Source organism: Stagnihabitans lacustris, from assembly GCF_025950525.1.
Taxonomy (GTDB): domain Bacteria; phylum Pseudomonadota; class Alphaproteobacteria; order Rhodobacterales; family Rhodobacteraceae; genus Stagnihabitans.
On sequence record NZ_JAPDGS010000012.1, the window covers coordinates 1 to 57,671 of the forward strand.

44 protein-coding genes (1 of these 44 running past the window's edge) are annotated in these 57,671 nt (G+C 66.0%); 26 read left to right on the top strand and 18 right to left on the bottom strand.

The window, feature by feature from the left end:
- Nucleotides 1-372: 372 nt before the first annotated feature.
- Nucleotides 373-2,202 carry an O-linked N-acetylglucosamine transferase, SPINDLY family protein gene (locus tag NX862_RS18000; protein WP_264495324.1) on the bottom strand — a complete coding sequence of 610 codons (1,830 nt, stop codon included), beginning with the start codon at nt 2,200-2,202 and terminating at the stop codon, nt 373-375.
- Nucleotides 2,203-2,556: 354 nt separating this feature from the next.
- On the opposite strand from NX862_RS18000, the gene NX862_RS18005 reads away from it, so the two are divergent.
- Nucleotides 2,557-13,530 (top strand): beta strand repeat-containing protein, encoded by a 10,974-nt coding sequence (locus NX862_RS18005; protein ID WP_264495325.1) that lies wholly within the window; start codon nt 2,557-2,559, stop codon nt 13,528-13,530.
- 68 nt (nt 13,531-13,598) lie between these two features.
- Here NX862_RS18005 and NX862_RS18010 read toward each other — a convergent pair whose 3' ends face one another.
- Nucleotides 13,599-14,729, bottom strand: coding sequence for an MFS transporter (locus NX862_RS18010; RefSeq protein WP_264495326.1), 1,131 nt, complete (start codon nt 14,727-14,729; stop codon nt 13,599-13,601).
- A 127-nt stretch (nt 14,730-14,856) separates the two neighbouring features.
- Here NX862_RS18010 and NX862_RS18015 point away from each other — a divergent pair, with 127 nt between their 5' ends.
- From NX862_RS18015 to NX862_RS18035, 5 genes are read left to right on the top strand one after another with little or no spacing between them, the layout of a single operon-like run.
- Nucleotides 14,857-16,107, top strand: a complete 1,251-nt coding sequence (locus NX862_RS18015; protein ID WP_264495327.1) for a sarcosine oxidase subunit beta family protein — start codon at nt 14,857-14,859, stop codon at nt 16,105-16,107.
- 46 nt (nt 16,108-16,153) lie between these two features.
- Complete coding sequence (locus tag NX862_RS18020; protein WP_264495328.1) at nt 16,154-16,432, top strand: sarcosine oxidase subunit delta; 279 nt, start codon at nt 16,154-16,156, stop codon at nt 16,430-16,432.
- Nucleotides 16,429-19,356 (top strand): sarcosine oxidase subunit alpha family protein, encoded by a 2,928-nt coding sequence (locus NX862_RS18025; RefSeq protein ID WP_264495329.1) that lies wholly within the window; start codon nt 16,429-16,431, stop codon nt 19,354-19,356. Before NX862_RS18020 ends, NX862_RS18025 begins: the two co-directional genes overlap by 4 nt.
- A gap of 4 nt (nt 19,357-19,360) precedes the next feature.
- Nucleotides 19,361-19,909, top strand: coding sequence for a sarcosine oxidase subunit gamma (locus NX862_RS18030; RefSeq protein WP_264495330.1), 549 nt, complete (start codon nt 19,361-19,363; stop codon nt 19,907-19,909).
- Nucleotides 19,910-19,960: 51 nt separating this feature from the next.
- On the top strand, nt 19,961-20,611 hold the full coding sequence (locus NX862_RS18035; RefSeq protein WP_264495331.1) for a cupin domain-containing protein: 651 nt from the start codon (nt 19,961-19,963) through the stop codon (nt 20,609-20,611).
- Between the two features lie 79 nt (nt 20,612-20,690).
- On the opposite strand, the gene NX862_RS18040 is transcribed toward NX862_RS18035, so the two are convergent.
- The 6 genes from NX862_RS18040 to NX862_RS18065 are packed head-to-tail and all read right to left on the bottom strand — an operon-like array spanning nt 20,691 to nt 23,894.
- On the bottom strand, nt 20,691-20,966 hold the full coding sequence (locus NX862_RS18040) for a hypothetical protein (protein ID WP_264495332.1): 276 nt from the start codon (nt 20,964-20,966) through the stop codon (nt 20,691-20,693).
- A complete protein-coding gene (locus NX862_RS18045; RefSeq protein WP_264495333.1) occupies nt 20,963-21,598 on the bottom strand; it encodes a hypothetical protein in 636 nt (211 codons plus the stop codon). The genes NX862_RS18040 and NX862_RS18045 overlap by 4 nt, the downstream gene beginning before the upstream one ends.
- 35 nt (nt 21,599-21,633) lie before the next feature.
- Nucleotides 21,634-23,073, bottom strand: a complete 1,440-nt coding sequence (locus NX862_RS18050; protein ID WP_264495334.1) for an APC family permease — start codon at nt 23,071-23,073, stop codon at nt 21,634-21,636.
- Nucleotides 23,066-23,233, bottom strand: a complete 168-nt coding sequence (locus NX862_RS18055; RefSeq protein WP_264495335.1) for a hypothetical protein — start codon at nt 23,231-23,233, stop codon at nt 23,066-23,068. Before NX862_RS18055 ends, NX862_RS18050 begins: the two co-directional genes overlap by 8 nt.
- A complete protein-coding gene (locus NX862_RS18060) occupies nt 23,230-23,610 on the bottom strand; it encodes a hypothetical protein (protein ID WP_264495336.1) in 381 nt (126 codons plus the stop codon). Before NX862_RS18060 ends, NX862_RS18055 begins: the two co-directional genes overlap by 4 nt.
- Nucleotides 23,607-23,894 carry a hypothetical protein gene (locus NX862_RS18065; protein ID WP_264495337.1) on the bottom strand — a complete coding sequence of 96 codons (288 nt, stop codon included), beginning with the start codon at nt 23,892-23,894 and terminating at the stop codon, nt 23,607-23,609. Before NX862_RS18065 ends, NX862_RS18060 begins: the two co-directional genes overlap by 4 nt.
- Nucleotides 23,895-24,129: 235 nt before the next feature.
- Here NX862_RS18065 and NX862_RS18070 point away from each other — a divergent pair, with 235 nt between their 5' ends.
- From NX862_RS18070 to glnT, 4 genes are read left to right on the top strand one after another with little or no spacing between them, the layout of a single operon-like run.
- Nucleotides 24,130-25,026: a class II glutamine amidotransferase gene (locus tag NX862_RS18070; protein WP_264495338.1), complete on the top strand. Its 897-nt coding sequence runs from the start codon at nt 24,130-24,132 to the stop codon at nt 25,024-25,026.
- 1 nt (nt 25,027) lies between these two features.
- Complete coding sequence (locus NX862_RS18075) at nt 25,028-25,717, top strand: GXGXG domain-containing protein (protein ID WP_264495339.1); 690 nt, start codon at nt 25,028-25,030, stop codon at nt 25,715-25,717.
- Complete coding sequence (locus NX862_RS18080; RefSeq protein ID WP_264495340.1) at nt 25,717-27,042, top strand: FMN-binding glutamate synthase family protein; 1,326 nt, start codon at nt 25,717-25,719, stop codon at nt 27,040-27,042. Before NX862_RS18075 ends, NX862_RS18080 begins: the two co-directional genes overlap by 1 nt.
- A 60-nt stretch (nt 27,043-27,102) precedes the next feature.
- On the top strand, nt 27,103-28,410 hold the full coding sequence (gene glnT / locus NX862_RS18085; RefSeq protein WP_264495341.1) for a type III glutamate--ammonia ligase: 1,308 nt from the start codon (nt 27,103-27,105) through the stop codon (nt 28,408-28,410).
- Between the two features lie 135 nt (nt 28,411-28,545).
- On the opposite strand, the gene NX862_RS18090 is transcribed toward glnT, so the two are convergent.
- The gene (locus NX862_RS18090; RefSeq protein WP_264495342.1) at nt 28,546-29,196 is read right to left on the bottom strand and encodes a pyridoxamine 5'-phosphate oxidase family protein; all 651 of its coding nucleotides are present in this window, start codon (nt 29,194-29,196) and stop codon (nt 28,546-28,548) included.
- Between the two features lie 143 nt (nt 29,197-29,339).
- Entirely contained in the window at nt 29,340-30,857 is a 1,518-nt protein-coding gene (locus NX862_RS18095; protein ID WP_264495343.1) for a D-arabinonate dehydratase, read from the bottom strand.
- A gap of 72 nt (nt 30,858-30,929) precedes the next feature.
- Here NX862_RS18095 and NX862_RS18100 point away from each other — a divergent pair, with 72 nt between their 5' ends.
- Together NX862_RS18100 and NX862_RS18105 are read left to right on the top strand one after the other, a co-directional pair.
- Nucleotides 30,930-31,658 carry a GntR family transcriptional regulator gene (locus NX862_RS18100; RefSeq protein ID WP_264495344.1) on the top strand — a complete coding sequence of 243 codons (729 nt, stop codon included), beginning with the start codon at nt 30,930-30,932 and terminating at the stop codon, nt 31,656-31,658.
- Nucleotides 31,658-32,623, top strand: a complete 966-nt coding sequence (locus NX862_RS18105) for a sugar phosphate isomerase/epimerase family protein (RefSeq protein WP_264495345.1) — start codon at nt 31,658-31,660, stop codon at nt 32,621-32,623. Before NX862_RS18100 ends, NX862_RS18105 begins: the two co-directional genes overlap by 1 nt.
- A 318-nt stretch (nt 32,624-32,941) precedes the next feature.
- Here NX862_RS18105 and NX862_RS18110 read toward each other — a convergent pair whose 3' ends face one another.
- Nucleotides 32,942-33,769 (bottom strand): amidohydrolase family protein, encoded by an 828-nt coding sequence (locus tag NX862_RS18110; RefSeq protein ID WP_264495346.1) that lies wholly within the window; start codon nt 33,767-33,769, stop codon nt 32,942-32,944.
- Nucleotides 33,766-34,791 (bottom strand): aldo/keto reductase, encoded by a 1,026-nt coding sequence (locus NX862_RS18115; RefSeq protein WP_264495371.1) that lies wholly within the window; start codon nt 34,789-34,791, stop codon nt 33,766-33,768. Before NX862_RS18115 ends, NX862_RS18110 begins: the two co-directional genes overlap by 4 nt.
- A 50-nt stretch (nt 34,792-34,841) precedes the next feature.
- Between NX862_RS18115 and NX862_RS18120 the strand changes: the two genes are divergently transcribed.
- From NX862_RS18120 to NX862_RS18140, 5 genes are read left to right on the top strand one after another with little or no spacing between them, the layout of a single operon-like run.
- On the top strand, nt 34,842-35,645 hold the full coding sequence (locus tag NX862_RS18120) for a BtpA/SgcQ family protein (RefSeq protein WP_264495347.1): 804 nt from the start codon (nt 34,842-34,844) through the stop codon (nt 35,643-35,645).
- Nucleotides 35,642-36,727, top strand: coding sequence for a M42 family metallopeptidase (locus NX862_RS18125; protein ID WP_264495348.1), 1,086 nt, complete (start codon nt 35,642-35,644; stop codon nt 36,725-36,727). The genes NX862_RS18120 and NX862_RS18125 overlap by 4 nt, the downstream gene beginning before the upstream one ends.
- The gene (locus NX862_RS18130; RefSeq protein WP_264495349.1) at nt 36,721-38,184 is read left to right on the top strand and encodes an FGGY-family carbohydrate kinase; all 1,464 of its coding nucleotides are present in this window, start codon (nt 36,721-36,723) and stop codon (nt 38,182-38,184) included. The genes NX862_RS18125 and NX862_RS18130 overlap by 7 nt, the downstream gene beginning before the upstream one ends.
- The gene (locus NX862_RS18135) at nt 38,181-38,927 is read left to right on the top strand and encodes a creatininase family protein (protein WP_264495350.1); all 747 of its coding nucleotides are present in this window, start codon (nt 38,181-38,183) and stop codon (nt 38,925-38,927) included. The genes NX862_RS18130 and NX862_RS18135 overlap by 4 nt, the downstream gene beginning before the upstream one ends.
- A gap of 51 nt (nt 38,928-38,978) precedes the next feature.
- On the top strand, nt 38,979-40,100 hold the full coding sequence (locus NX862_RS18140; RefSeq protein WP_264495351.1) for an aminotransferase class V-fold PLP-dependent enzyme: 1,122 nt from the start codon (nt 38,979-38,981) through the stop codon (nt 40,098-40,100).
- A 229-nt stretch (nt 40,101-40,329) separates the two neighbouring features.
- Here the strand turns inward: NX862_RS18140 and NX862_RS18145 are convergent, their stop codons facing one another.
- Both NX862_RS18145 and NX862_RS18150 read right to left on the bottom strand, forming a co-directional pair.
- Nucleotides 40,330-41,523, bottom strand: coding sequence for a UbiH/UbiF family hydroxylase (locus tag NX862_RS18145; protein WP_264495352.1), 1,194 nt, complete (start codon nt 41,521-41,523; stop codon nt 40,330-40,332).
- Between the two features lie 100 nt (nt 41,524-41,623).
- Nucleotides 41,624-42,271: a pyrimidine 5'-nucleotidase gene (locus tag NX862_RS18150; RefSeq protein WP_264495353.1), complete on the bottom strand. Its 648-nt coding sequence runs from the start codon at nt 42,269-42,271 to the stop codon at nt 41,624-41,626.
- Between the two features lie 139 nt (nt 42,272-42,410).
- Here NX862_RS18150 and NX862_RS18155 point away from each other — a divergent pair, with 139 nt between their 5' ends.
- Complete coding sequence (locus NX862_RS18155) at nt 42,411-43,046, top strand: GntR family transcriptional regulator (RefSeq protein WP_264495354.1); 636 nt, start codon at nt 42,411-42,413, stop codon at nt 43,044-43,046.
- Between the two features lie 368 nt (nt 43,047-43,414).
- On the opposite strand, the gene NX862_RS18160 is transcribed toward NX862_RS18155, so the two are convergent.
- Nucleotides 43,415-45,511, bottom strand: coding sequence for a glycosyltransferase (locus NX862_RS18160; protein WP_264495355.1), 2,097 nt, complete (start codon nt 45,509-45,511; stop codon nt 43,415-43,417).
- 404 nt (nt 45,512-45,915) lie between these two features.
- Nucleotides 45,916-47,067: a glutamine-hydrolyzing carbamoyl-phosphate synthase small subunit gene (carA, locus tag NX862_RS18165; protein ID WP_264495356.1), complete on the bottom strand. Its 1,152-nt coding sequence runs from the start codon at nt 47,065-47,067 to the stop codon at nt 45,916-45,918.
- A gap of 143 nt (nt 47,068-47,210) precedes the next feature.
- Between carA and NX862_RS18170 the strand changes: the two genes are divergently transcribed.
- Nucleotides 47,211-47,654 (top strand): GatB/YqeY domain-containing protein, encoded by a 444-nt coding sequence (locus tag NX862_RS18170; protein ID WP_264495357.1) that lies wholly within the window; start codon nt 47,211-47,213, stop codon nt 47,652-47,654.
- A 52-nt stretch (nt 47,655-47,706) separates the two neighbouring features.
- On the opposite strand, the gene NX862_RS18175 is transcribed toward NX862_RS18170, so the two are convergent.
- A complete protein-coding gene (locus NX862_RS18175; protein WP_264495358.1) occupies nt 47,707-48,243 on the bottom strand; it encodes a TetR/AcrR family transcriptional regulator in 537 nt (178 codons plus the stop codon).
- A gap of 208 nt (nt 48,244-48,451) precedes the next feature.
- Nucleotides 48,452-49,582, bottom strand: coding sequence for a fumarylacetoacetate hydrolase family protein (locus tag NX862_RS18180; RefSeq protein ID WP_264495359.1), 1,131 nt, complete (start codon nt 49,580-49,582; stop codon nt 48,452-48,454).
- A 198-nt stretch (nt 49,583-49,780) separates the two neighbouring features.
- On the opposite strand from NX862_RS18180, the gene NX862_RS18185 reads away from it, so the two are divergent.
- The 7 genes from NX862_RS18185 to NX862_RS18215 form a co-directional block, all read left to right on the top strand.
- On the top strand, nt 49,781-51,124 hold the full coding sequence (locus NX862_RS18185) for a trimethylamine monooxygenase (RefSeq protein ID WP_264495360.1): 1,344 nt from the start codon (nt 49,781-49,783) through the stop codon (nt 51,122-51,124).
- A gap of 565 nt (nt 51,125-51,689) precedes the next feature.
- A complete protein-coding gene (locus NX862_RS18190) occupies nt 51,690-53,450 on the top strand; it encodes a trimethylamine N-oxide permease (RefSeq protein WP_264495361.1) in 1,761 nt (586 codons plus the stop codon).
- Between the two features lie 161 nt (nt 53,451-53,611).
- Nucleotides 53,612-54,745, top strand: coding sequence for an aminomethyl transferase family protein (locus tag NX862_RS18195; RefSeq protein WP_264495362.1), 1,134 nt, complete (start codon nt 53,612-53,614; stop codon nt 54,743-54,745).
- A gap of 67 nt (nt 54,746-54,812) precedes the next feature.
- Nucleotides 54,813-55,412: a dimethylamine monooxygenase subunit DmmA family protein gene (locus tag NX862_RS18200; protein WP_264495363.1), complete on the top strand. Its 600-nt coding sequence runs from the start codon at nt 54,813-54,815 to the stop codon at nt 55,410-55,412.
- Nucleotides 55,409-56,347, top strand: a complete 939-nt coding sequence (locus NX862_RS18205; protein ID WP_264495364.1) for a PDR/VanB family oxidoreductase — start codon at nt 55,409-55,411, stop codon at nt 56,345-56,347. Before NX862_RS18200 ends, NX862_RS18205 begins: the two co-directional genes overlap by 4 nt.
- A 3-nt stretch (nt 56,348-56,350) precedes the next feature.
- Complete coding sequence (locus NX862_RS18210) at nt 56,351-57,412, top strand: heme-dependent oxidative N-demethylase family protein (protein ID WP_264495365.1); 1,062 nt, start codon at nt 56,351-56,353, stop codon at nt 57,410-57,412.
- On the top strand, nt 57,412-57,671 hold the 5' portion of the coding sequence (locus NX862_RS18215; protein ID WP_264495366.1) for a GlxA family transcriptional regulator. Its footprint extends 706 nt past the window's final position; 260 of the gene's 966 nt are visible here — the first part of the coding sequence; the start codon lies at nt 57,412-57,414; the stop codon falls past the right edge of the window. Before NX862_RS18210 ends, NX862_RS18215 begins: the two co-directional genes overlap by 1 nt.

A 57,671-nucleotide genomic window follows, 5' to 3' on the forward strand; every position in this document is an offset into this window, starting at 1 on the left:
AAGCTCCCAAGCTCCCAAGCTCCCAAGCTCCCAAGCTCCCAAGCTCCCAAGCTCCCAAGCTCCCAAGCTCCCAAGCTCCCAAGCTACCGGGTCGCGTGCCGCTGGAAGGCTTTGCGTCTTTCCCCTTTCGGTCGAGCTCCCTGGTTCAACCCTTTCCGACCCAATCCAGGATTGTGGCCGTCATCTGCACGTCGAGCCCTGCATCCCGAACCCGTATCGCTTTGGGTTGACTGAAGCCATCCTTGGCCCGGTCACGCACCACGGGCAAGCCTGGACGCCCCCGCCATGACAAAACGCCCCAGCGCGGGCTGGGGCGTTTTGACGGGGACTCCCCTTCCGCAAGGGGCAGACGTCGTCTTGTGGGCCTGTTCCTCAGGCGCGCTTGGTGACGGAGGAGATTGCAGCCTCGAAACGCGCGGTGAAATCGGACGCGCGGCCCAGGCTCCGTTCCCAGGCGCCGCCGCCCAGATGCGCTTTCACGCGGGCATGAAGGTCCGGGTCCGTGGCAAAGCCAATCGCCCGCGCCTCGTAATCGGCCTGCGTCTTGGCAATCCCTTCGGGCATCCCCACCGCGGTCAAGAGGCTTGAGGCCATGCGCGCGGCAAAAGCGCGGCCCTGCAGCGTCACCAAAGGCAGGCCCATGCGCAAGGCATCCGAAGCGATGGTGCCAGCATTATAGGGATGGGTATCAAGGAACAGATCGGCCAGGGCCAGACGCGCGCGGTAGCGGTCGGGATCGACCCGGCCCGCCCAGATCAGCCGGTCGGCCGCGAGACCCGCCGCCGCCCAGCGCGCCGTCAGCGCCGCTTTGCTTTCGGGATTGTCATCGACCAGCCACAGGACCGACCCCGGGCTTGCCGCCACGATGCGGCACCAGCTGTCCCACATCGTCTCGGTCAGCTTGTAGTGGTGCGACATGCAGGTGAAGACGAAGGCATCCTCGGGCAGACCCTCGGCCGCGCGGCTGACGGGGGGCAGGTCGGGTTTGCGGCCGTCATTGGCCTGATAGCAGCCGGCGATGCGCAGGGGTTTGGGCTGATAGGCGGCCTCAAGCTCGGGCGGGATCGTCACGTCGTCGCACAGGATATAGTCCAGCTCGGGCAGGGGAACCGGGCCGATATAGCCCAGATAGGTCGCCATGACCGGCGCCGGTTTCCAGCGCAGGATGCCCAGGCGCGCGCCCTTGGTCAGGCCGTTCAGGTCGATCAGCACGTCGATTTCATCGGCCACCATGGCGCGGGCCGCAGCCTCGTCCGACAGGCCATGGATCGGCACATGGTGATCCAGCGCCCCCAGCACCCGGGCGCGGATGTCCGACCCATCCTCGGGCGAGGCGTCATAGCCATAGACCTCGAACTTGGTGCGGTCATGCAGTTCCAGCAGTTCGGCGATCAGAAAGCTCATGGCGTGGCGGCAAAAATCGGTTGAGAGATAGCCGATACGGATGCGGTCGTGGCGATAGCCGAAGGCGGGCGCCAGGCGTTCGGGCGCGGGCGGGGTCTTGCGCGCGATCCAGTCGGCCGCGCCATCGGCCTGCAGCTTGGGATCATCCCACAGCGCCAACGAGGCGAGCGGGCCGCAGTGAAAGGCCGCCTCCATCTCGGTCACGCCGGGCACATCCAGCGCGGTCACGGGCCAGGCCGTCATCCTTTGGCGCAGGTGGACCAGGTGCTGTTGCACATCGGGTTGATGCGGCGCCAACAGCAGCGAGGCGCGCAGTTCGTCGGCGGCGGGGCCAAGACGGCCCTGCACCTCCATCACGCGGCCCAGTTGGTTGTGCAGCACCTGACGCATCGCGGGCGGCGGCAGCGCGGCGCGCCAGGCGCCCAGCGCGGCCTCGACCTGGCCCGAAGCCTCCAGCGCGGTGCCCAGATTGATGGCGGCCTCGACCATGTCGGGTTTCAGGCGCAGCGCGGTGCGGTAAGCCTCGGAGGCGCCCAGCGCTTCGCCGCGTTTCATCCGCAAGACGCCCAGGTTGAACCAGGCCGCGCAAGAAGAGGCCTCGACCCCATGGGCGGCCAGCCAGAATTCGTAAAGGATCAGCCCGTCGCTGTCACTGGCCCCCTCGGCCAGGCGCACGAGGCCCAGAAGATCAAGCCCCGCCACCGCCCGCCCCAAATAGGCCAGCTCGCCCGAGGGGACCTGCGTCAGGCCACCGGGCCGCGCCATGGCACGCAACAGGCTGGCTTCGTCGCCGGGCATGGGAAAGGGCAAAAGAAAGGGCATCGACATCGGCTCACCTCCGGGTTGTTCCGCCAATTCAGCGTAAATTGGTGAACAAGAAGTGAACGGAACCCGGATTAAGTGCGCGCAGTCGCGATTTTTCGACTTTTTCGCAGCTTTGGCGCCGTGACCTGCGGCCCTGACCCGCAGCAATCGCCTAAAATCTTAGGTTTTTAACTCTGATAAACCCGGCCGAATGTCCGGGGTTCAAGCTTTCGTTCACCCTTTGATAAGCCCGGACTGCCAGCCTGACGGAGAATATCGCGCCCAGAACGGGCAGCGGAGGGGCGGGATATCCTTGCCCGCCACCCCTTATGTCAGACGGAGCCCCCCATGACGACGATTTCTTCGCTTACCACTGCCCAGATCGCAGCCCTGTCCACCGCCGCCATCGCCGGGTTGACCACCGCCGATATCCGGTCGCTGACCACGGCGCAGATCCCGGTGCTGTCGACGGCGCAGCTTGCGGTTCTGACAACGACGCATATGGCGGCGCTGTTGAACACGCAGGTCGGCGCCCTGACGACAGGGCAGGTGAGCGCGCTATCGTCGACGCAGATCCAGGCGCTGACGGCACCGGCCTTCGGGGGGTTGAATTCGGCCGGGGTCGTGGCACTGACCACGGCGCAGGCGGCAGCGCTGGGCTCGGCGCAGATCGCGGCCCTGTCCTCTGCGGCCATCGCGCAGATCGAGACGGCGGATCTGGCCGCCCTGTCCACCACGGCGATCAAGGGGCTGACCTCGGTGCAGGTGGGGGCGCTGGGCACGGGGCAACTGGCCGCCCTGACCACGGCGCAGGTGGCGAACCTGGCGGTTGGCAATATCGGGGTTCTGTCCAGCGGTGACATCGGCGCCCTGACCACGGCGCAGATCGCGGCCCTGACCACGGTGCAGGTGGCCGCCCTGAAATCCACCCAGATGCCCGGCCTGACCACGGCCCAGGTCGCCGCCCTGTCGACCACCCAGGTCGCCTCGCTTTCCACCGCCGCGCTCAAGGGGCTGACGACGGCCGACACCGTGGCCCTGTCCACGGCCCAGGCCGCGGTTCTGACGTCGGTTCAGGTCGGCGCGCTGACCAACCTGTCGCTTGCCGCGCTGGAGACCGCGGACCTGGCCGCCATCGGCACCGGGGCGCTGCGCGGCATCACCTCGGCCCAGGTGACGGCCCTGACCACGGCGCAGATCCAGGCCCTGTCCACGGCGCAGCTGGGGGCCCTGTCCTCTGTCGCCGTGTCCAGGCTGACCACGGCCCAGGTGGGCGCCCTGTCCACGGCCCAGGTCGCAGCCCTGTCCACCGCGCAGATCTCTGCCCTGACCTCAAGCCAGACCAGCGCCCTGACCACCGCCCATCTTGTCGCGCTGAGCACGGCGCAGGTGCGCGCGCTCAGCTCGGCCGCCGTTGCAGGCCTGGCTTCGGGCGATGTCGCGGCCCTGACTTCGGCCCAAGCCGCGGCCCTGACCTCGACCCAGGTCGCCGCGATTTCCTCGACAGCGATCGTCGGGCTTGAGACCGCCGATATCGCGGCCCTGACCACGGGCGCGGTCAAGGGGCTTAGCTCGATCCAGGCCGGGGTCCTGGGTTCTGCCCAGATCGGCGCGCTGACCACGGCGCAGATCCTGCAACTGACGCCGGTTGTCGTGGGCCGCTTCGGCACCGCGGCGGTGGCGGGGCTTTCGACCGCCCAGGTCGCGGCCCTGACCACGGCCCAGGTTGCGGCGATCTCGTCGGCCCAAGTCGCGGCATTGGGCACGGCCCAAGTCGCCGTCCTGACCACGGGTCAGGTTGCGGCCCTGTCGACCATCGCCATGGCGGGCCTTGGCTCGGAGGACATTGCCGCCCTGTCCACCACCCAGATCGGCGCGATGAGCTCGCTGCAGATCGGCGCGCTGCCGACGGCGGCGATTGCCAACCTGTCGACGGCGGCGGTGGCCTCCTTGTCCACCACCGCGATCAAGGGGTTGAACACGGCACAGATGGGCGCCCTGACCTCGGCCCAGACCGCGGTCCTGACCACGGCACAGATTGCGGCTCTGGTTCCCGCCCAGGTGGCGCGGATTTCGACCGCCGGCCTGCAAGCCATGAGCACGGATCAGATCCGCGCCATCACCACGGCCCAGATCGCCTCGCTCAGCTCGGGCCAGCTGGCGGCCATGACCACGGCGCAGATCGCCGCCCTGACCAATGGCCAGGTCAATACGCTCAGCACGGCCACGCTTCTCGGGCTGGAGACCGCGGATGCCGTGGCCCTGACCACGGGCCAGATCGCCTCGTTGCGGTCGGTCCAGTTGGGCGCCTTGACGACCTCCGTGATTTCCAAGCTGGAGACCGCCGATATCGCGGCCCTGTCCACCGCGGCGATCCGCGGCTTGACCACGGCGCAGATGACGGCGCTGACCACGGCCCAAATCGCCGCGATCGAGACTCAGGACCTGGCCGTCCTGACCTCGACCCAGGTGGCGCGGCTGACCACGGCACAGATGGCGGCGCTGACCACGGGTCAGGTCGCGGCGCTGACCACGGGGCAGCTGGTGGCGCTGTCCTCGTTGCAGATCGGTGCGCTGGGGTCGGATCAGATCGCGGCCCTGACCACGGCACAGGCCGCGGTCCTGACCTCGGTGCAGCTGGCGGGCCTGTCGACGGCGGACTTTGCGGCGCTGACCTCGGATCAGGTGGCGGCGATGACCTCGGCGCAGGTCGCGGCCCTGACCTCGGCGCAGTTCGGCGCCCTGTCGTCCGAGGCTGTGGGCGTGCTTTCGACCGCGCAGGTTGCGGCCCTGACCACCGGCGCCCTGTCGGGCCTGTCGTCGGATGGGGCAGGCGCCCTGACCACGGCGCAGGTGGCGATCCTGACCTCGACCCAACTGGCCGCCATCGGGACAGAGGCGCTGGGCGCCTTGCCGACGGCCGATATCGCGGTTCTGACCGTGACCGCGCTGGATGGGCTGACCACGGCCCAAGCCGCGGCCCTGGGGTCGGACCAGGTGGCCGGCCTGACCACGGCGCAGCTGGTCAGCCTGACCACGGGGCAATTCGTGGCCCTGGCCACCGATGCGGTGGCGGCGCTGGGCACGGCCAAGGTTGCGGCCCTGTCGACCGCGCAGATCGCGGCCCTGACCACCGATCAATCGGGCGCCCTGACCACGGCGCAGGTCGCGGCAATGACCACGGGCCAGATCGGCGCCCTGACCACGGCGGCGCTGGCCAATCTGGGCACCGACCAGGCCGAGGCTTTGACCACGACCCAGGCCGCGGTTCTGTCCTCGACCCAGGTTCATGCCATGTCCAGCGATGTTCTGGCCGCACTGGAGACGCAGGACCTTGCCGCCATCACCACGGCCGCGCTGCGGGGCCTGGCCACGGATCAGGTGGCGGCCCTTGGCTCTGACCAGGTGGCGGCCCTGACCACGGCGCAGGTGGCCAGCCTGACCACGGCCCAGGTGACGGCGCTGGCCAGCGATGCGGTGGCGGCGCTGACCACGGCGCAGGTTGCGGCCCTGTCGACGGCCCAGGTGGCCAGCCTGACGACCGACCAGGCCGGTGCCCTGACCACGACCCAGATCCCGGCCCTGACCGCTGGTCAGATCGCCGTCCTGACCAGTGCGGCGCTGGCGGCCCTGCCCACGGCCGATATCGCGGCCCTGACCACGGCGCAGGTTGCGGCGCTTGGCACCGGGCAGATCCTGGCCTTGCCCTCGGCCTCGCTGGCGGCGATGACCACGACCCAGGTTGCGGCCTTCTCGACCGCCCAGGTTGCGGCCCTGACGTCGACCGCGATCGGCGGCCTGACCACCGATCAGATGGCGGCCCTGACCACGGCGCAGATTGCCGCGCTGACCACGGCGGCGCTGTCGGGCCTGTCGTCCGAGGCGGGCGTGGCGCTGACCACGACCCAGGCCGCGGCGCTGACCTCGGCCCAGATGGCCGCCCTCTCGACCGAGACCCTGGCCGCGCTGGAGACCGCCGACCTGGCCGCCGTCACGGCTGCGGCCCTGCGCGGGCTGACCACGACCCAGATCGGCGCCCTGACGACGTCCCAGGCCTCGAACCTGACGACGGGGCAGGTGGCAGGCCTGACGACGGCCCAGATCCGCGGCCTTGGAACCGAAAACCTGGAGAAGCTGACCACGACCCAGATTGCCGCGATCACGACGCAGCAGGTGGCGGCCCTGACCTCGGCCCAGGTCGGCGCCCTGACCACGGCGCAATTCGCCAAGCTGACGAATGCCCAGGTGACGGCGCTGAACACGGCCGCGATTGCCGGACTGTCGACCGCGGATGCCGTGGCGCTGACCACGGCGCAGGCCGGGGCGCTGACCTCGGCCCAGGTGGCCAACCTGTCCACCGATGCCGTGGCGGCCCTTGAAACCCAGGACCTCGCCCGCCTGACCACGGCGGCGATCAAGGGCCTGACCACGGCCCAGGTCGCAAACCTGGGGTCGGACCAGGTGGCGGCCCTGACCACGGCGCAGGTCGCGGCCCTGCCGGTCGTCGTCGTCTCCAAGATTGCGACGGCGGCGGTGGCGGCCATGGCCAGCACCCAGGTTGCGGCCTTTACCAATGCGCAGATGGCGCAGCTGTCTTCGGCCCAGGTGGCGGCGCTGACCTCGGATCAGATGGCGGCCCTGTCGGGGGCGCAGGTCGGCGCGCTGACCACGGCAAGCCTTGCGGGCCTGTCCTCGGACAACCTGGTCGCCATGACCACGGCCCAGGCCGCGGCCCTGTCTTCGGCCCAGGTCTCGGCGCTGTCAGCGACAATCCTTCCGCAGATGGAGACGGCGGATCTTGCCGCCATCACCACCAGCGCGATGCGCGGGCTGGGGACGGCTGCGGCCGCGGCCCTGACCACTGATCAGATCGACGCCCTGACCACTGGCCAGGTGGCGGCGCTGTCGACCGCCGTCGTGTCGCATCTGACCACGGATCAGATCCAGGCGCTGGGCACCGACCAGGTCGCGGCCATGACCACGGGCCAGATCGCGGCCCTGGGTTCGACCGCGGTCGAAGCGCTGGAGACCGCGCAGATCGCCAACATGACCACGGCCCAGGTGGCCGCCCTGTCCACGGCGGGCCTTGCGGGCCTGACCTCTGAGGCGCTGGTGGCCATGACCACCGACCAGGCAGGGGCGCTGACCTCGGCGCAGCTTGGGGCCCTGTCGGATGGCATCATCGACGACATGGAGACGGCCGATCTGGCCGCCCTGTCGACCGCGGCACTGCGGGGTCTGACCTCGGACCAGGCGGCGGCGCTGTCCACGACCCAATTGGTCGAGATCACGACGGCCCAGATCGGCGCCATCGGCACGGCGGCGATTGCCGGCCTGACCACCGATCACATCCAGGCCCTGACCTCGGCCCAGGTGGCGAACCTTGCCACGGGCCAAGTCGCGGCCCTGACCTCGGCCCAGGTGGCGGCGCTGGACACGGCGGTGATCGACGACCTGACCGTCACGCAGGTGGCGGCCATCTCGACCGCGGCGCTGGCGGGCCTGTCATCGGATGCGCTGGTGGCCATGTCCTCGGATCAGACCGCGGCCCTGACCTCGGCGCAGATTGGCGCCATCGCGGTCACTGTCCTGTCCAAGATGGAGACCGCCGACCTTGCCGCCGTCACCACCACGGCACTGGCCGGACTGACCACTGATCAGGTGGCGGGCCTGTCGACCGATCAGGTCAAGGCGCTGACTACGGCCCAGGTTGCGGCGCTTGGCACGGCCCAGGTGGCTGCGATCTCGATTGCGGGCTTTGGCGAATTGTCCACCGACCAGGTTGCGGCCCTGACCACGGCCCAGGCGGCAGCGCTGACCGCGGATCAAGTCGGCGCCGTGACCACGGCCCAGGTCGCGGCCCTGTCCACCGACCAGGTGGCGGCCCTTGCGACCTCGGCCCTGTCCGGTCTTGGCACCCTTGCGCTGGAAACCCTCAGCACGGCCCAGGCGGCTGTCCTGTCTTCTGCCCAGCTTGGCGCGATCTCGGCCAATGTGATTGCCGCGATGGAAACGGCGGACCTTGCGGCTGTGACGACCGCGGCGCTGGCGGGCCTGACCTCTGACCAGATCAGCGCGATGGGCTCGGCCCAGGTGGCGGCCCTGACCACGGCGCAGCTGGCGGCGCTGGGCACCGACCTTGTGGCGGCGATTTCGGTGGACGGGATTGCGGCCCTGACCACGACGCAGGTCCAGGCCATGACCACGGGCCAGGCTGCGGCCTTGACCTGGGATCAACTGGCCAGCCTGACCACGGCGCAGGTGGCGGCCCTGTCCACCGACCAGGTGGCGGCGCTGTCCACGGCCTCGTTGCCGGGGCTGACCACAGATGGGATCGTGGCCCTGACCACGGCCCAGGCCGCGGCCCTGACCTCGGCCCAGCTGGGGGTGATCGACGCGACCTATCTTGCCACGATGGAGGCGGCGGATTTCGCCAAGCTTTCCACCGGGGCGCTGGCGGGGCTGACCACCGACCAGGCCGCGGCCCTGACGACGCAGCAACTGGGCGGACTGACCACGGTGCAACTTGGCGTGCTCAGCACCGATCAGTTCGGCGCCCTGTCCACCGATGCGATTTCGGCCCTGTCCACCGATGTGGCGGCGGCGCTGTCGACCGCGCAGGCCGCAAGCCTTGGCTCGGCCCAGATCGCGGTCCTGACGACGGGCCAGGTCGCGGCCCTGACCACGGGGTCGATCGCATCCATCAGCTCTGATGCGCTGGCCGGGCTGACCACGGCCGATGTCGTGGCCCTGACCACGGCCCAGGCGCGGGCCCTGTCCTCGGCCCAGGTCGCGGCGCTGGATGGAGACCAGATCGCAGCCTTTGAATCGGCGGACCTTGCGGCGCTGACCACGGCAGCCATCCGCACCGTCGGCACCGCGGAAATCGCGGCCCTGACCACGGCACAGACCGCAGCCCTGACCACGGCCCAGGTCAATGCCCTGACCACGGCGCAGATCCGCGCCCTGTCCACCGCGGGCCTGGCCGCCATGGCCACCGGGCGGATCACCGCCATGACCACGGCCCAGGTCGCCAGCCTGACGTCGGAGCAGATCGCGGCCATGACCACGGCCCAGGTGTCGAAGTTCACCACGGCGCAGATGGTGGCCCTGGCCACTTCCGCACTGGAGGGGTTGACGACCGCCGGGGCCGCGGCCCTGACCACGACCCAGGCCGGGCTTTTGTCCTCGGCCCAGCTGTCCGCGCTGTCTTCGGGCGCCATCGGGGCGCTGACCACGGCCGATGTCGCGGTCCTGACCACGGCGGGCCTGCGCGGCATCACCACGGCGGGGATCTCGGCTCTGACTTCGGCGCAGGTGGCAGCCTTGACCACGGCGCAGGTTGCGGCCCTGACCACGGTGCAGGTGCCGGTTCTGGCCACGGCGGCGGTGGCAAACCTGTCCACGACCCAGGTTGCGGCCCTGACCACGGCCCAGGTGGCCAACCTGACCACGGCCCAGGTCGCGGCCTTGACCACCACCCAGGTCGACAAACTGTCCACCGCCCAGGCCCGCGCCCTTGGAACAGCCCAGATCGTGGCGCTGAACACGGCCCAGGTCGCGGCCCTGACCACGGCCCAGGTCGCGGCGCTGACCACGACCCAGGTCGGTGCCCTGGCGACCGAGGATGTCGCAGCCCTTGGCACGGCGCAGGTCGCGGCCCTGACCACGGCGCAATTCGCCAGCCTTAGCCTGTTGCAGTTCGGCGCATTGACCGGCCCGCAACTGGCCGCCCTGACCACGACCCAGATTTCCAAGTTGACCACGGCGCAACTGGGGGTCTTGTCGACGGCCTCGATCGCCGGATTGACCACGCCTCAGGTCGCGGTTCTGACCACGGCGCAGATTGCCTCCCTCCCGACCGAGGATATCGCGGCCCTGACCACGGCCCAGGTTGCGGCCCTGACCACGGCGCAACTGCCCGGCCTGACCACGGCCCAAGTCGCCGGGATGAGCTCTGACCAGGTGGCGGCCCTGACCACGGCCCAGGTGCCGGTCCTGTCCACCGGGCAGATCGTCGCCCTGACCTCGGATCAGGTCGGCGCGCTGACCACGGCGCAACTGGGGGTCCTGTCGACCGCGCAGCTGATCAAGATCGACGCTGGCGATGTGGCGGCCCTTGGGTCGGCGCAACTGGGCAGCCTGTCTTCCACGCAGCTTGTGGCCCTGACCACGGGCCAGGTTGCGGCCCTGTCCAGCGATGCGATCCCGGGACTTGGGACGGCACAGATCAACAAGCTGACCACGGCGCAGGTTGCGGCGCTTGGCACGACGCAAGTGACCGCCCTGACCACGGCGCAGATTGGCGCCCTGACCACGGCGCAATTCGCCAAACTGTCGACGGTGGGGGTGGGGGCGCTGTCTGCGACCCAACTGGCCGCCCTGACGACGGGCCATGTCGCGGTCCTGACCTCGGGTCAGATCGCCGCGCTGAACACCGAACAGGTTGCGGGCCTGACCACGGCGCAGATCGGCGCGCTGACCGCCGGGGCGCTGGGGGGGCTGACTTCGGATGGGCTGGTCGCGCTGACCACGGATCAGGCCGCGGCCCTGACCTCGGCCCAGGTGGCGGCGCTGTCCACCACCGTGATCGACGCGATGGAGGTCGGCGATCTTGCCGCCCTGACCACCGCCGCGGTCAAGGGCCTGACCACGGCTCAGGTCGTGGCGCTGGGCTCTGACCAGGTTGCGGCCCTGACCACGGCCCAGGTCGCAGCCCTGACCACGGCCCAGGTCTCCAAGATCGAGACCGTCGACATCGCCGCCCTTTCGGTTGAACAGGTGGCCGCGCTGACCACCTCGCAGGTGCAAAACCTGACTACGGCCCAGGTCGCGGCCATCGGTTCGGATCAGGTTGCGGGGATGAGCACGGCCCAGGTGGCCAAACTCTCGACCGCCCAGGTCCAGGCCCTGACCACGGGCCAGGTGGCGGCGCTTTCCACCGGCCAGGTGGCGGCGCTGACCGCGGCCCAGGTGGCCAAGTTCACGACCGACCATATCGCGGCCCTGTCGGCCAGCCAGATTGGCGCCATGACCACGGCGCAGATGGCGGGCCTGGGTTCGGCGCAGATCTCGGCCCTGTCCAGCGATGCGATCTCGGGCCTGACCAATCCGCAGCTGGCGGCGATCTCGACCGCGGCGCTTGCGGGCTTTGCCCCGGGCGATATCGTGGCGCTGTCAGTCACCCAGGCCGGGGCGCTGACCTCGGCCCAGGTGGGGGCGCTGTCCACGGTCAATGTCGCGGCCTTCGAGGTCGAGGACTTTGCCGCCCTGACGTCGGTGGCGATCAAGGGGCTGACCACGGCGGGGATCGGGGCCTTGTCCACCGATCAGGTCGCGGCCATGACCTCGGCGCAACTGGCGGCCCTGTCCACCGCGCAGGTGAGGGTGCTGAGCACCGACCATATCGCGGCGCTTTCGGCGGGGCAGGTCGGCGGGCTGTCTTCGGCGCAACTGGTGGCCCTGACCACGGGCCAGATTGCGGCGCTGGGGTCTGATCCGGTGGCGGCGCTGTCGACCACGGCGGTTGCGGCCCTGACCTCGGCCCAGGTCGGCGCGCTGACCACCGATCAGGTGGCGGCCCTGACCACGGCCCAGGTGGCCAACCTGACCACGGCGCAGCTGCCGGCCTTCGGCACGGCCGAATTCGCAGCCCTGACCGTCGAACAGGCGGCAGCCCTGACCACGGCGCAGATCGTGACCCTGTCGACCGCCCAGGTCGGCGCCCTTGGCACGGACCGTGTCGCGGCCCTGACCACGGCCCAGGTCTCGAAACTGACCACGGCCCAGATCGCGGGTCTTGGCACCGACCAGGCTGCGGCCCTGACCACGGCCCAGGTGGCGGCCCTGACCACGGCCCAGGTGTCCAAAGTCACCACGGCCCAGCTTGGCGCGATGAGCGTTGATCAGGTCGCGGCCATCACGACGGCCCAGGCCGGGGTCCTGACCTCGGCCCAGATCGGGGCGCTGTCCACCGATCAGGTGGCCTCGCTGGGCTCGGCACAGGTGGGGGCGCTTGCCACCTCGGCCTTCGCGGGTCTTGGCACCGATGACATCGTGGCCCTGACGGCCGACCAGGCCGGGGCGCTGTCCTCGACCCAGGTGGCGGTCCTGACCACGGCGCAGGTCGCCGCGATCGAGGCGGATGATTTGGCCGCCCTGACCACCGGCGCCCTGCGGGGTCTTGGCACGGCGGCCTTCGCGGTCCTGTCTTCGGACCAGGTGGCGGCCCTGACCACGGCCCAGGTGGCCAGCCTGACGACCGCCCAGGTTGGGCGGCTGGACACCGGCGACATCGCCGCCATGAGCGCGGATCAGGTCGCAGCCCTGGGCACGGCCGCGGTGGCGGTGCTGTCTTCGACCCAGGTGGGGGCGCTGACCTCCGACCAGGTTGCGGCCCTGACCACGGCCCAGATCGGCGCCCTGACTACGGCCAGCCTTGCGGGCCTTGGGTCCGAGGATGTGCCGGCCCTGACCACGGCCCAGGCCGCGGTCCTGACCTCGGGCCAGGTGGCGGTTCTTGGCACCACGCTGCTGGCGCAGATGGAGGCCGAGGATTTCGGCTCGCTCTCGACCGATGCGATCCGCGGCCTGACCACGGCCCAGGTGGCGGGGCTGACCACGGATCAGGTCACGGCCATGTCGACGGGGCAGGTTGCCGCCCTGACGACGACCCAGGTGGGCAAGATCTCGACCGCCGATATCGCGGTGCTTGGCACGGCGCAGGTCCAGGCCCTGACCACGACGCAGATCGCGGCCCTGGCTTCGGCCCAGGTTGCGGCCTTGACGACGGAACAGCTGGCGGCCCTGACCACGGCCCAGATCGGCGCACTGACGACGGGGGGCCTGTCGGGCCTGTCGTCCGACGATGTGCCCGGCCTGACCACGGCCCAGGCCGCGGCGCTGACCTCGTCCCAGGTGGCGGCCCTTGGCACCGCGGTCCTGGCCCAGATGGAGGTGGCCGATTTCGCCGCCCTCTCGACCTCGGCCATCAAGGGGCTGACGGCCAACCAGATCCATGCGCTGAGCAGCGATCAGATTGCCGCCATCACCACGGCCCAGGCCTCGAACCTGACCACGGCCCAGATCGGCCAGATGTCGACCGATCAGGTCGCTGCCCTAACCACCGATGCCATCGTGGCCTTCGGCACGGCGCAGATGGCGGGTTGGACCACGGCGCAAATCGCCAGCCTCTCGACCGGTCAGGTCGTGGCGCTGGAGACCGCCGATATCGCGGCCCTGACCAGCACGCAGACCGGCGCCTTCACCGAGACCCAGATCGCGGTGATGTCGAACGACCAGATCTCGGCGCTGTTCATCTGACCAAAGGCGCCCCCCCTGACCGGGGGGCGCTTGATCTCCGTTTGCGGAACCCGGGGTATACCCCGGGTTTACCTTTTCCGCCCCAGCGCCCCCGCCGTCAGCAGGGAAATCACGATGAAGGGCAGGCCAATCGCAAAGGCCGCACGGATGCCCCAGCCATGCGCGACATGACCCAGCATCGGCGGCCCGATCAGGAACATCACAAAGGCGAATTGCGCCACGGCCGCGATATTGACTGAGGCCGGGCGATCCCCCCGCCGGGCCGCCGCCGACACGGCCAGCGGGAAAATCGCGCTTGTTCCCAGCCCCATCAGCGCAAATCCCGCCAGAGCCGCCCAAGCATAGGGCGAAAACACCACAATCAGGCAGCCCACCAACAAGGACACCAGCAGGACCCGGGCCAAAGATGCGGGCGAAAACCGTTCAACCACGCCATCGGCAAAGAAGCGCATCCCGCCTTGCAGGACGGCAAAGGCGCTGACCGCGATGCCTTGCCAAAACTCGGTGGCCTGAAACGCGTCGCGCATATAGATGGCCGACCAATCCATGCTGGCGCCCTCCAGCAGCATGGCGGGGACGGTCACGAGGATGATCAGCAACACCCCCGGCGAGGGCCAGGCGAACATCGGCGCCTCGTGTGTGTCGGTCGAGGGCGAGGGGTCAAATCCCCAAAGCGAGACCATGGCGACCAGGGTCACGATGGGAATGACGATCAGAAGATGGGTCTGCGGGGTGAAAACCTCGGCCATGCGGGCGCCAAAGAGGCCCGCCGCAAAGAAGCCGATCGACCAGAAGGCATGAGAGCGGTTCATGATCCGCCGCCCGATCCGCGCCTCGGTTCGGTCGGCCTCGGCGTTCAACATGATCTCGATGCAGCCGATGGCGATGCCGGTCGGGATCAACAAAAGGAACAGGGTCAAGGGGTTGGGCGCCCGCACGGCCAGGGCGTAAAGACAGGCCAGGATCGGGATGGCCAGGGGCAGGGCGCGGCCAAAGCCGATCCGCTCCATCAGCTTGGCCGAAAAGCCCAAGCTGATCAGCGTGCCGATGGGCGCCCCGATCAACCCCATGCCAAGTTGGGCTGTCGTCACGTCCATGCCCTCCTGGACATCGGCAAGGCGGGGAAAGATATTCCCCATGGCAAAGGAATAGGCGGCGAAGCCGGCATAGACACGGGTTTGGGGCGCGAGGTTCAACATGGGGCAGAGTTCTAGGCGAAGCGGCGCGCATCGCAAGCGGAAAACGCTTTCCTGAATTGCGCCCCCTTGCACGGGCAGAAGGGTCCGCTATTCTGTCAGTGAACAAGTTTTACGGGGAATAAACCTGATGCGCTATTCCGGCTGGCGAATCATCAAGGAGGCCCTGAGTGGCCACAAGGGCTGGCGGCCCGTCTGGCGCGATCCCGCGCCCAAGTCTGATTACGATTACATCATCGTGGGCGGCGGCGGTCACGGTCTGGCCACGGCCTATTACCTGGCCAAACAGTTCCGCCAGGCGCGCATTGCGGTGCTGGAGAAATCCTATCTCGGATCGGGCAATGTGGGGCGCAACACGACGATCATCCGGTCGAACTACCTGCTTCCGGGCAATGAGCCGTTCTATGAATTCTCGCTGAAATTGTGGGAGGGGCTGGAGCAGGATTTCAACTATAATGCGATGGTCAGCCAGCGCGGCATCGTCAACCTGATCCACACCGACGCCGCGCGCGATGCGGCGACGCGGCGCGGCAATGCGATGATCCTGAACGGGGCGGATGCGGTTCTGCTCGACCGCGAGGGGGTGCGCGCCATGTATCCCTGGCTGAACTTCGACGACGCGCGCTTTCCGATCAAGGGCGGGCTGTTGCAAAAGCGCGGTGGCACGGTGCGCCATGATGCCGTGGCCTGGGGCTATGCGCGGGGCGCCGATCTGGCGGGCGTCGATCTGATCCAGAATTGCGAAGTGACGGGGATGCGGATCGAAAACGGCCGCATCCTGGGGGTCGAGACCTCTCGCGGGTATATCGGGGCCAAGAAGGTGGGCGTGGCGGTGGCGGGGTCTTCGTCGCGGGTGATGGCCCATGCCGGAATGCGGCTGCCGATTGAAAGCCATGTCTTGCAAGCCTTTGTGTCCGAAGGTCTAAAGCCGCTGATAGACGGGGTCATCACCTTTGGCGCCGGGCATTTTTATGTCAGCCAGTCCGACAAGGGCGGGCTGGTCTTTGGTGGCGACATCGACGGTTACAACTCTTATGCGCAGCGCGGCAACCTGCCGGTGATCGAGGATGTGGCCGAGGGCGGTATGGCCCTCATGCCCGCGATTGGCCGCGCGCGGCTGTTGCGGGCCTGGGGCGGGATCATGGACATGTCGATGGACGGCAGCCCGATCATCGACAAGACCGGGATCGAGGGGCTCTATTTCAACGGCGGCTGGTGTTATGGCGGCTTCAAGGCGACCCCGGCTTCGGGCTGGTGTTTTGCGCATCTGTTGGCCACGGACACGCCCCATCCGACCGCCACGGCCTACCGCTTTGACCGCTTCCTTCGGGGCGCGATGATCGACGAAAAAGGCCAGGGCGCCCAACCGAATTTGCATTGAGGATGAATGTGTTGCGCCCTGATCCTCAACCACGAGAGCTTTTCACATGCTGATCCCTCATCCCCTTCTTGGCCTGCGCGATGCGCAGGAATTCGTCTATATGGGTGATGCCGCCCTGATCGGGCGTCCCGATGGCGGCGATATCGCGACGCTGCACAACTATCTGTATTTGCGCGACAATCCGGCCGGCGAACACCGCGAGCTTTGGTATCACGAACAGGGCGACCGGTCCTGGCTGGTGGTCACGCGCAACACGGCAACCCATGAGATCCTGGGCGCAGAGCTTGCCCGTGATGTCGCCCGCGCGAAAGGACGTTCGAAATGACCCGGATCGCAGGCGGTCTGATCGACCGCAACACGACGCTGAACTTCACCTTTGACGGCAAAGGTTACACGGCCCATCCCGGCGATACGCTGGCCTCTGCGCTTTTGGCCGCCGATGTGCGGCTGATGGGGCGCAGTTTCAAATATCACCGGCCGCGTGGCGTGATGACCGCAGGGTCAGAGGAGCCCAACGCCCTGATGCAGGTCCGCACTGGCGGGCGCCAAGAGCCCAACACCCGCGCCACCGTGGCCGAAGTCTATGACGGGCTGGAAGCGCAAAGCCAGAACCGCTGGCCCTCGTTGGCGTTCGATGCCTTGGGGATCAACGACCGCTTTCATTCCTTCTTTGCGGCGGGGTTTTACTACAAGACCTTCATGTGGCCGCGCAAGTTCTGGGAGGCGGTCTATGAGCCGATCATCCGCCGCGCCGCAGGCCTTGGGCGTCTGACGCGGGAGGCCGACCCGGACGCCTATGACAAGGGCTTCCTCCATGCCGATCTGTTGGTGATCGGCGCCGGTCCGGCGGGTCTGATGGCGGCCTTGACCGCGGGGCGCGCGGGGCTGCGGGTCATCCTGGCGGATGAAGATTTCCTGGCCGGCGGGCGGTTGAATGCCGAGGCCGGATCGGTGGCCGATCAGGGCTCTGCCGACTGGGCCCGCGCGACCGTCGCGGAACTGGCGGCCCTGCCGACTGTGCGCTTGATGTCGCGGACCACCGTCTTCGGTGTCTTCGACCACGGCATTTACGGCGCGGTGGAACGCGTCAGCGACCATCTGGCGGCCCCGGTGGCGGGCCAGGTGCGCCAGACCCTGTGGCGGATCTATGCGCCCCATGCGGTCATGGCCACCGGCGCGATCGAGCGGCCCATCGCCTTTGACAACAACGACCGACCCGGCGTGATGCTGGCCGGCGCCTTGCGCGCCTATGCAAACCGCTGGGCGGTTGTGCCGGGGCAACGCGTGGCGATTTTCACCAACAATGACAGCGGCTTGGCCTCTGCCCTGGATCTGCAGGCCAAGGGTGTCGATGTGGTCGCTGTCATCGACAGCCGCGAGGGCGGCGAGTTGCTTCCCGGCATCCGTCACCTGCGGGGCGCGCATGTGGTCGATACCTCGGGGCGGCTGGGGCTTACGGGCATCACCATTGATATGAAGGGCCGGCGTGAGACTTTGGCCGTCGATGCTTTGGGGGTTTCGGGCGGCTGGAACCCGAACCTGGGGCTGATGCAGCAGCACCGCGCGCGGCCCGATTGGAACGACCAGATTGCCGCCTTTACCCCCGCCCGTGGTCCCAAGGGTCTGATGGCGGTGGGGGCTGCGGCGGGGGAATTTTCGACCCTTGGCGCCCTGCGTTCGGGGGCCGAGGCCGCGCGGGCCGTGGCCGAGGCCCTGGGGCGTCAGGCGCCCTATGCGCTGCCCAAGGCCGAGGATCAGGCCTATCGGATCGCGCCCTTGTGGGCCGTGCCGGGGGCCTCGCGCGCCTGGGTCGATCAGCAAAACGATGTGACGGTCAAGGATGTGAAGCTGTCGCATCAAGAGGCCTTTACCGATGTCGAACACCTGAAACGCTATACGACGCTGGGGATGGCCACCGATCAGGGCAAGACCGGCAACCTTCTGGGCGCCGCGGTCATGGCCGAACTGACCGGGCAAAGCATCGAGGCCACGGGGCAGACCACCTATCGGCCCCCGTTCACGCCGGTGTCTTTGGGTGTGCTGGGCGGGCGGTCGCAGGGCCGTGATTTCAAGCCCTTCCGCCACACGCCCTCGCATCATTGGGCGGCCGAACAGGGCGCGGTTTTCGTCGAAGTCGGCATGTGGCTGCGCACGCAATGGCTGCCGCGCAAGGGCGAGACGGAATGGCGGCAGTCGGTGGATCGTGAGGTTCTGGCGACGCGCAAATCGGTGGGGATTTGCGACGTGACCACCCTTGGCAAGATCGACATTCAGGGCACCGATGCCGGGGCTTTCCTGGACCGGGTCTATGCCAATACCTTCAGCACGCTTGCCGTGGGCAAATGCCGTTATGGGCTGATGCTGCGTGAGGATGGCATGGTCTTTGACGATGGCACCACCGCCCGCCTTGGCCCGCATGAATATGTGATGACCACGACCACGGCCAATGCGGTCACGGTCTTTCGCCATCTGGAATACTGCCGCCAATGTCTGTGGCCGGATATGGATGTGCAGATCATCTCGACCACCGAGGCCTGGGCGCAATATTCGGTCGCCGGTCCCAATGCGCGCAAGCTTTTGGCGCGTCTGGTGGATCAGGATATCTCGGACGCCGCCTTGCCCTATATGGGCTGTGCCGAGGTCACGATCGGCGGCCTGCGGGCGCGGATTTTCCGGATCAGTTTCTCCGGCGAACTGGCCTATGAAATCGCCGTGCCCGCGCGCTATGGCGACGGCTTGATCCGGGCTTTGGTGGCGGCGGGGGAGGCGTTTGACGCGGTGGTTTACGGGACCGAGGCGCTTGGCGTCATGCGGGTCGAAAAGGGCCATGTGGCGGGCAACGAGCTGAACGGGACCTCGACCGCGCTGAACATGGGGCTGGGCAAGATGGTCAGCCGCAAAAAGGACGCGATTGGGGTCACGCTGTCGGGCCGTGAGGCTTTGCTGGCCGAGGATGGCTTGCGGTTGGTCGGTGTAAAGCCTGTGAACCCCGCGGATGCCATGAAGGCCGGCAGCCATTTCCTGAAACAGGGGGCAGCGGCTGTGGCGGAAAATGACGACGGCTGGCTGACCTCGCTCGTCTGGTCGCCGCATCTGGGCCATTACATCGCGCTGGGGTATCTGCGCGACGGGGCCAAGCGGATGGGCGAAAAGATCCGCGTCGTCAACCTGCTTGCGGGCACCGACATCCTGGCCGAAATCGTCAGCCCTCATTTCATCGACCCGGAAGGGGAGCGTCTGCGTGGATAAGCTGTTGAAACCCCTCACCGCGCTGGGGGCCAGCGCGCCTCTGCGCAAAAGCCTGGGCCCCTGGGAACTGGTCGAGCGTGTCGATGTCGCCCTGGCCTCGGTCGCGCCACGTCGGGGCCGCGAAGGCGAAGTGGCCCGCGCCGACGTGCCCGTGCCCGCGGTTGCGGCTTCGGTCCAGGGCGACCCTTGGTCAAGCTTTTGGCTGACGCCCGACATGTTCATGGTCGAGGCGCCCTTTGCCAGCCATGAGGACATCCGCGCGCATCTGCTGGGCATCTATGGCGATGCGGCCTCTGTCACCGAACAGACCGATGCCTGGGTCCGGTTCGACCTGTTGGGCCCGGGGCTGGAGCGACTGATGGCCAAGCTGTGCAATGTCGACGTCGTGGCGGCGCCCGAGGGTTACGCCACCCGCACGGTGATCGAGCATATGGGCTGCTATCTGATCAAAAGGGCGCCATCGTCCGAAGGCGCCGTGACGCTTTATGGCGCAAGGTCGATGGCGGGGTCGCTGCTTCATGCCATCACGCTTGCGGCGGGGACGGTTGCCTGAAGGCAAGTTTCCCTGTAGTGAACAAGACCTGTTGGACTGCGGGGGATTTCCATGGACGATCTGCCTTTGCCGAAAGGGAAGCCTGCTTTTTCGCAGGACCCCCACCGGGTGCGAGAACTGACCGAACGCAATCTTGAGGCCGCAATTGGCCGCGAGGTGCGATCCTTTCGGCGCCAACAAGGGCTGACGGTCGCCGATCTGGCCGCCGTCACGGGCCTGTCGATCGGGATGCTGTCCAAGATCGAGAACGGCAATACCTCGCCCAGCCTGACCACGTTGCAGGTCCTGGCCCATGCCTTTTCCGTGCCGATCACGGCGTTTTTCAAGGGCTATGAGGAACGCCGCGAGGTGCAGCATGTCCGCGAGGGCGACCATCTGGAGGTTGAACGCCGCGGCACCCGCGCGGGGCATCAGTATAATTTGTTGGGCCACATCGGGTCGAACGACTCTGGTGTCGTGGTCGAACCCTATATCATCACGCTGTCGACCGAGGCCGATGTGTTTCCGACCTTTCAACACGAGGGGCTGGAGCTGCTTTACGTGCTGGAGGGCGAAGTGACCTATCGCCACGGCGATCAGCTGTTCCACCTGCGCCCCGGCGACAGCCTGTTCTTTGACGCCGATGCGCCGCATGGGCCCGAGATCCTGAACCGGCTGCCCGCGCGGTATCTGTCGATCATCGCCTATCCGCAGAACGGCTGACCGAAGCATTTGGGGCCGGTCCCGGGGAGGTTTCACACCTCCCCGGACCCCTCCGTGGGATATTTGTGAAAAGATGAAATCAAGGGCGCGCGGTTTGGGCGGCGCTTTGGGGGGGCTTTAGCGCGGCGCGCAGTTTTGCCACGCGGTAGGCATCCGGGATCGAAAGCGCCCAGATGAACAGGCCGCCGGCAAAGCGGCCGATGGCCGAGGCCTCGGGCGGGGCGGTGATCATCGTCAGGGCGCCGAACAGCAGGATGAAGAAGACGAAGGTCAGCCCGCGCAGGGGTTGGCGGTTCAGCACCTGGCCAGAGCCGGGCAAAAGGATGGCGGCGATCAGGATCAGGTGGGGGGTCATCTGGGGCTTTCGTGCCATTGGGACAGGGTGGTCATCAGCGCCTCGATCCTTGCGGTGTCGGGCGGCAGGTTCGGGAATTGCGCCTCACGAAACAAAAGATAGGCGCTGCGGGGGGCCTCTTCGGCCAGCACGACCAGACGCAGGCCCTGGGGGGAGAGGGTCAGCTCCTTGGCCCGCGGGTCGGCCATCAGGGGGGCGAGGGTGGCCGGGATCAAGGTCGGTTCCGTGCTGCGGGCGGTGCAATCGGGTGGAAAGCCCGGGGGCAGGGCGGCTTCATGGGACAGGTCTGCGAAATGGCTGAAGGGCTCTAGCCCCGAGGCGCGGGCCATGATCCGGGTTTCGGTGCGGCGGTTCTGGGCCTCGGTCAGGGTGATCATCAGCCACAGGCAGGGCAGTTTGCGGATCGCCAGCGCGTCGGGGATCAGCTGCAGGTCGAAGCGCAGCCCATGCCGGGTGAGGCTCGCGCGGGCAAAGCCCGAGGGCATCACCCGGGTCAGGCGCGGGGACAGCGCGTCGAAATAGCCCCGACGCGCCCGGGCTAGGGCCAGCGACGCCTTGCGCGCGGACCGAAGGCTGCGCGCCAGGGACCACAGAAGACCAAGGGCCGCCAATATGAGAAGGGCTTGGGTCATGGTCTGGCCCCCCCGTCGCCAAGGGGGCCTCCTTTTCAATAGCCGCGGGGTTTCGGCCAGGGCATCGTGAACTGTGCCGCCCGCGCCACAAAGCGATAGCGCCAGAAGTGGAACCACAGCGAGGCCACGATGTAAAAGACGATCATCGCCACCAATTGCGTCCCATAGCCCAGGAACACCGCAAAGAACGTCACCGCACAGAGCGCCAAAAGCGCCAACGAGGGGATCGGGTGGAACGGATGCTCATAGCCGCGCTTGATCGTGTGCATCGGCCATTTCCGCCGGAACAGGATCATGTTGATCGGCATGAAGGTATATTCCAACAGACCCGACAGGATCGAGAAGGTCACGACCTGATCCAAGGGCGCCTTCAGCGCAAAGGCCAGCGCGATGGGCACCAGAAAGATGATCGACCGGTAAGGCGTGCGGTATTTCGGATGCACCGCGCCGAACCAGCCCGGCAGATACTTGTCCCGCCCCATGGCGAACCAGGCCCGCGAGGCGTCGTTGATGCAGCCGTTGGCGCTGGCCAGCGTCGCAAACAGCGTCCCCACCCCCAACAGAACCACCAGCGGCTGCATCCCCGTCAGCCGCGCCGCATCGAACAAAGGCGCGACAGAGCCGTTGACCCCGTCGCCCAGGAACTCCCAGGGGATCAGGCCCACGCAGATATACCAGGTCAGGGTGGCGGCAATCAGCAGCGTCATGATGCCAGCCAGCGTGCCAAAGGGCAGAGCGCGGGCCGGAGAGCGGACCTCTTCGGCGGCCTGGGTCGTGCCCTCGATCCCCAAATAGAACCACAGGCCGAAATGCATCGCGGCCAGCACGCCGATCCAGCCATAGGGCAGGGCGGCAGGCCCCTCCATCAGGGCGGCGTGTTGCATCATCGAGGGCGCCAACAGCCCGGTCGTCGACACGAACAGCACCAGGATCGCCACGAAAGCCACCGCGGTGATGACCAGGTTGAAGGTCAAGGTCGCCAGAACCCCGCGGTAGTTCAGCCAGGCCAGAAAGACGATGACCAGCACGATGAAAGGCCGCTGATCCAGCGTGCCGTCATAGCCCGTCAGCCGCGCCACCTCTGATATCAGATAACCCGCGGTGATCGCATTGGCGGCCTCCAGCATCGTATAGGCAAAGACCAGATACAGGCCGACGTTGAAGGCCATCAGGGGGCCGACGATATGCTTGGCCTGGGTGTATTGGCCCCCGGCGGCGGCGACGGTCGATGTGACCTCAGAGTCGATCATGGCGACACAGGAATACAAGATCCCCGCCAGCCAGCACGCGATCAGCGCGGCATAGGCGCCGCCCTTGCCCACGGCAAAGTTCCAGCCCATGTATTCGCCGACCAGCACGATGCCGACGCCCAAGGCCCAGACATGGGCCGGGCCCAGCACCCGCAAGAGACCCACTTGCGTGCCATGCGGCCCCATCCCGTCGCGGGTGGTCGATGTGATGTCGAACTCAGCCATGATGTTCCTCCACCATCGCTTCCAACTCGCCTTCGCGCGACGAGGTCAGGACCTCTTCGTCATAGGTCGCATCGGTCTTGATCCAGTCGATGACGATATAACCGCCAAGGAGCGCCGAAAGCCCCCAGGCGGCGTATTCCATCCAGTTCCAGAAGCTCATGGCCGGTCTCCAAATTTTTCAGAGATGACATCGCGGTATTCCTGTTCGGAAAACCGCAACATCAAGGCGTAATAGGCGACGATCACCACGATCATCACGGCCAGCGCGCCCCAGGAAAAGCTGTAGTCATAGCGCGCGTTGATGATGTTCGACACGGCGGCGGGGTCGGTGAAGCCAAGCGCGTTATACTGCGCCACCTGCGCCGCGTTCTGCCCCATCCCCTCCCAGGTCGTTGGCGCGCCCTCGGGGACGGATTTCGACCCGCCCGCAAGGCCAAGGAACAGCGGGATATACAGCGCGCCGAAGGTCATGGCCAACAGGACGATGACGTCGAAAAGCTGGCTGAGTTTCGATTGTTTGGGCGGGCGATAGGTCATTTCCGCGCCCCCCGCGCCTGGTCCAGGAACGTGATGTCCAGCCCATAGATGAAGTCGCGGTCCTCGCGGTAATGGCGCAGCATGGCCATGATGGCGGCGGTGTTGAACAGCAAGATGACCGCCCCCGCGCCCAAAAGGATCAGTCGGGCCGTGCCTGCGGGGGCAAGGTCCCAGGTGGCCAAGGCCACAAAGATGATGGCAAACCACAGCCCCAGCACAAAGGCCCAGGCGACGCGAATGTCGCCCCTGTGCATGGCCGCGATCCTTTGATCTCGTTCAGACATGTTCCCTCCCTGAAGGCCCGTTCTGCCGGGGGGTGGCCCTGTTCCCTTTTCTGTCCGGCAAATTTGTTTTCCCAAAGGAAAAGCCAGCTGCGACATTCTGTCAAGAATTTACGCACTTCGCCTGTAAAAAGGGCGTTTGTGGGGGCGCGCATTAGCTGGGGGCAAAAAACTTTCCTGACAGTTGAAATGCGAAAACCCGGGTGCTAGGGTGACGAAAAGGAAAGGAGACTCAGCCATGTGTGGAATTGTCGGGCTGTTCCTAAAGGACAAAGCTTTGGAGCCCCAGTTGGGGGCGATGCTGACGGATATGCTGATCACCATGACGGACCGTGGCCCCGACAGCGCGGGGATTGCGATCTATTCGGGGGCGGGCAAGGGGCTGGCGAAGATCACGGTGCAATCCTCGGAGCCTGCAAAGGCTTTCAAGGATCTGGACGGCGATCTGGCGGCGGCTTTGGGCCAGCCGGTCACGATCCTGATCAAGGACAGCCATGCGGTGATCGAATTGCCGCTGGCGCAGATGGAGGCCGCACGCTCCGCCCTTTCGCATCTGCGCCCCGGGATCAAGGTCATGTCGGCCGGCGAGGCGATCGAGATTTTCAAGGAAGTGGGCCTGCCCAAGGATGTCGCGGCGCGGTTTCAGGTCGCCAAGATGGGCGGCACGCATGGCATCGGGCATACCCGCATGGCCACCGAATCCGCCGTCACCACCATGGGGGCGCATCCGTTTTCCACGGGCTCGGATCAGTGTCTGGTCCACAACGGGTCCTTGTCGAACCACAACGGCGTGCGGCGGGAATTGAAGCGTCAGGGCATGACCTTTGAAACCGAAAACGACACCGAGGTCGGCGCGGCCTTTATCTCGCACAAGCTGAAGACCGGCGAGACCCTGGGCAACGCCTTGGAGGCGACGCTGACCGATCTGGACGGGTTCTTTACCTTTGTCGTCGGCACCAAGAACGGGTTCGGCGTGGTGCGCGACCCCATCGCCTGCAAGCCCGCCGTCATGGCGGAAACCGATCAATATGTGGCTTTTGGCAGCGAATACCGCGCCTTGGTGAACCTGCCGGGGATCGAAACCGCCCGCGTCTGGGAGCCCGAACCCGCCACCGTCTATTTCTGGGAGCGCTGATTTGCAGACCTTCGACCTTGAGGCAGAGGGCCTGCGCGCCCTGAATTCCTCGCTTCATGCGCTGAAAGGCGCCACCAACATGACCGCATGGGAGGTCATCAATCCCAAGGGCGCCCATGCCATCGCGGCGGGCGTCGATGCGCCGGTCGATATCACGGTGCGGGGGTCCACGGGCTATTACTGCGCGGGCATGAACAAGCAGGCGACGATCCGCATCAAGGGCTCGGCGGGCCCGGGCGTGGCCGAAAACATGATGAGCGGGACGGTGATCATCGACGGCGACGCCAGCCAATATGCCGGCGCCACGGGGCGCGGCGGGTTGTTGGTGATCAAAGGCAATGCGTCGTCGCGCTGCGGGATTTCGATGAAGGGCATCGACATCGTCGTGCATGGCAACATCGGCCACATGTCGTGCTTCATGGCGCAGTCGGGGACCATGGTCGTGCTGGGCGATGCCGGCGACGCGCTCGGCGACTCGCTTTACGAGGCGCGGTTGTTTGTGCGGGGTTCCGTGAAATCCCTTGGTGCCGATTGCATCGAAAAAGAGATGCGGCCAGAGCATCTGGCTTTGCTCGCCGACCTTTTGAAGCGCGGCGAGGCGGACGGCAAGGCGCGCCCCGAAGAGTTCAAGCGCTATGGCTCGGCCCGCAAGCTGTATAACTTCAATATCGACAATGCCGAGGCTTACTGATGAGCGATTTTCCCCATACTCCGCCGAAGCAAAGCTGGACCTTTTCGAACGATGTGAACGCCGAAATCCGCCGGGCCGCGGCCACCGGGATTTACGACATCCGCGGTGGCGGGTCCAAGCGCCGGTTGCCGCATTTTGATGATCTGCTGTTTCTGGGGGCCTCGATCAGCCGTTATCCGCTGGAAGGCTACCGCGAGAAATGCGCGACCGATGTCTGGCTGGGCACGCGGTTCGCCAAGAACCCGATCCATCTGGACATTCCGGTGACGATTGCGGGGATGAGCTTTGGGGCGCTGTCGGGCCCGGCCAAAGAGGCCCTGGGGCGCGGCGCCTCCGCTGCTGGCACCTCGACCACCACGGGCGACGGCGGCATGACCGAGGAGGAGCGCGGCCACTCCAAGACCCTGGTTTATCAATATTTGCCCTCGCGTTACGGGATGAACCCCGATGATCTGCGGCGCTGCGATGCCATCGAAGTCGTCGTGGGGCAGGGTGCAAAACCCGGCGGCGGCGGGATGCTGCTGGGCCAAAAGATCAGCGACCGGGTTGCCAATATGCGCAACCTGCCCAAGGGCATCGACCAGCGTTCCGCCTGCCGTCACCCGGACTGGACGGGCCCGGATGATCTGGAAATCAAGATCCTGGAACTGCGCGAGATCACCAATTGGGAAAAGCCGATTTACATCAAGATCGGCGGCGCGCGGCCCTATTACGACACGGCCTTGGCGGTGAAGGCCGGGGCGGATGTGGTCGTTCTGGACGGGATGCAGGGCGGGACGGCTGCGACGCAAGACGTCTTTATCGAAAACGTCGGGATGCCGATTCTGGCCTGTATCCCGCAAGCGGTGAAGGCGCTGCAAGACCTTGGGATGCACCGCAAAGTGCAGCTGATCGTGTCGGGCGGCATCCGGTCGGGGGCGGATGTGGCCAAGGCCATGGCTTTGGGCGCCGATGCGGTGGCCATCGGCACGGCGGCCTTGATCGCGCTTGGCGACAACGACCCGGCACTTGAGGCCGAATACAACAAGCTCGGCACCACGGCGGGCGCCTATGACGACTGGCACGAGGGGAAAGACCCCGCCGGCATCACGACGCAGGACCCGGCCTTGTTCAGCCGCTTTGACCCCGTGCTGGGGGGCCGCAGGCTCAAGAACTACCTGAAGGTGATGACGCTGGAGGCCCAGACCATCGCGCGCGCCTGCGGCAAGAACCACCTGCACAACCTGGAGCCCGAGGATCTTTGCGCCCTGACCATCGAGGGCGCGGCCATGGCGGGCGTTCCGCTGGCAGGCACCAACTGGATTCCCGGCCGTAACGGGTTCTGACCCATAAGCCGGGGCACGCAGAGGCCCCGGCGCTCATAAAAATCCAACAGGAGTAAGACCATGGCCAGAGACCTGACCAAATGGGCCAAGGAAAAGGGCGTCAAGTATTTCATGATCAGCTATACCGACCTGTTCGGTGGCCAACGCGCCAAGCTGGTTCCGACCCAGGCCATCGCCGAGATGTCACAAGACGGCGCAGGCTTTGCGGGCTTTGCCACCTGGCTTGACCTGACGCCTGCGCATCCCGACATGATGGCCGTCCCCGATCCCGACAGCGCCATCCAGCTGCCCTGGAAGCCCGAAGTCGCCTGGGTCGCCGCCCGCGCCACGATGGAAAACAAGCTTCTGGCCCAAGCCCCCCGCAACGTGCTGGAGCGTCTGATCGGAGAGGCCGCCAAAGAGGGTCTGCGCGTCAAGACCGGCGTCGAGCCCGAATTCTTCCTTCTGACCCCCGAAGGCACCCAGATTTCCGACCCCTATGACACGGCCGAAAAGCCCTGCTACGACCAGCAAGCGGTGATGCGGCGTTACGATGTGATCTCGGAAGTCTGTGATTACATGCTGGAACTTGGCTGGGAGGCCTATCAGAACGACCACGAAGACGCGATCGGCCAGTTCGAGATGAACTGGAAATACGACGACGCCTTGCAGACCGCCGACAAGCACAGCTTCTTTAAATTCATGATGAAATCGGTGGCCGAGAAACACGGTTTCCGCGCGACCTTTATGCCCAAACCCTTCAAGGGCCTGACGGGCTCGGGCTGCCATGCCCATATCTCGGTCTGGACCTTGGACGGCAAGTCGAACGCGTTTTCCGATCCCAGCAAAGAGCTGTCGCTTTCGGATCAGGGCCGCACCTTCCTGGGCGGGATCATGAAACACGCCAGCGCCCTGGCCGCGATCTGCAACCCGACGGTGAACAGCTATAAGCGGATCAACGCGCCGCGGACCTCAAGTGGGGCGACCTGGGCGCCCAATACCGTGACCTGGACCGGCAACAACCGCACCCATATGGTGCGTGTTCCGGGTCCGGGGCGGTTCGAACTGCGCCTGCCCGATGGCGCGGCCAACCCCTATCTGTTGCAAGCCGTCATCATCGCGGCCGGTCTGGACGGCGTGCGCACCAAGGCCGACCCGGGCAAGCGCCATGACATCGACATGTATCAGCAAGGTCACTTGGTGAAGGGCGCGCCGAAGCTGCCCTTGAACCTGCTGGACGCCTTGCGCGAATACGACAAGGACAAGACCTTGAAGGCGATGATGGGCGAGGAATTCTCCTCGGCCTATATCAAGCTGAAGACGCGCGAGTGGAACAGCTATGCAAGCCATTTCTCGGCTTGGGAGCACGAGAACACCCTCGATATCTGACGGCCGGTTTCCCCCGGCCCGTTTCTGCCCCGGCTGTCATGGCCGGGGTTTTTTCATGTGGCTGGCCCCGGAGGGTTTCACACCCTCCGGACCTCCCGTGGAATATTTGGGTCAATGTGAAAGGGAGAGCGGGCGTCAATACATCGAAGTGCTGTAATCGACCTCCAGCTGGGCATCCAGCCGGGCTTGTTCGGCCGCATCCTGGGGCGCGCCGGTGGTCTGATCCAGGATCATCTTGACCAGGGACGGCATCTCGCGGCGGTCCTGGCGGGCCTCCGGGTCCCAGAGGCGAGAGCGGCGAAAGGCCTTGGCGCAGTGCAGGAAGGCTTCTTCGATGGTCACGACGATGGCGACGGTGGGCCTGCGATCATGGACCGAAAGACGCGCCAAAAGCGCCGGGTCGCGGGTGATCCGGGCGCGACCGTTGATCCGAAGCGTGTCGTCGAAGCCCGGGATCATGAACAGCAGGCCAACCGCGGGATTGGCCAGGATGTTGGACAGCGTGTCCAGCCGGTTGTTGCCGGGGCGGTCGGGGATCAGCAAGGTCCGGTCATCCAGGACCTGCACAAAGCCCGGGGCATCGCCGCGCGGGCTGACATCGGCGCGCCCCGTGGCCGATTGCGTGCCAATGGTCAGGAAGGGCGCGCGGGACACAAAGGCCTTTGCATGCGGGTCCAGACCGGGCAGCGCCTTTTGCAGGGCGATGGCATGGGTGGGGGGAAACAGCGCGCGAAGCTCTGCCTCATTGGTCACAACATGGGCGTCTTGCAAATCATCGGTCGTCATGGCCTGCGGTCCTCCTCCGGCTGAATAATTTCAGCGGCTGAAGAATAGGCGCGATATGGCCTTGCGTCCAGTGTCAGGGCGCGGCCAAGCCTTGGCCTGCTGCGCTCTCGTCTCGTTGCGCAGCCCGGGGTAAATCCCGGGGCTTACATCACCGCGCCCATGGCCCAAGGCACGAACTCGGCCCCGCCGAAACCCAGGTCCTCGGATTTCGTCTTGGCACCCGAGGCGGTGGCGATGAAGCTCTCGAAGATCTCGCGGCCCTTTTGTTCCAGCGTCACCCCGGTGATCATGTCGCCCGCGTTGATGTCCATATCCTCGGACATGCGGTCATACATTTCGGTGTTGGTCGCCACCTTGATGCAGGGCACCGGCTTATACCCCGAAACCGACCCGCGCCCGGTGGTGAAGACGATCAGGTTCGACCCCGAGGCCACCTGGCCCGTCACCGAACAGGGGTCATAGCCCGGGCTGTCCATATAGACGAAGCCGCGTTCGGTCACGGGCTCAGCGAATTTGTAAACCTGGGTCAGGGGCGCGGTGCCGCCCTTGGCCACGGCGCCCAGCGACTTTTCAAGGATCGTCGTCAGACCGCCCCGCTTGTTGCCCGGAGAGGGGTTGTTGTCCATTTCTCCCCCCAGTTTCGCGGTGTAATCCTCCCACCACTTGATGCGCGCGACGATCTTCTGGCCGACCTCGGCACTGACCGCACGGCGGGTCAGCAGGTGTTCGGCGCCGTAGATTTCGGGCGTTTCCGACAGGATCGTCGTGCCGCCATGGGCCACCAGCAAATCTGACGCGTGACCCAGCGCCGGGTTGGCCGTGATCCCCGAATAGCCGTCCGAGCCGCCGCATTGCATCCCCACCACCAGATGCTCCAACCCGGCAGGTTTGCGGGCGATCTTGTTCACATCGACCGCCAGTTCGCGCAACATCGCCACGCCGCGTTCCACAGACCGCCGCGTGCCGCCCATGTCCTGAATCGTCATATGGCGGAAATTCCCGTCGCCGCGCAGCTTGTCGGGGCCGACCAGCGAGGCCACCTGCATCACCTCACAGCCGAGGCCCGCCATGATCACCCCGCCAAAGTTCGGGTTGCGCGCCCAGCCCTGAAGCGTGCGGTGCAAGGTCTCATAGCCCTCATCCTTTCCGCTCATCCCGCAGCCCGTGCCATGGACGATGGGGACCACCCCGTCGATATTGGGGAAATCCGCCAGCCAACCGGCCTTTTCCACCGCCTCGGCAATGAACTTCGCGACCGAGCCCGAACAATTGACCGAGGTCAGAATCCCCAGGTAGTTCCGCGTCCCCACCTTGCCGTCAAAGCGGTGATAGCCCTGGAACTCGCGCGCGCCCGCGACCGGCTGGGGGTGATGCTCGCTGGCAAAGGCATAGTCCTGCGTATGCGCCCCCATCCCAAGGTTGTGGGAATGGACATGATCCCCCGGCCCGATCGGCGCCGAAGCCTCGCCGATGATCTGGCCATAGCGGATCACCTTTTCGCCTGTGCCGATTGCGCGCACCGCGATCTTGTGGCCGCGCGGCACGGGGCGGGGCAAAGTAACGGGGGGCAGGGTCGCGCCCTCGACCGCCGTCCCGGCCCCCAGATCGGCAAGCGCAATCACCACATTATCGGCGGGATGCAAGCGGATGAATTGAGCCATCGTGTCACCTCTGGTATCGGGCATTGACTGCGGGCGCTTCCCCGCTAACATGTTAGTATGCTACAGCCGGATATGACCGAACATCAAGACCCAGACGTTCACCTGCCGCCGCGTCGCCCGCTGCGCCCCCTGGAGCAGTTTCAGGGCACCCTGGCGCAGCGGGTCCATGCCTCTTTGCGTGAGGCGATTTTGTCGATGTCCTTGCGCCCCGGGGATATTCTGCGCAAACCCGAGATCTGCGAGACTTTGGGGGTGTCCAGGTCTCCGGTGTCGGAGGCGGTGGCGCGGCTGGCGGTCGAACATCTGGTGCGCATCGTGCCGCAGGCCGGGACCTATGTGGCGCGCTTTTCGCTGGAGGAGGTGCGCGAGGGCGCCTTTCTGCGCGAGGCTTTGGAACTGGCCGCCGTCGAAAAGGTCGCCCGCGAAGTGACCGACGATCAACTGGTTCTGTTGCGCCGCAACCTGCGTCTGCAAGAGGCCCTGGTGGAGGACCTTGATATCGCGGGGTTCTATCAGACCGATGCCGCGATGCATGAACTGATCCTGTCGCTGACCGGCTTTCGCCGCGTGGCCTCTTTGGCCGATTCGGCCTGGGTCCATGTGAACCGGGCGCGGCAACTTTTGCTGCCGGCGCCGGGGCGGGTGCAACAGACCCTGACCGAACACCGCGCCATTTTCGCCGCCATCGAGGCTCGCGACCCAAAGGCCGCCCGCGAGGCCACCCGCGCCCATCTGGGCAAGCTTGTGGGCTTCCTTGAGCCGCTTGCCCTCACCCATCCTGACCTGTTCGAGCCCGATTGATGATCCCCAACAAACCCAGATATGCCGCCCGTCTGAACGCCTTCAAACTTGGGCTGAAGAACCCCACCGCCGCCGATCTTCTGGCGCGGATCGCTCAGGTCCCGGGGATCGGCGCGGCCGATCTGAATTACCCGGACCATTTCGCCCATCACGCGCCCGCCGAAATGGCCCGCGTGATGGAAGGTCATGGCCTGGCGCTGAACGGGCTTGCGATGCGTTATTACACCGATCCGGGCTTTCGGCTGGGCGCCTTCACCAACCCCGACCGCCAAGTGCGTCAGGCGGCGGTCGATCTCACCAAGCGCGGCCTGGATGCCCTGGCCGAAATGGGGGGCAAGGTCATGACGCTGTGGATGGGGCAAGATGGCGTCGATTATGCCTTTCAGGGCGATTACACCGCCATGTGGGAGACGACCTTGGACTGCCTTGCGCAAGTCTGCGACCACAACCCTTCCCTGGATATCTCGTTGGAATACAAGCCGAACGAACCGCGCGCCTTTTCCTTGATGCCCGACCTTGCCAGCAACCTTCTGGCGCTGCGCGAGGTGAACCGGGCGAACACTGGCATCACGCTGGACTTCTGCCATCTGCTGTTCGCCGGAGAGATCCCGGCGCAATCGGCGCAACTGGCGGCGCGCTATTCCCGCATCCTGGGGGTGCATTTGAACGACGGCTACGGCAAGCGCGACGACGGGTTGATGGTCGGCGCGGTCCATCCGATGCAGACCGTGGAACTTTTCATGGAGCTGGACGCCCAGGGCTTTGACGGTGTGATCTATTTCGACACCTTCCCCGATCATGCCGGCCTGGACCCCCAAGCCGAGGCCGCCGCCAATGTCGAGATGACCGACCGCCTGCGCGCTACCGCCCGCAGGCTGGCCGGCAATCCGGCGCTGAGGGCCGCCCGTAAGGCTCAGGACGCGGCCGCAAGTCTGCGGGCGGTGGCGGCAGAGCTTTACCGTTAGGCCGGTCTTGCGCTGAAAGGCGGGGAGGCGCTGCCTCCCCGAGCCCCACCGGGATATTTTTGAAAAGATGAAGCGAAGGGCGCGCCCTCTTTGTGCCCGGTCGCCAGCAATTGCGATGCGAAGATGACCCCAGCCAGCATCTGTTCGTTTCCGGTTGACGGGGGGGGGGGCGGATGCCGTGCCGAACCCTGAAGACCCCCGATCCATAGACGTGAAATCGAGGCACACCGACATCACCGCGCGGCTCTTTGATTTCATCTTTTCATAAATATCCCGGGGGCACGGGGGCAGCGCCCCCGCCGTTCCGCCCATGACCGCTCACAGGTTATAGAACGCCACCGCCGTGCCGCCATAGATCCGCCATTGGTCGGGCAGCGACAGCCGCGCCGTCAGGTGACGCGCGGCACGGAACCAGGCGTCATATTCGCAGCGCAGCCGCACCACCGGCCAATCCGACCCCCACATGATCCTTTGGGGGCCGAATTCCTTCAGGATGTGATCGACGTAAGGATGCAGGCGCTCGACCGACCAGTCGGGGCCGTCTTCGGTCACAAGGGCCGAGAACTTGACGACGGCGCCGGTCTCGCCCGCAAGGCGGCTCATGCCCTCGGCCCAAAAGGCGAACTGGTCGGGATTGCGGATTTCGGGTTTCAGGCAGTGGTCCAGCACGACGCGCAGGTCCGGGTGGCGCTTCAGCAGCGTCAGGAAATTCGCCATATGGCGCGGGTGGCCCAGGGCGTCCAGCGTCAGGTTCAGATCGGCCAGCGCGGCAAAGCCCCAGGCCACATCAGCGCGCAACATCCAATCCGGGTCCGGGATGTCCTGGATCATCGGCCGCACGCCCTTGAACTTCGGATGCTGCGCCAGACGCTCCAGGTGGCGGCGGTCCGAGGGGCTTTCGAAATCCACCCAACCCACCACGCCCTTCACGAAATCCGAGGCATCGGCCAGGCCCAGCATATATTCCGTCTCATGCACCGTCGCCGCCGCCTGCACCAGGACCGTGCCGTCGATCTGGTTTTGCACCAGGTGGCCGACCAGATCCTGAGGCCCATAGACGCGGTCCAGCACCGGGTCTCCTTTCGGCATCCAGTCATGATCGCCCCGCGCGGGGTTCCAGAAATGCTGATGGCTGTCGATGATCATGCGTCCCCCACCGGCGCGTCCTCGCGCAAAAGACCGTTCGATTTCAGGGCGCTCCACAGCGCGCCGGGGATCACCGCCGCCGCTGCCCGCGCATTGGCCTGCACCTGTTCGGGCCCCACGCCGCCCGGGATGACCGACAGAACCGCCGGATGGCACAGCGGAAACTGAAAGGCCGCATCGACCAGCCGCGTGTCATGCGCGGCGCAAATCGCCTCGATCGCGGCGACCCGGGCCAGCACCCAATCCTGCGCCGGATCATAGTTGTAAAAGGCGCCGGGCCGCGCGCCGGTGGCCAGCACGCCCGAGTTATAGGGCCCGCCCACCACGACGCCGATGCCACGACTTGCGCACAGCGGCAGAAAGGACGTCAGCGCCTCTTGCTCCAGCAAAGTATAGCGCCCGGCCAGAAGGAAGATGTCGAAATCCCCCCGCTCGGCCAGCCATTGCGCCGGTTGCCATTCGTTCACCCCCGCACCAAAGGCCCGGATAACGCCTTGATCACGCAGGGACAAAAGTGCTTGGTAGCCGCCCGCCATGAATTCGTCCAGCCGGGCTTGCAGCGCCTCGGGCGTGCCGTGGTTGAACAGGTCCAGATCATGCGCATAAAGGATGTCGATCCGGTCCAGCCCGGTGCGTTCCAGGCTGAACTCCAGCGACCGCATCGTGCCATCATAGCTGTAATCATAGCGCTCGCGCCGCGCTGGAACCCCGAACCACTTGCCCAGGCCGTCGCGGGTCTCGGGCGTGGTGGGCGTCAAAAGCCGGCCGATCTTGGACGACACCAGCGCCACCTTACCCCGTAAGGCACGGTTCAGCCGGGTTTCGGACAGGCCAAGCCCATACAGTGGCGCCGTGTCGTAATAGCGTATCCCCGCCTCCCAGGCGGCGGCAAAGGTCGCGTCCGCTTCCGCCTCGGACACGGGGCGGTAAAGCCCGGCAATCGGGGCCGCGCCAAAGCCCAATTCAGTGAAAGTGAGCGCGCCGCGCCCGCCTCGGTCCCACGTTCTTGTCTTCATGGACAGCCTCCCCTGATATGACTAACATGTCAGTGACTCAGATGTCAGGGGGGGATATGCAAAATTTCGCGCGGGTTTTCGGGGCGAGTAAACCGGTCATCGCCATGGTTCATCTGGGGGCGCTGCCGGGCTCGCCCTTGTATGACGCGGAGGCGGGCATCGAGGGTCTGGTGCAGGGCGCGCGGGCCGATCTGGCCGCGCTGCAGGCGGCGGGTTTCGATGCCGTGATGTTTGGCAACGAGAACGACCGGCCCTATGAGTTTCAGGTCGATACGGCATCGACGGCGACGATGGCTTGGGTGATCGGGCAGCTGCGGGGCGAAATCGCGGTGCCCTTTGGCGTCAATGTGCTGTGGGACCCGATGGCCTCGGTGGCGCTGGCGGCGGCGACCGGGGCGGCCTTTGTGCGCGAGATTTTCACCGGGACCTATGCGTCGGACATGGGGCCCTGGACGCCCAATGCGGGGGCTGCGATGCGTTATCGCAACCGGTTGGGGCGGCGCGACCTGGCGATGCTGTATAACGTCAGCGCCGAGTTTGCCGACAGCCTGGACCGGCGGCCTTTGGCGGATCGGGCGCGCTCGGCGGTGTTTTCCTCGGTGCCGGATGCGGTGCTGGTGTCCGGCGCGATCACCGGAGAGGCCGCGCGGATGGAAGATCTGGAGGCGGTCAAGCGCGCCTTGCCCGAAACCCCGGTGCTGGCGAACACCGGGGTGAAACATGCGACCGTGGCCGATGTGCTGGCGGTGGCGGATGGCTGTATCGTAGGCTCGGCGTTGAAGGTCGACGGGCATACGTGGAACGCGGTCGATCCGGATCGGGCGATGGATTTCATGGCCCGCGTCAGGAGCCTGCGGTGAGGTCGCGTCTGCGCGAGGCCCTGCGGGCGCTGATGCTGATCCCGGGGCTTTCGGGGCATGAAGAGCCGGTGGCCTTGTGGATCAGGGCGCGGCTTGAGGCCTTGGGTCTGGCCTCGCGGACGGACCGGCTTGGCAACCTGATCGTGACGATTCCGGGTGATATGTCAAAGCCTTCCGTGCTGATCTTCACCCATATGGATCAGCTGGGCTTCGTGGTCCGCAAGATCGAGGCCGATGGGCTGATCCGCGTCGAACGGCTGGGTGGCGTGTCGGAACGCGCGATGGCCGCGCAAGAGGTGGTTCTTTCCGGGACGCGGGGGCCGGTGCCCGGGGTGATCCTGAACAAGGCGCATCACGCGACGACGGCAGAGGAGAAATACCGCGTCCTGACCACGCCGGAAATCCGCATCGACACCGGGCATGGGTCAAAGGCCGCGGTCGAGGCGGCAGGCCTGCGGATCGGCACGCCCGTCACCTATGCGGGCCGCGTGATCGAGCTGGCGGGGGAACGCATCGCCGGGACCTCGGTCGACGACCGGGCGGGCTGTGCGGTGCTGTTGGAGCTGGCTGCGGCGCGGGTGGGCAAGCCGGGTCCGACGCTGCATCTGGTCTGGTCGGTGCAAGAGGAATTCAACCTGCGCGGCGCGGTGGTCGCCGCCCAAAATCTGATGCCTGACATAGCCTTGCAGGTCGATCTTATGTTGGCGACTGACACGCCCGACATGGCGGACCGCGGCGAGATGGTGCTGGGCGGCGGGCCGGGGATCAGCCTCTATTCCTTTCACGGGCGCGGGACCCTGAACGGGGTCATCCCCCATCCCGCCGTGGTGGCGCTGGTCGAACAGGCGGCCGCGGCGCGGGGCTTGCCCCTGCAACGCTCGGCCCAGGTGGGGGTTCTGACCGACCTGTCCTATGTGCAGCTTTTGGGCGACGGCGTGGCCAGCCTGGATGTGGGCTTTCCGATGCGGGGATCACACTCGACGGTAGAGTGTTGCGATATCAGCGACTTGGAGGCTCTTGTTCACCTGCTGGATGCGACGCTGGATGATATTCCCCCGGGCATGAGGTTGGACAGATGCTGACCCTTGGCATCGACATCGGGACCTTTGAATCCAAGGGCGTTCTGGTCGATGAAAGGGGCCGCGTGGTGGCCGAGGCGCATCGGCCCCATAAGATGATCGTGCCCCGGCCCGGTTGGGCGGAACACCGCGCCATTCAGGACTGGTGGGACGATTTAACGTTCCTGACCAAGGCGTTGTTGGCCAAAGCTGATGTGAAACCGTCACAGGTCGCGGCCGTGGCCTGTTCCGCCATCGGGCCTTGCATGTTGCCCCTGGACCGCGACGGCCAACCCCTGATGAACGCCGTGCTTTACGGTGTCGACACCCGCGCCAGCGCCGAAATCGCCCAGCTGAACGCCCAGCTTTCCGAACCCGCCATCCTGGCCCATTGCGGCAATGCCCTGACCTCTCAGGCGGTGGGGCCCAAGATCCTGTGGCTGCGCCATCAGCGGCCCGACATCTGGGAAAAGACTGACAGGATAACGACTTCGACGTCATACCTGACATGGCGTCTGACCGGAGAACATGTCATCGACCACTATACGGCGGCCAATTTCGCGCCGCTGTATGACATCACCGCTCAGACTTGGAACCCTTTGGGTGATATCTGCCCGCCCCATATGCTGCCACGTCTGATGTGGGCCCAAGAGATCGCGGGCCATATCACGCCCCAGGCCGCGACCGAGACCGGGCTTGCGCCGGGCACTCCGGTTCTGTGCGGCACGATTGACGCCGCGGCCGAGGCGGTTTCGGTCGGCGTGGCCGCGCCTGGTCAGATGATGATGATGTATGGCTCCACGGTTTTCACCATTCAGGTCACGGCAAACCGCCAAGCCGACCCGCGGCTGTGGCACGCGCCTTGGCTTTATCCCGGCACCCATGCGGTCATGGCGGGGCTGGCCACCAGTGGCACGCTGACCCATTGGTTTCGCGACCATTTCGCCCGTGACTTGGACCCCGCCACGGCCTTTGCCACCCTGACCGCCGAGGCCGCCCAAAGCCCGAAAGGCGCCAAGGGGCTGATCTGCCTGCCCTATTTCTCGGGTGAGCGGGTGCCATTGCATGACCCCCAGGCGCGGGGCGTCTTCTTTGGCCTGAACCTGACGCATGGCCGCGGCGACCTTTACCGCGCGGTGCTGGAGGGGATCGCCGCCGCTACCGCCCAGGTGGTCGAGGCCCATGGCGCGGCGCGTCCGCAGGTTCTGCGCGCGGTTGGGGGTGGCACGCGCAACCCGGTCTGGCTGCAGGCGACCTCGGACCTGACGGGGCTGGCGCAAGAGGTGACGTCGGTGACGCTGGGGGCCTCGTATGGCGATGCCTGGATGGCGGCGCGGGCCCTGGGGGCGGCGCCGGACATCACCGCCTGGAACCCGGTTGAACGCCGCATCCTGCCCGAGCGCGTCACGGCCTATGACCGGCAATACCCGATCTTTCAGGCGCTTTACGCCCGGACCCGCGACCTGATGGCCGCATTATGAGATACGAGCTTTGCACCCCGCATCAGTTGCGCCGGGCGCAGGCGGAAAACCTGCCCCTGGTCGTGGCGCTTGGCGTGCAGGAATATCACGGCGAGCATCTGCCCCTGGGCGTCGATCTGCTGGCCGTCACGCGCTGCCTGGACCTGCTGGAGGCCGCTTCGCCGGACCGCATGATCCTTCTGCCGGCCTTTGCCTATGGTGCGGCCAGCCATGCCGTTGCGGGACCTGACAGCTTTACCCTGCACCTGCCGACCCAGGCCTTCCAACCCCTTGCCGAGGCGCTGTTTTCCGCGCTTTTGCGGGCGGGGTTTCGGAACATCCATGGCGTGATCCACCATCAGACCGAGAATTTCGCCCAAGGGATGCCGACCGACCTGACCTTTCGTCTGGCCGCGCGCAATGCGGTCTTTGCCCATCAGGAGGCGACGCGCGGGCCGGGCTGGTGGGGCGCGCAGGGCATGGAGGCTTATTACGCCGACCACGCAAGGGGCGAAAACCCGTTCAACTGGGTGCAGATCCATCCTCTGATGCCTGCGGAAGTGGCCGAGCATTTCCCCTTTGACCATGCCGGCGAGGGCGAGACCGCCTTGATGCTGGCCCTGGCGCCGGAGACGGTGGAGACTGCGCGGATGGCCGACAACCGCGCCTGGTTCACCGCCACGGCCCCGCGGGCCACGGCCGCACAGGGGGCGGCGGGGGTCGCGGTCATCCTGTCGCATCTGCGGCGGCTTTTGGACCTTTAGGGGTGCAAGGCGGCGGGCTTGGCGCTATCTTGGCCGAAAAGGGAGGACGCGATGAAACTGCCGCATGACCATATCGACCCCGAGGGGCTTCAGGAATTTTCGGTCGTCTTCACCGACCGCAGTTTGAACCATATGTCGGCGCGGTTTCAGGGCGTGATGCGCGGGCTGTCGGCGGGGCTGAAAGAGGTCTATGGCGCCAGCGCCCTTGCCCTGGTGCCGGGCGGCGGGACCTATGGGATGGAGGCCGTGGCGCGGCAGTTCGGACGCGGCCGGGCCCTGGTGGTGCGCAACGGCTGGTTCTCGTATCGGTGGAGCCAGATTTTCGACGCCATGGGCGCGGGCGATGTGACGGTAATCATGGCGCGCGCGGCAGGCAACACCCCGGTGGCCAGTTTCGCGCCGCCCCCCGTGGCAGAGGTCGTGGCCAAGATCCGCGAGACAAGGCCAGAGGCGGTCTTTGCCCCCCATGTCGAGACCAGTTCCGGGATCATCCTGCCCGACGCCTATATCGCGGAAGTGGCGGCGGCGGCGCATGAGGTCGGCGCGCTGATGGTGCTGGATTGCATCGCCAGCGGCTGTGTCTGGGTCGATATGGGCGCGCTGGGGGTCGATGTGCTGATCTCGGCGCCGCAAAAGGGCTGGTCGGCCTCGCCTGCGGTGGGGGTGGTGATGCTGGGGCCGCGGGCGGAAGAGCGGCTGGGGGCCACCACATCCAACTCTTTTGCGCTGGACCTGAAGAAGTGGCGCGCGATCATGGAGGCCTATGAGAAGGGCGGCCATGCCTATCATGCCACCCTGCCGACCGACGCGATCCTGGCCTTTGCCGCGGCCTTTGACGAGACGCGGGCCATGGGATTTGCCACGGCCAAGGCGGCGCAATGGGAGCTTGGGACCCGCGTGCGCGAGATGCTGGAGGCGAAGGGCGTGGTCTCGGTCGCGGCAGAGGGCTTCAAGGCGCCGGGGGTGGTGGTCAGTTTCACCGCCGATCCGGAGGTGCAAAACGGCGCGAAGTTCCGCGCCTTGGGCTATCAGATCGCGGCGGGCGTGCCCTTGCAGATCGGTGAGGGGGAGGCGTTCCGGACCTTTCGGCTGGGGCTGTTCGGGTTGGACAAGCTGGCGGATGTGGGGGCAACGGTCGATCGGCTGCGGCTGGCGCTGGACGGGGTGCTGTAGCCGGTCAGCGGCCTGCGGGCTGGCGCCCTTGTCGCTGACCGGCGGACGCCGGGGGCTGCCGCCCCCGGACCCCCGCTTCAAAGGGGCCACGGCCCCCTTGAAAATCCCCGTGGTTTTTGAAGCCCGCGCTTTAGGTGGCCCGTGCCTTTTTAGAAGCCCGTGCCTTTTCCAAGTTCGTCCGATATCCGCAAACTCGGTCTTTTACCGGGCCATGTCGGATATCCAGGCCTCAGCCGAGACCCAGGCCGGCTTTCATCAGCGTGCGGCGGATGGGGGTGATGGCGTGAAGCGCGCCAAGGCCGAGGGCGCGCAGGTTGCGCAACGGCTGCGCTTCGGCCATCGAGGCGCGGTTCAAGGCGTCGATCCCCAAGGCGCGGGCCGTGACATCGGTGTGGCGCCGGCGGTGATAGGCCTGCAGCATCGCCGCATCGCCCAGTGTCTCTGGTGAGGCCTGGGCCAGGTTCAACAGGCAGGTAAGGTCCGCAAGGCTCATGTTCAACCCCTGCGCGCCGATGGGCGGCAGGACATGGGCGGCCTCGGCCATCAGGGCCAGACGCTCACCGGACATGCGATGCGCCCATTGCGTGATGATCGGCCAGGTCGCGCGCGGACTGACAAGCCGCAGGGGCCCCATGACGCCGCAGGACCGGGCGTTCAGCGCCTCCTGAAAGGCGGCTTCGGGCAGGGTGGCCAGGCGCAGCGCCTCGGGGGCGCGCTCCATCCAGACCACGGCCGAGGCGGGGCGGCCCTGGTGATCGGGCAGCGGCACCAGGGTGAAGGGGCCACCCGTGCGGTGGATCTCGGTCGAGATATTGTCATGCGGGGCGTCGTGGGTGACGGCGCAGACCACGGCCTTTTGCCCGTAGCGGATGGTTTTCACGCCAATCCCCGCGGCCTGGCGCATGGTCGAGTTGCGGCCATCGGCGCCAATCACCAGTTTCGCCGTCATCTGGGTGCCGTCCGACAGGGTCACGCGGGCCTCGGTGTCGCGGGTGGTCAGGGCGGTTGTGGCAAGGCCTGACCGGAAGGTCACATTGGGCAGGTCGGCCAGCCGCGCCACCATCTCGCGGCGTAAAATCCAGTTCGGCAGGTTATAGCCAAAGGGCTGGTCCGAGATCTCGGCGGCCACGAAGTCGCGGGTCATGCGGGGGATGGGCTCTGGCCCGCCGGCGTCGACGATGCGCATGATCTGCAGGGCGGCGGCGAAGGGTTCAAGGCGGCTCCAGAGGCCGGCTTCGGCCAGAAGATGCAGCGCGGGGGTCAGGAAAGCCGTCGTGCGCAGGTCGGCGCCGGGGGTGGCAAGGTCGGTCACAGGGGGCGTGGGTTCAACCAGAGTGACGCGAAAGCCCCTTGTGCCAAAGGCCGCGGCCGCGGTCAGGCCCGCGACCCCGCCGCCGGAAATCAGGATGTCGGTGTCATGCATCTGCGCCTCCCTCATCTGCGCCTGTGTATGGGCAACCTAGCGCGGAAGCGGCGCGGGGCAAAGGCCGCGGGCTTGGGCAAATCGTCTCAGGTTGGGCGGGTCAGGTTGCGTGGGTCAGCCGGGCAAGAAAGGCCGCGAGGTCGTCGGTGTGGTGATGGATATGCAGGCCCTGCACCGGTTTGGGCGCGACATGGACGGTGCGCATCCCCATGTGATGCGGGGCCAGAAGGTTGCGCGGGTCATCTTCGAACATGGCGGCGCGGGTGGGGTCGATGCCGTCCTGGGCAAAGATCGCCTCAAAGGCCTTGGCCTCGGGCTTTGGCAGAAATCCTGCGCTTTCAATGCCATAGATCGCATCGAACAGACCTGTAAGGCCGCGGGCATCCAGCACCCTTACGGCGTAGGGGATGCAGGCATTGGTATAGACCACGCGCCGCCCGGGGAGTTTGGCAAGCGCCTGGGCCAAGGCAGGATCGGCGGGCAGGCCCGAGAAGTCGATGTCATGGACCTCGGTCAGATAGGGGCCGGGGTCGATCTGGTGTTCGCGCATCAGGCCCGAAAGCGTCGTGCCGTAGCTGTCCCAGTAATGGCGGCGCAGGCGGTCGGCCTCGGTCCGGCCGACATTCAGCGCACGCATGACCCAATCGGTCATCTTGACCTCGATCTGGTCAAAAAGCCGGTGCTGCGGCGGGTAAAGCGTGTTGTCGAGGTCGAAGACCCAGGTCGTGATGTGGGAAAAATCGCGCATGGGGGGAAGCGGTAACGGATTGGGCGCAGGCTGGAAAGGGGCTTGGGCGGTTTCGCGGGCAATCTGGCGGCCTTGCGCAGAGTGGCGGCGGTTGCCTGGGGGCGGATCAGGGCTTAGGGTGACGCAAAAAGGGGGCGAGATGGCCAAGGATGCCTATACGCTGATCCTCGAGGCGATCGAGGGGGGGCTTTATCACCCGGGCGACCGGCTGGTCGAATCGGAGCTGGCAGAGCGGTTTGGCGTCAGCCGGACGCCGGTGCGCGAGGCGCTGCAGAGGCTGGAGACGCAGGCCATGGTAACGCGGGATGGCCGCAGCCTGATCGTGGCCTCGCTGGATCACAATCAGCTGGCGGAACTTTATGCGGTGCGCACCGAGTTGGAGGGGCTGGCCGCAAGATTGGCCGCACGTCATGCGACAGACGAAGAGGTGCGGGTGTTGCGGTCGATGGTCGAAGAGGACCGCGGCCGTGTGGGGGGCGATCCGCGGGAACTGTCGCGGGCCAACAAGCGCTTTCACCGGCTGATCCATCTGGCGAGCCACAACCGGTTCCTGGTGCAGCAGCTGGACCTTGTGCATCGGTCGATGGCCTTGATGGCCACGACCTCTTTTGCGGCCGAGGGGCGGGATGGGGTGGCGATCGGCGAGCATGACCGGATCGTGGCGGCCCTCGAGGCGCGGGACGGCGAGGCGGCCTATCAGGCGTTGCGGATGCATATCTCGAAGGCCTACGAGACGCGGCTTCGGGTCGATGCGGGGGAGTTGAAACTGCGCTAGCAGTCCGCCAGGCTTCGGATTTTTCGAAGAAAAATCCGCCCCCTGTCGGAGTGGCCGATTTTTTCTGCGAAAAAATCGGCGGCTCTGACACTTGGAGGCGTCATTTGCCGGAGCGGGTCCCATCGCTAGCGGATTTTCGAAGAAAATCCGCTAGCGATGGGAGGGGGCCGATCTTGCCTGCGGCAAGATCGGCCCGGCTGGTGCAGGCGGAGGCTGCGCTTGGGGGCAAAGGGAGGCAGCACAACATTCTTGGCGGTTTGCAGCCCCTCGGGTTAGGAGCCCGCCGGATTAGCAGCCCGCCGGATTGGCAGCTCGCCGGATTGGCAGCCCGTCGGGTTCCCAGCCCCTCGGGCTCGCAGCCGCATCAGTCAGTGGAAGGCGCCGTGGGTGGTCTTGTCCCAGTAGAAGGGCTTGTGCAGCATCTCCCAGGCGGCCTTGTAGGCGGCGAAGGTTTGCAGCGGGAAATAGGCTGACAGCGTCGGCACCCAAAGCACCGACAGCTTTTGCCCCGACCGCTTCAGGCCCAGGATGCCGATGGCGATGTTCAAGGCCTCACAGCCCATGAAGATCGCGGTCAGCGCATTGGTTGCCCCCGTGTCCAGCCAGGGCGAAACCGGATGCGGCAGGCCCGCCATCAAAAGCCACATCCCCCATAAGAGCGGCGCAAACAACGCCTGGCTGAGAGAGCCCAGGAACAGCACCTGAAAGCCCACAAAAGCCTTGAACCCCAGGTCCTTATACAGCCGCACCGGGTCGCGCATATGGGTGATCCAGGTCATCATATAGCCCTTGATCCAGCGCGAGCGTTGCTTGACCCAAGGCAGCCCGTGGCAATTGGCCTCCTCCAGCGTGGTCGAGGCGAGGATCTCGGTCCGGTAGCCGCGCCGCGCCAGACGCATCCCCAGATCGGCGTCCTCGGTCACATTCCAGGCATCCCAGCCGCCCAGCCGCTCCAGGATCTCGCGGCGAAAGAACAGCGTCGTGCCACCCAGCGGCAGGGGCATCCCCAACCGTTCAAGCCCCGGCAGGATCACGCGGAACCAACCGGCATATTCGATGGTGAAGCAACGGGCGAGCCAGTTTTTCCCCGGGTTATAGAAGTCCAAAGCGCCTTGCAGGCAGGCGACCTCGGGGCGCGCCCCCGCGAAATGCGCCACGACGCGGCGGATTTGCTGCGGGTCGGGCATGTCCTCGGCGTCATAGACCCCGATGATCTGGCCCCGGCACTGCGTCAGCCCATGGTTCAGCGCGCGGGGCTTGGTCTTGACCCGGCCCCCCGGCACCACGACGACCCGCATCCAGCCCGGCAGATCGGCCCGGGCCAGCGCCTTGCGGGTCATCTGATCCTCTTCCTCGACGACAAGGCAGATGTCGAGCAGATCGCGCGGGTAATCCAGCTTGCCCAGCCGCGCGACCAGCCGCGAGGCGATGTCGCTTTCGCGGTAAAGCGCCACCATGACCGAGACGACCGGCAACCGCGCCAAGGTCGCGGGCGTGGCGCGTTGGATCGGATGCAGCGAGGCGAAAAAGGCTGCCACTTTCATCGCCGTGGCACAGACGAGGGTAAAAACCGCCCAGAGCGTCAACGCCGCCAGGATCGGTTGCACGAACAACAGCGCCACCGCGCCCGCCACGGCCAGAACCCGCAGCGTGGTGCGGCTGGCCTTGCGATAGCTGCGGCAGCTGTCGTCCAGCGCCACCATGGTTTCGGCCGAATGGGCCAGCGCCGTGCCGCGGGCGGACAGAAGCGCGGCCTCGATCCGGGTGGCGGGGGCAAGCGCGGGCAGAATGGGGCCAAAGACCGCCTGCAGCCGGGGCGCAAGGCGCGCAAAGCTGTCGGGATCGGCCGCGGCCACCAGGGTCGCGCCGCCGATCTGGCGCAGCGGCAGGATGCGTTCGGCCAGGCAGAAGCCCGCGTCCAACTGGTCGATCAGCCGCGGGTCCGGCGTCAGGTTGGCGCCGGCAGGCCCGATGCCGGTCAGGCGGTGGAGCGCTGCAAAAAGCGGCTCTTCCTGAGCCAGGCCCTGATCCAGAAGCAGGTCCACAAGGCGCCCGCCGGGACGTTCCGAAAGCCGCGCGAGGCCCTGCAACAGCGCATGGGGCGCAATCGCCCCCTCACGCAAAAGCCGCATGGCCAGGCGCTGATCGGCCTCGGGGACCTCGCGCGGGGTCGCGGGGTAACTTGCAGGGGAACTCTCGGCCCCAAAGGCCGCGGGGTCATGGACAAAAGGGCGGAGGGGGCCCCCCAGATGCGCGCCGCCAAGCCCCGGGTCGCGCACCTGGATCGGCCCGCCAGTGCCGCCCACGGGGCCGCCGACGGGGCCGCCGAACTGACCACGCAGCCCCACGGGCCCCCCGACATGCCCGCCCAACAGGCCGCCGCCCACCGGTCCGCCCTTTGCGGCTTCGCGATAAAGCGGCTGGACTTCGGTCCCCTGAGGCAGCGTGCGCAACGTGGCGGTCATGTCATTTCCATCCTTGCGGCGGGACCTTCTGGTCCTGCTCATGGGCCAAAGATCGGCCAAGGCTGGTTAATGGCGACTTAACGATGCGGGCGCGGCAGGGGGGAAAGCGGGGGTGTGGGCGGGTCTTCTGTGGATAAGTCTGGGGGAAACTTTGCAGGCCGGGGATGTTCTTTTTTCGTTCCGGCAGCGCAGGTTAACGGTCGAAACGAAAACGGGCCGGAGGTCCGGCCCGTTCGGGATCATGGCGTCATGGCAGAGAATCAGGCGGCGTTGACCCCGCGCGAAGCCAGTCCGCTTGCCGCGCTTAGACCCGCGCGAAGCCGGACCGCTTGCCGCGCTTAGGCCGCGCGATGCCAGTCCGTTTGCCGCGCTTAGGCCGCGCGAAGCCAGTCCGGTTGCCGCGCTTAGGCTGCGCGGCGGGCGCGCATCGCGGCGGCGAAACGCTCGAACAGATAGAAGCTGTCCTGCGGCCCCGGCGAGGCTTCGGGGTGGTATTGCACCGAGAAGATCGGCTTGCCATCCACCGCGATGCCGCAGTTCGACCCGTCAAACAGCGAGACATGGGTTTCGGAAACGCCTTTGGGCAGGGTCTGGCTGTCCACCGTAAAGCCGTGGTTCATCGAGGTGATCTCGACCTTGCCGGTGGTCAGATCCTTGACCGGGTGGTTGGCGCCGTGATGGCCGTGGTTCATCTTGACGGTCCGCGCGCCCAAGGCCAGGGCCAGCATCTGATGCCCAAGGCAGATGCCGAACAGCGGCAGGTCGGCGGCAAGAACCCCCTGGATCATCGGCACCGCATAGGCGCCGGTTGCGGCCGGGTCTCCGGGGCCGTTGGACAAAAAGACACCCTCGGGATTATGGGCCAGAACCTCGGCCGCGGTGGCCGAGGCGGGCAGGACCACGACGTCGCACCCGGCCGAGGCCAGGCAGCGCAGGATGTTGCGTTTCGCGCCATAGTCGATGGCGACGACCTTCAGCCCCGCGCCCTCGCGCTTGGTATAGCCCTCGGGCCAGGCCCAGGCCTTTTCGTCCCAGGTGTAGCTTTGGGTGCAGGACACGTCCTTCGCCAGATCAAGCCCGACAAGGCCCTTCCAGGCCCGCGCCTTGGCCACCAGACCGCCCAGGTCGAACTTGCCCGAAGGATCATGGGCCAGCGCCACATGCGGCGCGCCCTGTTGGCGGATCGCGCGGGTCAGGCGCCGCGTGTCGATGCCGCCGATGCCGATGCGGCCCGCGCCCACCATCCAAGTTTGCAGGTCCGAGGTCGACCGCCAGTTTGACGGCTCTGTCGGGTCCCATTTCACCACCATGCCGGCAGCAACCGGCGTGCCCGTCTCGTCATCCTCGGGGGTTGCCCCCGTGTTGCCGATATGGGGGAAGGTGAAGGTCACGACCTGACCGGCATAGGACGGGTCGGTCATGATCTCCTGATAACCGGTCATCGCCGTGTTGAAGACCAGTTCCGCCACCGTCTCGCCGGTCGCACCAAAGCCGTGACCGTAGAACACCGTGCCATCGGCAAGGGCGAGGCAGGCGGTAGGTTTTTCTTGGCTCATGGCAGACTCCGGATGAGGGGGGCGGATAAACGGGCTCCGTGTAGGGGGCGGGCGGGGCGGGGTCAAGCCAGAACGGGCCCTAACGGGGCTTGAGGCGGGGTTTGGGCGGGCTTAGGGTGGCGCAAAGGCAAAGGGAGACGGCGATGGACCTGCAGCAAAGGCTGATGGCAGAGATCAAGGAGGCCATGAAGGCCAAGGCGGCGGAGCGGTTGGGGGCGCTGCGGCTGATCCTGAACGCGCTGAAAGAGCGCGAGATCAATGCGCGGGGGACGGACGCGGTGCTTGGCGATGAGTTGGCGGTCTTGGCGCGTATGGTCAAGCAGCGTCAGGAATCGGTCAAGGTCTATCTGGAGGGCGGGCGGCCGGAACTCGCCGCCAAGGAAACCGCCGAGATCGCGGTGATTGAAGGGTTCCTGCCCAAGCAGCTGACGGCCGAAGAGGTCGAGGCGGTGGTGACATCCGCGATTGCCGAAGTGGGCGCGACCTCGGTCAAGGATATGGGCCGGGTGATGGCCGTGCTGAAGGCGGGCTACACCGGCCAGATGGATTTCGGCGCGGTGGGGGCCTTGATCAAGGGAAAGCTGTAGGGCGGGGTTCACCCCGCCGCTTGGGGATGGGGGCGGCGGGATGAATCCCGCCCTACGTCTGCAGCGTCAGGAAGGCCGCGCATGCCGCCCGCGCCCTCTCGGGCGGCATGGACTCCGGGTCGATGCAATGCTGCAGCGCCAATCCGTCGATCAGGGCGATCAGGAGGGGGGAGAGGGCTGCAGGAGCGCCTGCCGTCCTGAGCGCCTCGGCCACGCGGGCCACATGCGCCCCATAGCGGCGGCGGTGTTCGGCCGTCAGTTCCGGCGTATTGGCAATGGCCTGCCAAAGCGCCAGCCAGAGGTTCAACCTTGGCCGGTTGAAGCGGGCCGGGTCAAAGGTCGTGTCCAGCAGCGCGGCCAGACCTTGGGTGGCGGGCAGGTCCTCTTCGTAGAGCTGGGCATAGGTCGCAGCCATCAGACCGCCGATGTTGCCGAAGTGATGCGCAATCAACCCGCGTGACACTTGGGCGCGGGTGCAGATCCGGTCGATGGTGAAGCCTGCGATGCCGTCGTCCTCCATGCACAGGCAAGCGGTCTGGATCAGCATCTGGCGGCGGTCACTGGCGGAGAGGCGGGTGAAGCGGGTCATGGCGTCCTTTGGCCTGTGCGGCCTTGTGTCAGCCAGGCCCGGCTTGAGGATATTTAAGCCTGGGCGACAGGGGAAGGGAGCATTTTCGGGGTCGTCGGAGGGGGGCTGTCTGCCCCCCGCGCCTGCGGCGCCCCCCCGAGAGATATTTGAGTCAGTATGAAACTGGGAGAACGGCAGATCTTTTAGGTTGGCGGGCGGGGCTTGCGGCTTAGAGAAAGGCGCGGGCGGCGAGGTTGCGCATCAGGGCGCCGGTGCCGAAGGTCCATTCCGGGGCCTCGGTCGAAAGGCGGACGGTGTTGGTCAGCGCGCCCAGCATCGGCGTGGCGATTGTCACCACATCGCCGATGTGATGGGTGAAGCCTTGGCCCGGGCCGTCGCGGTCCTGGATCGGGGCGAACATCGTGCCGCAATACAGGAAGGCGCCGTCGGGATATTGGTGATGCCGGCCCAGCGTCTGCGCGGCCAGATCGGCCGGATCGCGCGAGATTTCCGCCATGCTGGAGCGGCCTTCCAGGTGAAAGCCGTCCTCGCCCGTCACCGTCAGCGTCAGGGTCAGGCCCCGCACATCGTCCAGGGTAAAGCTGTTGTCGAACAGCCGCAGCAGGGGGCCGATGCTGGCCGAGGCATTGTTGTCCTTGGCCTTGCCAAGGAGGAGGGCGCTGCGCCCCTCGACATCGCGCAGGTTCACATCATTGCCCAGCGTCGCGCCCAGGATCGTGCCGCGGGAGTTCAGCGCAAGCACCACTTCGGGTTCGGGGTTGTTCCACTGGCTGACCGGGTGCAGACCGACCGCGGCGCCCTGGCCCACAGCGGCCATCGGCGGGCATTTGGTGAAGACCTCGGCATCGGGGCCGATGCCCACCTCCAGATACTGGCTCCAGAGCCCTTCGGCCTGCAGCAGACGTTTGACCTCGGCGGCCTGGGGCGAACCGGGCTTCAGGTCGCGCAAAGACGTGCCGAGGACGCCCGCGATCCTTGCGCGGATCTCGGTGGCGCGGGCGGCGTCGCCTGCCGCGCGCTCCTCGATCACGCGTTCGATCATCGACCGGGCAAAGGTCACGCCACAGGCCTTGATCGCCTGCAGGTCGGCGGGGGCCAGAAGGCGGGTGCCCTGCGGTTCCTGTGCGTTCAGAACGGTCGCGAGGTCGCAGATGGGCCGGTCGGGCAAGGCGGCCAAGTGGTCCAGCGGCGCGGGCAGCTCCAGCAGGTCGCGCATCGTCGGCGCCGCCTTGGTCGTCACATCATGAAGCACGCCCCCCCGCAGATGGACCAGGATCGGCCCGGTCTCTTGCAGCCACAGCCGTCCCACAAAGGTTCCGGTCGTCGGGAAATGCGTCATCGCGGGCTCCTGTTTTCCGGGAAGGGGAGAGTGCGGCAGGCCGAAAGTCAAGAGCCCGACTTTTGGGCTGTGGCCTGCGTTTGGCCTGCGACAGGGTGTCGCGCGTATTTCCTGACGTGAAGAAAATTTGACACAGAGGGAGGCGCGCGCTTAGGCTGGCTGCAAAACAAGACCGCGTGCGGCAACAGGGAGTGACGGATGACGAAGAAACGGGTTGCGGTGATCGGGGCGGGGCCCTCGGGTCTGGCGGCTTTGCGGGCCTTTCAATCGGCCGAGGCCAAGGGGGCCGAGATCCCCGAGGTCGTCTGCTTTGAAAAGCAGGGCGACTGGGGCGGTTTGTGGAATTACACGTGGCGGACGGGTTTGGATGAATATGGCGAGCCGGTCCATGGGTCGATGTATCGCTATCTTTGGACCAATGGCCCGAAGGAAGGTCTTGAATTCGCGGATTATTCCTTTGAAGAGCATTTCGGCAAGCAGATCGCAAGCTATCCGCCGCGCGCGGTGATGTTCGATTATATCGAAGGCCGGGTGAAAAAGGCCGGGGTGCGCGACTGGATCAGGTTCCGCACGCCGGTGCGCTTTGTGCGCTTTGATCCGGCCGCGCAGACCTTTACCGTGACCGTGCATGATCTGGTCAAGGACAGCATCTATGACGAGGTCTTTGACGATGTCATCGTGGCCTCGGGCCATTTTTCCACGCCGAATGTGCCGGAATATCCGGGCTTTGGCACCTATGGCGGGCGTGTCCTGCACGCGCATGATTTCCGCGACGCGATGGAGTTCAACGGCAAGGACCTGCTGATCCTGGGGTCGTCCTATTCGGCCGAGGACATCGGCTCGCAATGCTGGAAATACGGCGCCAAGTCGATCACCGTGGCCTATCGCAATGCGCCGATGGGCTTTGACTGGCCCGACAACTGGAAAGAGGTCCCGGCGCTGACCCATGTCGACGAGACGACCGCCTATTTCAAGGACGGCACGTCAAAGAAGGTCGATGCGATCATCCTTTGCACCGGATACAAGCACCATTTCCCCTATCTGCCCGATGACCTGCGGCTGAAGACGGCCAACAGGCTGGCGACCAATGACCTGTATAAGGGGGTCGTCTATGTGCATAATCCCAAGCTGTTCTACCTTGGGATGCAGGACCAGTGGTTCACGTTCAACATGTTCGACGCTCAGGCCTGGTGGGTGCGCGACGTGATCCTGGGGCGCATCGGACTGCCGGACAAGCCCACGATGCTGGCCGATGTCGTCGACCGTGTGGCGCGCGAGGATGCCGGCGCCGATGCCCATGACGCGATCCATTACCAGGCCGATTACGTCAAGGAACTGGTGGCCGAGACCGACTATCCCTCCTTTGACGTCGATGGCGCCTGCGAGGCTTTCTTTGAGTGGAAAGAGCACAAGAAGAAGGACATCATGGCCTTCCGCAACCATGCTTACCGCTCGGTCATCACCGGGACCATGGCGCCGGTCCACCACACGCCCTGGAAGGACGCGCTGGAGGATTCGATGGAAGCCTATCTGCGCAACTAGCGCCAAGCGGCCCCGGGCTTGACCCGGGGCCTCGACCTTGGGGCACGGGACGGATTGCGCGTGCGGGACCCTTGGGTGTGCGGGAACCGTTCCGTCTAAAAAACAGGCGAGGCCCCGGGTCAAGCCCGGGGCGCCTTTTGTGTTGCGGAACCTTGGTCGCGCGATTGGCAACCGGGCCAACCTGCAAGCCAAAATCTGTGCGCAGTTGCGGCCCAAGTTACCGGCCAAGTCTCGGGCCCAAATCCGGGCGGACACCTCGGCAGGTCTCTCGGCGCTTATTTGGGTTAACCGGTTCTTCACCCTTTCCCGCCAAGCTTGACCCCAAAGCCAAGCGCCCGGGGCTGATTTCCCTGGCCTGCCGCTTTCTTCATCACCGGGGGGGCGTGGCCTTCGCACTCGCAGCAAAAGGAAACATTTTTGCCTGACCGTGAAAATATCCTTTGGCGCATGGCCGGACCTATGTTTGTCTTGGCCCAGCGTTCGGGGGCGAGGGGTCCTTGGGCGTGCAACAATCGCCGCGCCCCGCAAGGGAGACAGCGGTTTCCACGAACAGGGGAGTGGACAGATGTCGAATGAAGGAGGCTCGGGCCAGTTGGTTCGGGCGCTGGACTGGAAGGGCGCGTTCTGGGTGGCGGCGGGGGTGCCGCCGCTGGTCCTGTTCTCGATCGGGGGGATTGCCGGAACCACGGGGAAACTGGCCTTTGCGGTCTGGATGATCTCGATGGTGATGGGTTTTCTGCAAAGCTTCACCTATGCCGAGATGGCGGGGATGTTCGGCAACAAGTCGGGCGGCACCTCGGTTTACGGGGCAACGGCCTGGCTGCGCTATTCCAAGCTGATCGCGCCCCTGTCGGTCTGGTGCAACTGGTTCGCCTGGTCGCCCGTGCTGTCCTTGGGCTGCGCGATTGCGGCGGGCTATATCCTGAACGCGCTTTTCCCCATTCCTGCGGCCGAAAGCCAGATGGTGCTGGATTGGGTCGCGGCAAACCTTGCCAGTTATACCGCCACGACCGAGGCCGTCGTGGCCTATATCGCGGCCAATGGCGTCACCGCGCCCGAGGCGATCCAGGCCGTGGCCACCGCCGATGCCATGACCGCGCTGACCCCCGCCTTCCGCTCGTGGGAGGCGTTTTCCGTCGCCGTCCCCGCGCTTGGGACGCTGCATTTCAACTCGACCTTCGTTGTGGGCGTGGCCCTGATGTCGGTCATCCTTGTGATCCAGCACGGTGGCATCGCCTCGACCGCCTCGGCGCAAAAGTGGCTGGCGATCATCGTGCTGGTGCCCTTGCTGCTGGTGGGTCTGGTGCCGCTGTTCACCGGTCAGATCGACTATATGAACGTCACGGGCCTTGTGCCGCCGACCGCGGCCTCTTCCGGCGTGGACGGGGACTGGAGCGTGGGGGGATGGACCCTCGTCCTTGGCGGCCTTTATATCGCGGCCTGGTCGACCTACGGCTTTGAAACCGCGGTCTGCTATACCTCCGAGCTGAAGAACCCCGCCACCGACACGTTCAAGGCGATCTTCTTTTCGGGGCTCTTGTGCATCGTCTTTTTCTTCCTTGTCCCCTTCGCCTTTCAGGGCGTTTTGGGCCAATCGGGGATGCTGGCCACCGGCATCGTCGATGGCACTGGCGTCGGTGAGGCGCTTGGCAACATGATCGGCGGCGGCAAGGCCGTCACCCAGATCTTCGTCATCTTGATGATCATGGCGCTGTTTTTGGCGATCATGACCGCCATGGCGGGGTCCTCGCGGACGCTTTATCAGGGGTCCAAGGATGGCTGGCTGCCCAAGTATCTGTCGGGCGTCAATGCCAACGGCGCGCCGCACAAGGCGATGTGGACCGACTTTGCCTTCAACGTCTTTCTGCTGGCCCTGGCCTCGGATGTCGGCGGCTATTTCTATGTGCTGGCGATTTCCAACGTCGGTTACATCCTGTTCAACTTCCTGAACCTGAACGCCGGCTGGATTCACCGCATCGACTCGGCCCATATCGCGCGCCCCTGGAAGGCGCCGACCTGGCTTTTGACGGTCAACACGGTGCTGGCCTTTGTCAACGCGCTGTTCCTGGGCGCGGGGGCCAAGGTCTGGGGCTATTCCGGGGCGCTTTGGTCGGGGCTGATCTTTGCCGCCCTGATCATCCCGGTCTTCTGGTTCCGCCATTACATCCAGGACGGCGGCAAGTTCCCGAAAGAGGCCTATGAGGACCTTGGCCTGAAAGAGGGCGACCTTGGCGAGCGCAAGGCCGGCATCCTGCCCTATCTTGCCTTGATCGGCGGGGTTGCGGTGGTCTTTGCGGCCGACTGGTTCTTTGTCCTGCCGGGCTAAGACCCGGGCCAGACCAAGGGGGCGGCGCAAGAAGCCTTGCGCCGCCCCTTTTTTCATCCCGGGCCCATCCCCTGAGGTGAAATAATGTTGAATAATAGTGTTGATTTCTGCCGGTCGCCCCGCCAAGCTTTGCCAAAATCAGCACGAACGGGGAGGTAACGATGACGAATTCCTGGCGATTCTCGGCTCTTGGCGACCGGCACCGGGCCTTGGGGTCCAAGCTTGAAGACTGGTCTGGCATGGGCACGGCCTGGAGCTATGACAGCGACCCGGATGCCGAATACATGGCGATCCGCACCAAGGCGGGGCTTATGGATGTCTCGGGGCTGAAAAAGGTCCATGTGACGGGGCACGCGGCGTCCCATGTGATCGAGCGGGCCACGACGCGCAACGTCGAAAAGCTGATGCCAGGGCGGGCGGTTTACGCGTGCATGTTGAACGATGCGGGCAAGTTCGTGGACGACTGCATCATCTATCGCATGGGGCCAAACAGCTTCATGGTGGTGCATGGGTCGGGTCAGGGGCATGAGCAGTTGACCATGGCCGCAACGGGCCGCGATGTGTCCTTGCGCTTTGATGACAACTTGCATGACCTGTCGCTGCAAGGCCCCCTGGCCGTCGATTTCCTGGAGCGTCACATCCCCGGCGTGCGTGCGCTTCCCTATATGTCGCATATGGCGACCAGCCTTTTCGGCAAGCCGATCACCCTGTCGCGCACGGGCTACACCGGCGAGCGCGGCTATGAAATCTTTGTGCGCGGTCAAGACGCGGGCGAGGTCTGGGACCGCATCCTGACCGAGGGCGCCGATTTGGGGATCATCCCCTGCCGCTTTACCACGCTGGACATGCTGCGCACCGAGTCTTACCTGCTGTTCTTCCCCTTTGACAATTCCGAGATGTATCCCTTTGAAAACGAAGGCCCGGGCGACACGTTGTGGGAGCTTGGCCTCGATTTCACCGTCTCCCCCGGCAAGGTGGGCTTTCGTGGCGCCGAGGAACATTCCCGCCTGAAGGGGCGTGAGCGGTTCAAGATCTGGGGCCTGAAGCTGCAGGGCAAGAATGTGCCGGGCAATGGCGCGCCGGTCTTTGACGGTGGCAAACAGGTGGGCGTCGTCACACAAGCCATGTATTCGCCGCTGAATGACTGGACCGTGGCCATCGCCCGACTGCCGGTCGACTGCGCGGTCGACGGGCGCGCTTTGGAGGTCCGCTGCGGCACCCATGGGCCGATCGCCGCCAAGACCTCGGCCTTGCCCTTCTATGACGTCGAGAAAAAGCGCCGCAGCGCCAAGTGAGCCCTCTGCCGGTGGGGCCAAAGGCGCCTCCGGCGGGAGTATTTGAGCCAGTATGAAAGACGCGACGATGAGCTTGCCCCCCTCGATCCTGAGCCGACCTGTCTATGGCGTGCTGGCCCCGCGTCCGGGGCTGGCGCATCTGGTGATTGCCGATGGGGCGGGGGCGGGCGCGGTGGCCGATCTTTTCGCGGCCGATCCCGGGATCGCGGGGCGCGCCCATGTGCTGTATACGCCGGGGCCGGATGGGGGGGATGACTGGGCGGTGATCGAGGCGCTGGGGGCGGCGCAGGCGCAAAGGGCGGCTTCGGTGCCGACCTTGCTGTTTCGGCTGGCCCGGGTGCTGTTGGATGCCAAGGCCGGGACGCAATGCTATCTTGCGGGGTCGGAAGGGCTGATCGGGCAGGCCGAACGCGACCTGATGGCGCAAGGCGTGCCGCATCAGGACATCCAGAAGGAACACCGCGGCTCGACGGTGCGGCGCGTGCAATGCGTCCATTGCAAGGGGATCACCGAGGCGGTGCGGACCGATCCGTTTGTCTGCAGCCATTGCGGCCTGAGCCTTTATGTCCGCGACCATTACTCGCGCCGTCTGGCGGCCTTTCAGGGCGTCTGCATCGACGCCGAGGAACCGGGCAACATCCCCCCTGCGGTGGAGAAATTCGCATGAATGCCAAGCTGCAGGTGCGCGTGACCGAGGTCGAGGCGCTGAACCCGCTGATCAAGCGCTTCCGCTTTGTGCCCCGTGATGGCGGGCTTCTCCCGGCCTTTTCCGGCGGCGCCCATGTGGTCGTCGAGATGGAGGACCACGGCACCCGCCGCATGAACCCCTATTCGCTGTCCTCCGACCCCGAGGACCGGACGGGCTATGAGGTCACGGTGCGGCGCGATGACGCCGGTCGCGGCGGCTCGCTTTACATGCACAACCATGTCGCCGTGGGGACAGAGATGGTGATCTCGCATCCCGTGAACCTCTTTCCACTGGATGGCCGGGCCAAGAAGCATCTGTTTCTGGCCGGCGGCATCGGCATCACGCCCTTTAAGGCGATGATCCATCAGCTGGGCCATATCGGTGCCAAGTGGGAGCTGCATTACGCCTCCCGCAACCCGGGGCTTTGCGCCTATGGCGATCTACTGCGCGGCCCGGTGCAGTTCTATTACGACGACGACAAGAGCTTCATTCCGCTGAAGGACCTATTGGCCCGCCAACCCCTTGGCACCCATGTCTATTGCTGTGGGCCCAAGGGGATGCTGGCATGGGTGCGGGCCACGGCGGCCGAACTGGGCCTGGCCGAACATGCCGTCCATTTCGAGGAATTTACCGCCCCCCAGCCCGGCGCGCCCTTCGATGTCGACCTTGTCCGCTCTGGCCGGCGCATCCATGTCCCCGCCCATCAAAGCCTGCTGGAGGCGATGGAGGCCGCGGGCGTCGATGCCCCTTACCTCTGCCGCGGCGGGGCCTGCGGGCAATGCGAATGTGATGTCGTGACCCTGGACGGTCAGATCGACCACCGCGACCACTGGCTTGCGCCTACCGACCACAAGACCAAGATCATGCCCTGCGTCAGCCGCTTTGCCGGCCGCGCCCTTGCCATAGACAGGTGAACCATGCTGGATCTGAAACCCGACTTCGGCAGCTTTTTCAAGGATGAGACCTTCACTGGCGACTTCACCTTTGCGAACTCCCCTCAGTCGGTGAGGCGCTTTCCCTTTCCCTTCGACCGTGACGACTACATGTATTCGGTCAATATCGAGCCGCATGTGTCCACCCGGCCCGGCTCGGTCTTTGAACATGCCTTCGACATCGACGAGCATTACGTAAGCGAGATGCGCGACCGGGCGCGGGTTCTGGCGCGCGATCCTCTGCGCTGCCAAAGCCTGCCGCATATGGAGCTTGCGGGGTGGGACCTGCTGGAGCTGTTGATGGAGAGCCTCGCCCGCGATTACCCGCAGTGGTTCACCCTGACCCGCAGCGGCAACGATTGGCATTGGGTGAACAAGCCCTTGGGGATCGACCAGCGCTTTACCTTCCTTGATGCCAGCAGCCTGCCTTATGGCCCGATGGAATACATCACCCGCCAGGTTCAGGGCGATTTCACGCTTCAGGACGAGCGCGACCAGAACCTGTGGGTCGATGCCGGGATGGTGACGACCCAGGCCGATTGGAGCTTGGATTTCGACATCGGCATGAACTTCTTTGAATGGCACGCCCCGGTGCCTTTGGCGCATGAGAAGGGCATTTTTGAACGCGCGCTGAAGTTTCTGTTGCGCTTGCAGCATGGGGCGCCGGTGCGGCGGTTCAACTGGACGATGACGGTGAACCCGCTGTTGGACACCGCGCCCGAGACCTATCCGGAATGGGGCGCGATGCGCACGACGGTCACGCCGCAGAATGTCGGCGAAAAGTTGCATCTGCGGGTCGAGCTGCAGTCGCTGTTCCGTCTGCCGCGGTCCAATGCCATCGCCTTTTCGATCCGCGCCTATCTGGGCCGCTTTGACGACCTGGTCACGGTGCCGAAATGGGGCCGCCGCCTGCACCGCGTGGTGCGCGATGTGCATCCCGACCTTGCCGCCTACAAGGGGTTCTTGCGCAACCGCGATGCCATGACGGACTGGCTGTCGCATCACGACGACGGCGCTCCCACCAGCCCGGGGATCTGGCCCGATTGATGCTGACCCTGGGGTTTTTGCTGTTTCCGGGCTTTCCCATGGCCTGCCTGACCCAGGCCATAGAACCGCTGCGCGCCGCCAACGAGATCACCGGGACGCGCGCCTTCGCCTGGGTGCTGTTGGCCGAAACCTCGGACCCCGTGGCCTCTTCGGCCGGGGTGGTCTTCATGCCCGACCGCAGGCTGGACCGGGCCGGCGATCTGGATCAGCTTTACCTGATCGCACCGCCTTTGGCGCGCTTTACGGGTCGGCGCAGCAC

Excerpts from the sequence above, each read along its gene's own strand:
- NX862_RS18045 (WP_264495333.1), bottom strand. The coding sequence starts at position 21,598 with ATGACCCAAGCCCTTCTCATATTGGCGGCCCTTGGTCTTCTGTGGTCC.
- NX862_RS18200 (WP_264495363.1), top strand. The coding sequence starts at position 54,813 with ATGAGCTTGCCCCCCTCGATCCTGAGCCGACCTGTCTATGGCGTGCTG.
- NX862_RS18050 (WP_264495334.1), bottom strand. The coding sequence starts at position 23,073 with ATGGCTGAGTTCGACATCACATCGACCACCCGCGACGGGATGGGGCCG.
- NX862_RS18065 (WP_264495337.1), bottom strand. The coding sequence starts at position 23,894 with ATGTCTGAACGAGATCAAAGGATCGCGGCCATGCACAGGGGCGACATT.
- NX862_RS18140 (WP_264495351.1), top strand. The coding sequence starts at position 38,979 with ATGAAACTGCCGCATGACCATATCGACCCCGAGGGGCTTCAGGAATTT.
- NX862_RS18105 (WP_264495345.1), top strand. The coding sequence starts at position 31,658 with ATGATCCCCAACAAACCCAGATATGCCGCCCGTCTGAACGCCTTCAAA.
- NX862_RS18015 (WP_264495327.1), top strand. The coding sequence starts at position 14,857 with ATGCGCTATTCCGGCTGGCGAATCATCAAGGAGGCCCTGAGTGGCCAC.
- NX862_RS18110 (WP_264495346.1), bottom strand. The coding sequence starts at position 33,769 with ATGATCATCGACAGCCATCAGCATTTCTGGAACCCCGCGCGGGGCGAT.
- NX862_RS18180 (WP_264495359.1), bottom strand. The coding sequence starts at position 49,582 with ATGACGCATTTCCCGACGACCGGAACCTTTGTGGGACGGCTGTGGCTG.
- NX862_RS18175 (WP_264495358.1), bottom strand. The coding sequence starts at position 48,243 with ATGACCCGCTTCACCCGCCTCTCCGCCAGTGACCGCCGCCAGATGCTG.
- NX862_RS18055 (WP_264495335.1), bottom strand. The coding sequence starts at position 23,233 with ATGAGCTTCTGGAACTGGATGGAATACGCCGCCTGGGGGCTTTCGGCG.
- NX862_RS18040 (WP_264495332.1), bottom strand. The coding sequence starts at position 20,966 with ATGACCCCCCACCTGATCCTGATCGCCGCCATCCTTTTGCCCGGCTCT.
- NX862_RS18160 (WP_264495355.1), bottom strand. The coding sequence starts at position 45,511 with ATGACCGCCACGTTGCGCACGCTGCCTCAGGGGACCGAAGTCCAGCCG.
- NX862_RS18025 (WP_264495329.1), top strand. The coding sequence starts at position 16,429 with ATGACCCGGATCGCAGGCGGTCTGATCGACCGCAACACGACGCTGAAC.
- NX862_RS18080 (WP_264495340.1), top strand. The coding sequence starts at position 25,717 with ATGAGCGATTTTCCCCATACTCCGCCGAAGCAAAGCTGGACCTTTTCG.
- NX862_RS18170 (WP_264495357.1), top strand. The coding sequence starts at position 47,211 with ATGGACCTGCAGCAAAGGCTGATGGCAGAGATCAAGGAGGCCATGAAG.
- NX862_RS18005 (WP_264495325.1), top strand. The coding sequence starts at position 2,557 with ATGACGACGATTTCTTCGCTTACCACTGCCCAGATCGCAGCCCTGTCC.
- NX862_RS18060 (WP_264495336.1), bottom strand. The coding sequence starts at position 23,610 with ATGACCTATCGCCCGCCCAAACAATCGAAACTCAGCCAGCTTTTCGAC.
- NX862_RS18135 (WP_264495350.1), top strand. The coding sequence starts at position 38,181 with ATGAGATACGAGCTTTGCACCCCGCATCAGTTGCGCCGGGCGCAGGCG.
- NX862_RS18100 (WP_264495344.1), top strand. The coding sequence starts at position 30,930 with ATGACCGAACATCAAGACCCAGACGTTCACCTGCCGCCGCGTCGCCCG.
- NX862_RS18185 (WP_264495360.1), top strand. The coding sequence starts at position 49,781 with ATGACGAAGAAACGGGTTGCGGTGATCGGGGCGGGGCCCTCGGGTCTG.
- NX862_RS18145 (WP_264495352.1), bottom strand. The coding sequence starts at position 41,523 with ATGCATGACACCGACATCCTGATTTCCGGCGGCGGGGTCGCGGGCCTG.
- NX862_RS18035 (WP_264495331.1), top strand. The coding sequence starts at position 19,961 with ATGGACGATCTGCCTTTGCCGAAAGGGAAGCCTGCTTTTTCGCAGGAC.
- NX862_RS18010 (WP_264495326.1), bottom strand. The coding sequence starts at position 14,729 with ATGTTGAACCTCGCGCCCCAAACCCGTGTCTATGCCGGCTTCGCCGCC.
- NX862_RS18210 (WP_264495365.1), top strand. The coding sequence starts at position 56,351 with ATGCTGGATCTGAAACCCGACTTCGGCAGCTTTTTCAAGGATGAGACC.
- carA (WP_264495356.1), bottom strand. The coding sequence starts at position 47,067 with ATGAGCCAAGAAAAACCTACCGCCTGCCTCGCCCTTGCCGATGGCACG.
- NX862_RS18095 (WP_264495343.1), bottom strand. The coding sequence starts at position 30,857 with ATGGCTCAATTCATCCGCTTGCATCCCGCCGATAATGTGGTGATTGCG.
- NX862_RS18120 (WP_264495347.1), top strand. The coding sequence starts at position 34,842 with ATGCAAAATTTCGCGCGGGTTTTCGGGGCGAGTAAACCGGTCATCGCC.
- glnT (WP_264495341.1), top strand. The coding sequence starts at position 27,103 with ATGGCCAGAGACCTGACCAAATGGGCCAAGGAAAAGGGCGTCAAGTAT.
- NX862_RS18000 (WP_264495324.1), bottom strand. The coding sequence starts at position 2,202 with ATGCCCGGCGACGAAGCCAGCCTGTTGCGTGCCATGGCGCGGCCCGGT.
- NX862_RS18155 (WP_264495354.1), top strand. The coding sequence starts at position 42,411 with ATGGCCAAGGATGCCTATACGCTGATCCTCGAGGCGATCGAGGGGGGG.
- NX862_RS18070 (WP_264495338.1), top strand. The coding sequence starts at position 24,130 with ATGTGTGGAATTGTCGGGCTGTTCCTAAAGGACAAAGCTTTGGAGCCC.
- NX862_RS18190 (WP_264495361.1), top strand. The coding sequence starts at position 51,690 with ATGTCGAATGAAGGAGGCTCGGGCCAGTTGGTTCGGGCGCTGGACTGG.
- NX862_RS18150 (WP_264495353.1), bottom strand. The coding sequence starts at position 42,271 with ATGCGCGATTTTTCCCACATCACGACCTGGGTCTTCGACCTCGACAAC.
- NX862_RS18020 (WP_264495328.1), top strand. The coding sequence starts at position 16,154 with ATGCTGATCCCTCATCCCCTTCTTGGCCTGCGCGATGCGCAGGAATTC.
- NX862_RS18195 (WP_264495362.1), top strand. The coding sequence starts at position 53,612 with ATGACGAATTCCTGGCGATTCTCGGCTCTTGGCGACCGGCACCGGGCC.
- NX862_RS18205 (WP_264495364.1), top strand. The coding sequence starts at position 55,409 with ATGAATGCCAAGCTGCAGGTGCGCGTGACCGAGGTCGAGGCGCTGAAC.
- NX862_RS18090 (WP_264495342.1), bottom strand. The coding sequence starts at position 29,196 with ATGACGACCGATGATTTGCAAGACGCCCATGTTGTGACCAATGAGGCA.
- NX862_RS18130 (WP_264495349.1), top strand. The coding sequence starts at position 36,721 with ATGCTGACCCTTGGCATCGACATCGGGACCTTTGAATCCAAGGGCGTT.